The 56305-nt window shown below is 70.4% G+C and carries 55 protein-coding genes and 4 tRNA genes (2 of these 59 cut by a window edge); 26 read left to right on the top strand and 33 right to left on the bottom strand.

Going from position 1 to position 56305, the window contains the following annotated elements; genetic code table 11:
• A protein-coding gene (locus ABC270_RS02630; RefSeq protein ID WP_412879368.1) for an AraC family transcriptional regulator crosses the window boundary here: on the top strand, nucleotides 1-868 show its 3' portion. Its footprint begins 92 nt before the window's first position; the window shows 868 of its 960 coding nt (coding positions 93-960); the start codon falls outside the window, past its left edge; the stop codon is at nucleotides 866-868.
• An 8-nt stretch (nucleotides 869-876) separates the two neighbouring features.
• Here ABC270_RS02630 and ABC270_RS02625 read toward each other — a convergent pair whose 3' ends face one another.
• Nucleotides 877-1392 (bottom strand): MarR family winged helix-turn-helix transcriptional regulator, encoded by a 516-nt coding sequence (locus ABC270_RS02625; RefSeq protein ID WP_412879367.1) that lies wholly within the window; start codon nucleotides 1390-1392, stop codon nucleotides 877-879.
• 128 nt (nucleotides 1393-1520) lie between these two features.
• Here ABC270_RS02625 and ABC270_RS02620 point away from each other — a divergent pair, with 128 nt between their 5' ends.
• On the top strand, nucleotides 1521-1826 hold the full coding sequence (locus ABC270_RS02620; RefSeq protein ID WP_412879366.1) for a hypothetical protein: 306 nt from the start codon (nucleotides 1521-1523) through the stop codon (nucleotides 1824-1826).
• 80 nt (nucleotides 1827-1906) lie between these two features.
• On the opposite strand, the gene ABC270_RS02615 is transcribed toward ABC270_RS02620, so the two are convergent.
• Complete coding sequence (locus ABC270_RS02615; protein ID WP_412879365.1) at nucleotides 1907-2542, bottom strand: hypothetical protein; 636 nt, start codon at nucleotides 2540-2542, stop codon at nucleotides 1907-1909.
• Between the two features lie 63 nt (nucleotides 2543-2605).
• Here ABC270_RS02615 and ABC270_RS02610 point away from each other — a divergent pair, with 63 nt between their 5' ends.
• Nucleotides 2606-3514 carry an alpha/beta fold hydrolase gene (locus ABC270_RS02610; RefSeq protein ID WP_412879364.1) on the top strand — a complete coding sequence of 303 codons (909 nt, stop codon included), beginning with the start codon at nucleotides 2606-2608 and terminating at the stop codon, nucleotides 3512-3514.
• Between the two features lie 24 nt (nucleotides 3515-3538).
• On the opposite strand, the gene ABC270_RS02605 is transcribed toward ABC270_RS02610, so the two are convergent.
• The 6 genes from ABC270_RS02605 to ABC270_RS02580 form a co-directional block, all read right to left on the bottom strand.
• Complete coding sequence (locus tag ABC270_RS02605; RefSeq protein WP_412879363.1) at nucleotides 3539-5080, bottom strand: PucR family transcriptional regulator; 1542 nt, start codon at nucleotides 5078-5080, stop codon at nucleotides 3539-3541.
• Nucleotides 5077-6156 (bottom strand): DUF917 domain-containing protein, encoded by a 1080-nt coding sequence (locus tag ABC270_RS02600; protein ID WP_412879362.1) that lies wholly within the window; start codon nucleotides 6154-6156, stop codon nucleotides 5077-5079. The genes ABC270_RS02605 and ABC270_RS02600 overlap by 4 nt, the downstream gene beginning before the upstream one ends.
• A 30-nt stretch (nucleotides 6157-6186) precedes the next feature.
• Nucleotides 6187-7320: an S-methyl thiohydantoin desulfurase family protein gene (locus ABC270_RS02595; RefSeq protein WP_412879361.1), complete on the bottom strand. Its 1134-nt coding sequence runs from the start codon at nucleotides 7318-7320 to the stop codon at nucleotides 6187-6189.
• A complete protein-coding gene (locus ABC270_RS02590; RefSeq protein ID WP_412879360.1) occupies nucleotides 7317-8441 on the bottom strand; it encodes an S-methyl thiohydantoin desulfurase family protein in 1125 nt (374 codons plus the stop codon). Before ABC270_RS02590 ends, ABC270_RS02595 begins: the two co-directional genes overlap by 4 nt.
• Nucleotides 8438-9994: a hydantoinase/oxoprolinase N-terminal domain-containing protein gene (locus tag ABC270_RS02585; protein WP_412879359.1), complete on the bottom strand. Its 1557-nt coding sequence runs from the start codon at nucleotides 9992-9994 to the stop codon at nucleotides 8438-8440. The genes ABC270_RS02590 and ABC270_RS02585 overlap by 4 nt, the downstream gene beginning before the upstream one ends.
• 342 nt (nucleotides 9995-10336) lie before the next feature.
• Nucleotides 10337-11710 (bottom strand): purine-cytosine permease family protein, encoded by a 1374-nt coding sequence (locus ABC270_RS02580; protein WP_412879358.1) that lies wholly within the window; start codon nucleotides 11708-11710, stop codon nucleotides 10337-10339.
• Nucleotides 11711-11971: 261 nt separating this feature from the next.
• Here ABC270_RS02580 and ABC270_RS02575 point away from each other — a divergent pair, with 261 nt between their 5' ends.
• From ABC270_RS02575 to ABC270_RS02565, 3 genes are read left to right on the top strand one after another with little or no spacing between them, the layout of a single operon-like run.
• On the top strand, nucleotides 11972-12694 hold the full coding sequence (locus ABC270_RS02575; protein WP_412879357.1) for a DedA family protein: 723 nt from the start codon (nucleotides 11972-11974) through the stop codon (nucleotides 12692-12694).
• Complete coding sequence (locus tag ABC270_RS02570) at nucleotides 12691-14004, top strand: sensor histidine kinase (RefSeq protein ID WP_412879356.1); 1314 nt, start codon at nucleotides 12691-12693, stop codon at nucleotides 14002-14004. Before ABC270_RS02575 ends, ABC270_RS02570 begins: the two co-directional genes overlap by 4 nt.
• Nucleotides 14001-14660 (top strand): response regulator, encoded by a 660-nt coding sequence (locus ABC270_RS02565; protein WP_412879355.1) that lies wholly within the window; start codon nucleotides 14001-14003, stop codon nucleotides 14658-14660. The genes ABC270_RS02570 and ABC270_RS02565 overlap by 4 nt, the downstream gene beginning before the upstream one ends.
• A gap of 33 nt (nucleotides 14661-14693) precedes the next feature.
• Here the strand turns inward: ABC270_RS02565 and ABC270_RS02560 are convergent, their stop codons facing one another.
• A complete protein-coding gene (locus ABC270_RS02560; protein WP_412879354.1) occupies nucleotides 14694-15635 on the bottom strand; it encodes a glycoside hydrolase in 942 nt (313 codons plus the stop codon).
• Nucleotides 15636-15731: 96 nt separating this feature from the next.
• On the opposite strand from ABC270_RS02560, the gene ABC270_RS02555 reads away from it, so the two are divergent.
• From ABC270_RS02555 to ABC270_RS02535, 5 genes are all read left to right on the top strand, one after another.
• On the top strand, nucleotides 15732-16037 hold the full coding sequence (locus ABC270_RS02555) for a hypothetical protein (RefSeq protein WP_412879353.1): 306 nt from the start codon (nucleotides 15732-15734) through the stop codon (nucleotides 16035-16037).
• Nucleotides 16034-17482, top strand: coding sequence for a hypothetical protein (locus tag ABC270_RS02550; RefSeq protein WP_412879352.1), 1449 nt, complete (start codon nucleotides 16034-16036; stop codon nucleotides 17480-17482). Before ABC270_RS02555 ends, ABC270_RS02550 begins: the two co-directional genes overlap by 4 nt.
• A 5-nt stretch (nucleotides 17483-17487) precedes the next feature.
• On the top strand, nucleotides 17488-17949 hold the full coding sequence (locus tag ABC270_RS02545; RefSeq protein WP_412879351.1) for a hypothetical protein: 462 nt from the start codon (nucleotides 17488-17490) through the stop codon (nucleotides 17947-17949).
• A 182-nt stretch (nucleotides 17950-18131) separates the two neighbouring features.
• Nucleotides 18132-18758, top strand: coding sequence for a hypothetical protein (locus tag ABC270_RS02540; protein ID WP_412879350.1), 627 nt, complete (start codon nucleotides 18132-18134; stop codon nucleotides 18756-18758).
• 726 nt (nucleotides 18759-19484) lie between these two features.
• Complete coding sequence (locus tag ABC270_RS02535) at nucleotides 19485-21452, top strand: hypothetical protein (protein ID WP_412879349.1); 1968 nt, start codon at nucleotides 19485-19487, stop codon at nucleotides 21450-21452.
• Between the two features lie 33 nt (nucleotides 21453-21485).
• Here the strand turns inward: ABC270_RS02535 and ABC270_RS02530 are convergent, their stop codons facing one another.
• The 3 genes from ABC270_RS02530 to ABC270_RS02520 form a co-directional block, all read right to left on the bottom strand.
• The gene (locus tag ABC270_RS02530; protein WP_412879348.1) at nucleotides 21486-21923 is read right to left on the bottom strand and encodes a site-specific integrase; all 438 of its coding nucleotides are present in this window, start codon (nucleotides 21921-21923) and stop codon (nucleotides 21486-21488) included.
• A gap of 819 nt (nucleotides 21924-22742) precedes the next feature.
• Entirely contained in the window at nucleotides 22743-23825 is a 1083-nt protein-coding gene (locus ABC270_RS02525; protein WP_412879347.1) for a GmrSD restriction endonuclease domain-containing protein, read from the bottom strand.
• 547 nt (nucleotides 23826-24372) lie between these two features.
• Nucleotides 24373-24462 (bottom strand) — tRNA-Ser (locus ABC270_RS02520).
• Between the two features lie 141 nt (nucleotides 24463-24603).
• Here ABC270_RS02520 and ABC270_RS02515 point away from each other — a divergent pair.
• The 4 genes from ABC270_RS02515 (at nucleotide 24604) to cspE (ending at nucleotide 27931) form a co-directional block, all read left to right on the top strand.
• A complete protein-coding gene (locus ABC270_RS02515; protein ID WP_412879346.1) occupies nucleotides 24604-25569 on the top strand; it encodes an SGNH/GDSL hydrolase family protein in 966 nt (321 codons plus the stop codon).
• Nucleotides 25570-25579: 10 nt separating this feature from the next.
• Nucleotides 25580-26941 carry a DNA repair protein RadA gene (radA, locus tag ABC270_RS02510; RefSeq protein WP_412879345.1) on the top strand — a complete coding sequence of 454 codons (1362 nt, stop codon included), beginning with the start codon at nucleotides 25580-25582 and terminating at the stop codon, nucleotides 26939-26941.
• A gap of 182 nt (nucleotides 26942-27123) precedes the next feature.
• Nucleotides 27124-27456, top strand: a complete 333-nt coding sequence (locus ABC270_RS02505) for a hypothetical protein (protein ID WP_412879344.1) — start codon at nucleotides 27124-27126, stop codon at nucleotides 27454-27456.
• 268 nt (nucleotides 27457-27724) lie between these two features.
• Nucleotides 27725-27931, top strand: a complete 207-nt coding sequence (gene cspE / locus ABC270_RS02500; protein ID WP_058724123.1) for a transcription antiterminator/RNA stability regulator CspE — start codon at nucleotides 27725-27727, stop codon at nucleotides 27929-27931.
• Between the two features lie 141 nt (nucleotides 27932-28072).
• Here cspE and ABC270_RS02495 read toward each other — a convergent pair whose 3' ends face one another.
• Entirely contained in the window at nucleotides 28073-28744 is a 672-nt protein-coding gene (locus ABC270_RS02495) for a hypothetical protein (RefSeq protein WP_412879343.1), read from the bottom strand.
• Between the two features lie 51 nt (nucleotides 28745-28795).
• Nucleotides 28796-29338, bottom strand: a complete 543-nt coding sequence (locus tag ABC270_RS02490; protein WP_412879342.1) for an amino-acid N-acetyltransferase — start codon at nucleotides 29336-29338, stop codon at nucleotides 28796-28798.
• Nucleotides 29339-29582: 244 nt separating this feature from the next.
• On the opposite strand from ABC270_RS02490, the gene ABC270_RS02485 reads away from it, so the two are divergent.
• The 5 genes from ABC270_RS02485 (at nucleotide 29583) to ABC270_RS02465 (ending at nucleotide 33155) form a co-directional block, all read left to right on the top strand.
• The gene (locus ABC270_RS02485) at nucleotides 29583-30035 is read left to right on the top strand and encodes an SRPBCC family protein (RefSeq protein ID WP_290133213.1); all 453 of its coding nucleotides are present in this window, start codon (nucleotides 29583-29585) and stop codon (nucleotides 30033-30035) included.
• A gap of 213 nt (nucleotides 30036-30248) precedes the next feature.
• Nucleotides 30249-30722, top strand: coding sequence for a hypothetical protein (locus ABC270_RS02480; RefSeq protein WP_412879341.1), 474 nt, complete (start codon nucleotides 30249-30251; stop codon nucleotides 30720-30722).
• Nucleotides 30719-31177 carry a hypothetical protein gene (locus tag ABC270_RS02475; protein WP_412879340.1) on the top strand — a complete coding sequence of 153 codons (459 nt, stop codon included), beginning with the start codon at nucleotides 30719-30721 and terminating at the stop codon, nucleotides 31175-31177. Before ABC270_RS02480 ends, ABC270_RS02475 begins: the two co-directional genes overlap by 4 nt.
• Nucleotides 31174-32115, top strand: a complete 942-nt coding sequence (locus ABC270_RS02470) for a hypothetical protein (RefSeq protein ID WP_412879339.1) — start codon at nucleotides 31174-31176, stop codon at nucleotides 32113-32115. The genes ABC270_RS02475 and ABC270_RS02470 overlap by 4 nt, the downstream gene beginning before the upstream one ends.
• On the top strand, nucleotides 32112-33155 hold the full coding sequence (locus ABC270_RS02465) for an alpha/beta fold hydrolase (protein ID WP_412879338.1): 1044 nt from the start codon (nucleotides 32112-32114) through the stop codon (nucleotides 33153-33155). Before ABC270_RS02470 ends, ABC270_RS02465 begins: the two co-directional genes overlap by 4 nt.
• Before the next feature lie 288 nt (nucleotides 33156-33443).
• On the opposite strand, the gene ABC270_RS02460 is transcribed toward ABC270_RS02465, so the two are convergent.
• Nucleotides 33444-35942 (bottom strand): ATP-dependent Clp protease ATP-binding subunit, encoded by a 2499-nt coding sequence (locus ABC270_RS02460; RefSeq protein ID WP_412879337.1) that lies wholly within the window; start codon nucleotides 35940-35942, stop codon nucleotides 33444-33446.
• Between the two features lie 247 nt (nucleotides 35943-36189).
• Between ABC270_RS02460 and ABC270_RS02455 the strand changes: the two genes are divergently transcribed.
• Nucleotides 36190-37122, top strand: coding sequence for an NAD(+)/NADH kinase (locus ABC270_RS02455; protein ID WP_412879336.1), 933 nt, complete (start codon nucleotides 36190-36192; stop codon nucleotides 37120-37122).
• A gap of 133 nt (nucleotides 37123-37255) precedes the next feature.
• On the opposite strand, the gene ABC270_RS02450 is transcribed toward ABC270_RS02455, so the two are convergent.
• From ABC270_RS02450 to tilS, 15 genes are all read right to left on the bottom strand, one after another.
• Nucleotides 37256-38323, bottom strand: a complete 1068-nt coding sequence (locus ABC270_RS02450) for a sigma-70 family RNA polymerase sigma factor (protein WP_412879335.1) — start codon at nucleotides 38321-38323, stop codon at nucleotides 37256-37258.
• A 346-nt stretch (nucleotides 38324-38669) separates the two neighbouring features.
• A complete protein-coding gene (locus tag ABC270_RS02445) occupies nucleotides 38670-38801 on the bottom strand; it encodes a hypothetical protein (protein WP_275935013.1) in 132 nt (43 codons plus the stop codon).
• 74 nt (nucleotides 38802-38875) lie between these two features.
• Nucleotides 38876-39001 (bottom strand): hypothetical protein, encoded by a 126-nt coding sequence (locus ABC270_RS02440; RefSeq protein WP_412879334.1) that lies wholly within the window; start codon nucleotides 38999-39001, stop codon nucleotides 38876-38878.
• A gap of 235 nt (nucleotides 39002-39236) precedes the next feature.
• Complete coding sequence (locus ABC270_RS02435; RefSeq protein ID WP_031273270.1) at nucleotides 39237-39440, bottom strand: hypothetical protein; 204 nt, start codon at nucleotides 39438-39440, stop codon at nucleotides 39237-39239.
• A gap of 29 nt (nucleotides 39441-39469) precedes the next feature.
• Nucleotides 39470-40975 carry a lysine--tRNA ligase gene (gene lysS, locus ABC270_RS02430; protein ID WP_412879333.1) on the bottom strand — a complete coding sequence of 502 codons (1506 nt, stop codon included), beginning with the start codon at nucleotides 40973-40975 and terminating at the stop codon, nucleotides 39470-39472.
• A 92-nt stretch (nucleotides 40976-41067) separates the two neighbouring features.
• Complete coding sequence (locus ABC270_RS02425; protein WP_412879332.1) at nucleotides 41068-41760, bottom strand: Rossmann-like and DUF2520 domain-containing protein; 693 nt, start codon at nucleotides 41758-41760, stop codon at nucleotides 41068-41070.
• Complete coding sequence (locus tag ABC270_RS02420) at nucleotides 41757-43520, bottom strand: PH domain-containing protein (protein WP_412879331.1); 1764 nt, start codon at nucleotides 43518-43520, stop codon at nucleotides 41757-41759. Before ABC270_RS02420 ends, ABC270_RS02425 begins: the two co-directional genes overlap by 4 nt.
• Nucleotides 43521-43530: 10 nt before the next feature.
• Entirely contained in the window at nucleotides 43531-44052 is a 522-nt protein-coding gene (locus ABC270_RS02415) for a PH domain-containing protein (protein WP_412879330.1), read from the bottom strand.
• Nucleotides 44053-44068: 16 nt separating this feature from the next.
• Nucleotides 44069-44557, bottom strand: a complete 489-nt coding sequence (locus ABC270_RS02410) for a DUF3180 domain-containing protein (protein ID WP_412879329.1) — start codon at nucleotides 44555-44557, stop codon at nucleotides 44069-44071.
• On the bottom strand, nucleotides 44554-45258 hold the full coding sequence (gene folK / locus ABC270_RS02405) for a 2-amino-4-hydroxy-6-hydroxymethyldihydropteridine diphosphokinase (RefSeq protein ID WP_412879328.1): 705 nt from the start codon (nucleotides 45256-45258) through the stop codon (nucleotides 44554-44556). The genes ABC270_RS02410 and folK overlap by 4 nt, the downstream gene beginning before the upstream one ends.
• Nucleotides 45255-45653, bottom strand: a complete 399-nt coding sequence (gene folB, locus ABC270_RS02400; protein ID WP_412879327.1) for a dihydroneopterin aldolase — start codon at nucleotides 45651-45653, stop codon at nucleotides 45255-45257. Before folB ends, folK begins: the two co-directional genes overlap by 4 nt.
• Nucleotides 45650-46645 (bottom strand): dihydropteroate synthase, encoded by a 996-nt coding sequence (folP, locus tag ABC270_RS02395; RefSeq protein WP_412879326.1) that lies wholly within the window; start codon nucleotides 46643-46645, stop codon nucleotides 45650-45652. The genes folB and folP overlap by 4 nt, the downstream gene beginning before the upstream one ends.
• Nucleotides 46646-46654: 9 nt before the next feature.
• Complete coding sequence (gene ftsH / locus ABC270_RS02390) at nucleotides 46655-48640, bottom strand: ATP-dependent zinc metalloprotease FtsH (RefSeq protein WP_412879325.1); 1986 nt, start codon at nucleotides 48638-48640, stop codon at nucleotides 46655-46657.
• A gap of 149 nt (nucleotides 48641-48789) precedes the next feature.
• Nucleotides 48790-49341 (bottom strand): hypoxanthine phosphoribosyltransferase, encoded by a 552-nt coding sequence (gene hpt, locus ABC270_RS02385; protein WP_412879324.1) that lies wholly within the window; start codon nucleotides 49339-49341, stop codon nucleotides 48790-48792.
• Between the two features lie 9 nt (nucleotides 49342-49350).
• Nucleotides 49351-50370 carry a tRNA lysidine(34) synthetase TilS gene (tilS, locus tag ABC270_RS02380; protein ID WP_412879323.1) on the bottom strand — a complete coding sequence of 340 codons (1020 nt, stop codon included), beginning with the start codon at nucleotides 50368-50370 and terminating at the stop codon, nucleotides 49351-49353.
• A gap of 51 nt (nucleotides 50371-50421) precedes the next feature.
• On the opposite strand from tilS, the gene ABC270_RS02375 reads away from it, so the two are divergent.
• Nucleotides 50422-50913 carry an inorganic diphosphatase gene (locus tag ABC270_RS02375; protein WP_058724103.1) on the top strand — a complete coding sequence of 164 codons (492 nt, stop codon included), beginning with the start codon at nucleotides 50422-50424 and terminating at the stop codon, nucleotides 50911-50913.
• A gap of 93 nt (nucleotides 50914-51006) precedes the next feature.
• On the opposite strand, the gene ABC270_RS02370 is transcribed toward ABC270_RS02375, so the two are convergent.
• Nucleotides 51007-52509, bottom strand: coding sequence for a C40 family peptidase (locus tag ABC270_RS02370; protein WP_412879322.1), 1503 nt, complete (start codon nucleotides 52507-52509; stop codon nucleotides 51007-51009).
• 33 nt (nucleotides 52510-52542) lie between these two features.
• Entirely contained in the window at nucleotides 52543-53817 is a 1275-nt protein-coding gene (locus tag ABC270_RS02365; protein WP_412879321.1) for a peptidoglycan DD-metalloendopeptidase family protein, read from the bottom strand.
• A gap of 302 nt (nucleotides 53818-54119) precedes the next feature.
• On the opposite strand from ABC270_RS02365, the gene ABC270_RS02360 reads away from it, so the two are divergent.
• From ABC270_RS02360 to ABC270_RS02350, 3 genes are all read left to right on the top strand, one after another.
• Nucleotides 54120-54192: transfer RNA gene (locus ABC270_RS02360), tRNA-Glu, on the top strand.
• A 74-nt stretch (nucleotides 54193-54266) separates the two neighbouring features.
• A tRNA-Asp gene (locus ABC270_RS02355) sits at nucleotides 54267-54343 on the top strand.
• 1 nt (nucleotide 54344) lies between these two features.
• A tRNA-Phe gene (locus tag ABC270_RS02350) sits at nucleotides 54345-54417 on the top strand.
• A gap of 53 nt (nucleotides 54418-54470) precedes the next feature.
• Here the strand turns inward: ABC270_RS02350 and ABC270_RS02345 are convergent.
• Nucleotides 54471-55481: an aldo/keto reductase family protein gene (locus ABC270_RS02345; protein ID WP_412879320.1), complete on the bottom strand. Its 1011-nt coding sequence runs from the start codon at nucleotides 55479-55481 to the stop codon at nucleotides 54471-54473.
• Nucleotides 55482-55605: 124 nt separating this feature from the next.
• Here ABC270_RS02345 and ABC270_RS02340 point away from each other — a divergent pair, with 124 nt between their 5' ends.
• Nucleotides 55606-56305 carry the 5' portion of an NAD-dependent epimerase/dehydratase family protein gene (locus ABC270_RS02340; RefSeq protein ID WP_412879319.1) on the top strand. Its footprint extends 293 nt past the window's final position, so 700 of the gene's 993 nt are visible here — the first part of the coding sequence; it begins with the start codon at nucleotides 55606-55608; its stop codon lies beyond the right edge, outside the window.

Raw genomic sequence — 56305 nt, 5'->3', positions numbered from 1 at the left:
CGGACGCGGCTGGAGCGCCCGCCCGACCGAGCTGCCCTTCACCTACCGGTACACCGCGATCGGTGACACCGACGTGACCCTGCGGCGCTCACGGATCACCGGGTGGATCCGGGGCGCGATCAGTCCCGGGGACGAGTACATCGTCCAGTGGCTCACCGCGGGGCGCGGCGTCCCCGACGTCGTGCTCGACCGGGTCCCGCTCGCCGTGGGCCAGCCGATGCTCTTCCCGTCGAACCGCGACTTCACCTTCGAGTACGAGGACTACGACCAGCGGTTGGTGCACCTGTCACGATCGCTCGTGCACGAGGTCGCCGCCGAACGCTTCCAGGTGATGCCCGTCGGCGACCTCCGCCCCGACCACCTCCGCGTGCTCGACCCGGTCGCCGTCCGCCGGTTCCAGGAACAGACCGCGCTCCTCTCGCGGGAGCTCCACAACGGCGTCGGCACGCTCCTCTGGCAGACCCTCACGCGCGAGACCGCTGCCGCGTTCCTGGCGATGTACCCGCCGCGGGTGCCGACGATGCCCCGGGAGGTACTCGCGCCCCGGGCGTCTCGCCTCCGCGTCGCGGTCGAGTACATGCACGAGCACGCGTCGGCACCGGTGCGCGTGTCGGACGTCGCCGCGGCCGCCGGTCTCAGCGTCCGTTCCCTCCAGGAGGGCTTCATGCGGGTGCTCGGGTGCTCGCCGATGCAGTACCTGCTGCGCATCCGCCTCGAGTGCGTCCGGTCGGACCTGCTCATCGCGGATCCCGGGGTGGTGAGCGTCCGGGAGGTCGCCCGGCGGTGGGGGTTCTCGCACCTCGGCCGGTTCGCTGGCTCCTACGCGGCGGAGTTCGGGGAGTACCCGCGCGACACCATCCGGCGCTGACGCGGGGTTCAGTCCACGGTCCGGAGGGCCCGCGCCGTCCGCAGCGCGGCAGCCAGGCGGTTCGCGAACCGCCCGACGACCTCGGCCTCCGCAGCGGTCAGCTCGTCGATCACCGCGATCACCGGGTCCTGGACGTGGCGGTACGCCCGGGCCAGCTCGACCCGCGCCGTGTCCGTGGGCACGACCGCGAGCGCACGGCGGTCGGTCGGGTTCGGGACGCGCTCCACCAGACCGGCACGTGCCAGGCGGTCCACCAGCTTGGTCACACCGGCGGTGGTCAGTCGGAGTGCGCCCGAGAGCATCGTGGGGCTGAGGGAACGTCCTTCGACGTCCGCACGGACGACGTGCTGCAGCGCCAGGGCCTCCGTGGAACGCAACTGCAGTGTCTGCAACGCGAGTTCGTCGGACTCGTGCGCACTGTCGCTGAGCGCCTGGAGACCGTCGAGTGCCTCGGCCCCGGCCGTCGTGCTCGGCCGGGTCGTGACCTGCTGCTCGCGCCGTCGTCGTTCCCCGTCGTCTGCCATGTCGGACCTCCGCTCCCCGTGTCCCGATGCTAACCGCGCACTCTGGACCGTCCTGGGGACGTAGTCAACCGAGGACGATGAACGTCTCCTGCAACGGGCCGCACCCTGTGGCCTCGAGGAGGAGCACCATGTCGAACACGGCACACACCCCCGCACGACACGACACCGTCGTCCGACGCACGTGGAACGAGACCAAGTCCGCCTTCAAGACCACGGAGTTCTGGGTCTGGCTCGTCGTCTCCGCGGCGATCCTCATCGCGTCTGCGGTGGTCGACGACGCGGACGCCGGCCACAGCGGCTTCGGTGCCGACCAGGCGTGGTCCTACGTCGCGCTCGTGACCGTGGCCTACATCCTCAGCCGCGGCATCGCGAAGGCGGGCGTCCGCAAGCCGGACGAGGACACCGACCGAGGCGGTGACGGCGCGGGGCGGTGACCGGCGACGGGACGGACGCCAGGCCCGTGGCGACGCCGCCACGGGCCTGGCGTCCGTCCCGCGGCGTGGCCGGCTCGTCGTCAGCGATCCGGCAGCGCCCAGGTGACGTCCTTCGTGGATCCGGTCGTCCCGTCGAACGTCAATCCGGTCGGTCGGGCGCCGCCGGTCGCGGAGGCCGTCAGGCACACGTGCTGCACGGCCCCCGTGGGGTCGTCCCCGAAGGACTCCCGCTCCGGGTCACGGCAGTGCTGCAGGTCGTCCGGGACGCTGAGCGTGGAGAGGTCGTCGCGGTCCGCGTCCGTCGTCACCGCCCGCATCCGTTGGTTCGGGTACCAGGGCCCGGGGCCGTCGACGAGCACCCAGTCGTAGTCGATCCACCAGCCGACGGCGGCGTCCGACATCGATCCGCCGCTGAGCGACCGGACACCGGAGAAGTCTCCGGGCTTCCCCTCCGTGACCGCGGTGACCCGCACTGCGACGATCCGGTCGCCCTCCGACGGGTCCGCTGCGCGCACGATGCCCCAGTCGCCCGCGGCCACGGTCGCCCCGTCCGCCACCGGTTCGGCAGGCGCGAAGGTCGCGGTCGCGGTGGCCTCGAGCGGGACGCCGCCGTTCGGCACGTCCGACTGCGTGGAACACCCGGCGAGCGACGCGGCCAGCACGATCGCCGGCGCCACGACCGCGAGCACCAGCCGACGTGTTCGTCGTTCCCCCATGCCCGGCAGCGTACCGGGGGCAGCGCGGGCCGGCAGCACGCCGGAGGACCGTTGCATGGCAGCATGCAGGCAGCAGACCGACGCCCGAGCACCGAGGAGCCGCCCATGCCGCAGGTCACGACGCCACGAGGGGTCATCGAGTACCGCGAGGACGGGGACCCGAACGGCGTACCCGTCGTGCTCGTGCACGGCTTCCCGGACGGCCCGTCGACCTGGGACGCGGTCGTGGCCGCGCTGCCCGCCGGTCTCCGCATCGTCCGCCCGTCGCTCCGCGGCGTCGGCGGCAGCAGCGTGCGCCCGGTGGAACGGTCCGGCCAGGTCGCCGCCCTCGCGACGGACCTGCTCGACCTCTTCGACGCGCTCGACCTGCACGACGCCCTGCTCGTCGGCCACGACTGGGGCTCCCGTACCGCCCACGCGGTCGCGGCCGTCGCACCCGAGCGGCTCCGTGGGCTCGTGACGATCGCGACCGCGTACGGCCCGCGCACGGGCCTGACCGTGCAGGAGTCCCTCGATGACGCGGCGGTCGCCTGGTACCGCTGGTGGCTGTGCACCGACGTCGGAGAGACTGCGTTCCGACGCTCTCCGGACGAACTGCTCGTCTGGTCGTGGGACCACTGGTCGCCACCGAACACCATCCCGGCCGAGGAGCGGGCGACCCTGCTCGCCTCGTTCACGTCCGACGAGTTCGTCGACACGGTCGTGCACTACTACCGGCACGGCGCCGGCGAGGCTCCGGGCAACCCGCGGTACGCCGACCTGCAGACGACGCTCGACGCCTGGCCGGTGATCCGCGTGCCGACCACGTTCATCGTCGGTGACGCGGACGGGTGCGAGACCGTCGCGGCGGCGCGGGACGCCCGGTCGTCGTTCGACGGCGACTTCCGGCTCGTCGAACTCGCCGGCGTCGGGCACTTCGTGCAGCGGGAGGCGTCGGCGGAGGTCGTCGCCGCGATCACCGAGCGGCTCTGACCGGATCGGCGGAGTCCGTCTCGCTCAGGCCCCGCCGAGTGCCCGGGTCGCCAAGTGCAGCGCCAACCGCGTCTCGGGGTCCGACAGGTCCACGCGGAGCCGTCGCTCGACCCGGGCGATGCGGTCCGCCACGGTGTTGCGGTGCACACCCAGCACGGCCGCGGTCTCGGCGATCGAGGACTCCGCGTCCAGGTACGCCGCCAGGGTCTCCCGGAGCGCACCTCCCCCGCGCTCGAGCGGGGCGAGCAGCTGCTCGGCGGCCGGCAGGAAGGTGTCGGTCTGCGTCCAGGCGAGCAGGAGCTGCGCCAACCCGAGCCGGTCGACGTGCACGAACCAGCCGGACTCAGGTCGGGCGGCCGCGAGACGCACCGCGTCACCGGCCTCGCCGAGGGTCCGGACGAGGCCGGCCGGACCGGCGTGCACACTCCCGACGCCCACGTTCGTGTCCACGGCCTGGCGGAGGGTGTTCTGCGCAGCCCGGACGCTCGTCGCGACCGCGGTGACGGTGGCCTGGTCGGGTTCGTGGTCCACGGAGGTCCACAGCGCCCATCCGTCGGTCTGCTCGACCACGGTCACCGCGAGCTCGTGGACGGCGAACGCGGTCTCGACCTCCCGACGCAGGGCGACCGCGTCCACCCCGTCCCCGGCGTCGCGCGCGGCGACGAGACGGATGCCGACGTGCCACGCGTCGAGCCGCCAGCCGGCAGCGATCGTCCGCTGCACGAGGGCCGGGGTCGGGGTGCCGTCCGCCGCGCGGAGGTCGTCGAGCATCGCCATGCGGTACCGGGCATCGCGTTCGTCGTCCAGCCGGGTCAGCACGAGGCGGTGGCCCGTCGCGACCGCCGCGACCCGGAGCGCGGTCGCGACGGTCGTCCGCTCGGCCGGCACGGGGGCGGCGAGTCCGACGGCCAGCCACGCGCGCGCCCCGATGCCGGTCGGCACCGGCACCGCGACCACCGTCTCGCCGCGATCGTCCGACGCCCAGACCGGTTCGCTCGTCCCGGAGGTGCGGGCGAGGAGTGCCGCGGTGGTCGGCGCCACGGCCTGACCGCGGAGTGCTCGGCCGGACGCGTCCAGGAACCGCAGCGGGTGGCCGAGCTCGGCCTCGAGTCGTCCGAACAGGTCCTCGAGCGCGGGACCGGCGTCCAGGCCCACGCGTGCGGCGGCGAGTGCTGCCCGGGCAGCCGGGGCGTCTCCGGTCCCGAGCAGCTCGTGCAACCGGACCGACGCGCCCCACGGGTCCCCGACCCCGACGACGGTGACGCCCAGCCGGTCTGCGAGCGCCGTGGTCCCGGCGCCGGGCGGTGGGACCGACTCGTCCGGCGCGACGACGAGCAGGGTCACGCCCGAGGTCGCGGCACGTCGGAGCAGCACGTCGAAGCGCGCGTCGAACCGCTCGACCGGCGTGAGGAGCACCACGGCGTCCTCCGTGCCGGAGATCGCACGGCCGACCTGGGCGGGGACGCCGGCGACCCCACGGACCGCGGTGATCGTGCCGGAGACCGGTCCGGCGATCACGGTGGCGTCCGCCCCGAGCAGCGGCAGGGAGTCGACGACGCGGATCACGCGACGACCTCTCGGACGACCTCGGCGTCGATGCCGAACGCGCGGGGCGACACCCGTGCCGTCCGGCGCGGCTCCTCCCACCACCACGGCGCGCCGGGGAGCACGAGCACGGCGAGCTCGTCCCCGACCCGAGCCCGGTCGGTCGACACGGGCTGCAGGGACCGCGCGTCGACGACGACGATGCAGCTCGGGGTGCTCGCCGCCGGCTCGCCGTCGACCAAGCAGTGCACCCACTCGCTGCCGGCCTCGATCCGGGCGATCGCGCCGGTCCGGGCGTCGCGGATCGCCATCGACCCGTGCACGAACGCCACGGCGTCCCCGCCGCGCTGGACGTCGAGGACCCGCCCCTCCGCGACGAGTCGGCCGCCGACCGCGTGGACGAGCCCGGCGACGTCGACCGACGTCGCCGCCGCACGGCCGACCCGCAGCGCGCGACCCACGCTGCCGGTCACGGCCCGCTCGGCGAGCACGTCGGCGTCGACGGGTCCGATCGCGAAGGCCGCCCACCCACCGCTGTGCGACACGGCCTCACGCCAGACCGTCTCGAGGTCGCGGGGGTCCGGAGCGTCGACGACGATCCGGAGGCCGCTGGAGGTGACGGCGGCGGCGGTGACCGCGGGCAGCGGGTCCACGAAGAGCGAGAGCTGGTCGATGCGCGGCGTCGCGCGCCCGACCAGGTCGGCGTCGACGAGCGGCAACCCGGCGGCGTGCGCCGTGAGGGCGGCTGCCGGGCCCGTGACGCCGCCGATCTGCGCGGCCACGACGGCGTCGGCGCGACGTGCGGTCCACCGCTCGACGGCCGCGAGCGCGTCCGGGAGCTCCCGGCCGCTCGGGGTCTTCTCCTCGAGGACGGTCGTGGAGCCGATGAGCCCGACCGCGATCACCGAGCGCGCACCGGCTCCGACCGGGACCACCGGCACCTCGCCGTCCCCGAGCGCGCGACGGAGTGCGAGCGCCATGTGGTCGACCTGGCCGCCGCCCCCGCACCCGAGCAGGGCGGTGCCGCGGGCGAACTCGTCGACGTCGTCGGCCTGGAGGCCCGTCACGCCTCCGTCACGCTGCTCACCCGGGTGCACGGGCCCATGTTCTCACCCCGCCGCCCCCGCTCAGCGGGTGGTCGCGAGGGTCCGCTCCCCGGACGTCGGCGCCGGGACGAGGTCCTCCACCGGGACGAACGCGTCGTCGAGCCCGAAGCACGACGGGCCGAACACCGCGAGCGCCTCGGGCGTGCGCATCAGGTCCGGTGTCGAGACCCCGACCACCCGGACGCGCTGCCCGTACCGGAGGCGTTCGGTCGTGATCGGTTCGGCGGTCTCGGCGTCGAGCACGCAGACCAGGTCGGGCACCACGGCGACGACCTCGCCGTCGCGTCGCGCCACGAGGTTCTCGTTCTGGAAGGCGATCTCCAGCGCCCCGCCGTCGGCGGCCTGCACGACCGCCCGGCCCTTCGCGAAGCCGTCCACCGTCCGGCGCTCCACGTCGACGACCTTGCCGTCGAACAGTTCGCGCAGGTGCGTGTAGATCGTCTCCGCGAACGCGTCGGCGAGTGCTGCCACCGGGTCGCGGTGCTCCTCCCGCGCCCGCCGGACGGCGCGGCCGACCGACAGGGCGAGCGACAGCGTCCGCGGTACGGCGGTGTCCTTGACCTGCCGTCCGGTCATGGCGTACTCGGCGATGTACGCGACGCCGCCGAGCCGGATCGTGACGCCGCGCGCGAGCCACTCCATCTGTCGGTTGTCGTGTCCCGTGTCGATGACGACGCCGTGCCCGTTCTCGTCGCTGATCGCGAGCGGCGACCCCGGGACGCCGTACACCGAGAACGTCTCCATCTGGAGCTCCGGGAACGCCCGGCCCATGCCGTCAGCGTCGACGACCGGCAGGCCACCGGTGGCGCCGACGAGCAGCGGGATCATCGAGTTGATGCCGCCGCACTCGATCGGCATGGTGGCCGTGGCGGTCCGGCCGAGGTGCTGCTCGAGCCGACGGAGTGCGCCGAGCGGCTCCGGGCCGGCGGGGATCCGCTCGAGCACGACGGTCGGGGCACCCATCTGTGCGGTCGGGATGACGAGCGCCTCGTCGTCGACCTCGGAGGGGTCGAGGATCGTCACCGGCCCGTGCTCCTCGATCGCCGCCTTGACGAGCAGCATCCCGATGGTGGGGTCGCCGCCGCCGCCGGTGCCGAGCAGGGCCGCTCCGCGGGCGAGGTCGGGCAGGTCCTCCACGTCGATGGTCCAGCTCATCGGGTCGCTCCTTCGCTGACGGTGCCGTCGTGGCGGACCGCCGGGGTGTCGTACCCGAAGTACTCCGGACCGGCGAGGCCGAGACCGCCGGCGGAGTGCCAGCGCTCGTCGGCGGGCGCGGTGACGATCCGGACGCGTGCGCCGAACCGGAGTCCCTCGGTGGTGATCGGTTCGCCGGTCTCGGCGTCCAGGGTGACGATGAGGTCCGGGGTGGTGGTGCGCACCGAGCCGGCCACCTCGACCAGCAGGTGCTCGTTCTGGAAGGCGAGCCGTGCCTCCAGGCCGGTGTCGGCACCGGAACCGACGATGCGGGCGGTCCCGCGCGCGAAGCCGGTGACGGTCTTCCGTTCGACGTCGGCGACCTTGCCCTCGAACACGGTCGTGCCGCCGAGGACCGCCGCGACGGCGGCGACGGGGTCCTCGTTGGCGGCGCGGGCGTCGGCGAGTGCCTCGCCCAGCTGGACGCACCGCGAGAGGCTGCCGCGGACGTACGACTCCTTGACCTGTGCGCCGGACATCGCGTACTGCGCGGTGATCGCGGAGCAGCCCATCTCGACGGTCGCCGTGCGGGCGAGTCGTTCGGCCCAGCGGTTGTCGACCGTGTCGAATACGGCGGTGTTGCCCTTCTCGTCGGCGAGCGCCATCGGGGTCGCGCTCACGCCGGACAGCGTCGGCAGGACCATCTGGACCTCGGGGAAGGCGCGGCCCATGGCGTCCGCGTCGACGACGGGGAGGCCGAGCTCGGCGGCGGCCACGATCGGGCTCGTCGAGTTCACGCCGCCGACCTCGATGCAGGCGATGTGGGTCGGTGTGACACCGAGGTGGGTCGCGAGGCTCCGGATCGCCTCGGCGAACTGGCCGGCCGACGGGAGCTTCTCGACCATCACCGTCGGCGCGCCGATCATCGCGACGTTGAGGACGACGGCGTCGTCGGGCAGGTCGTCGACCGCGACGACCGCAACCGGACCGTGCGCACGGACCGCGGCCTCGGCGAGCAGCCGGCCGATGTACGGGTCGCCGCCGCCGCCGGTACCGAGGATCGCGGCGCCGCGGGCGAGGGCGGAGCAGTCGGGACCGATCTCGGTGAGCTGCCGGGCCGGGGCCGGTGCGAGGGCGCTCACCGGACCAGCGCCTCGAGTGCGAGGTCACCGACCGCCTTGGCGCGGATGCGGGTCGCGTTGCCGGGCAGGTACGGGATCGGGACCTCGTCGAAGTCGACGATCGCGACGCTCGACGGGTCCGCGCCGGCCGCGACGGCCCGGTCGACCGCCTCCTGCCGGGCCTCGTCGACGACGCTGGAACGCTTGCCGTCGCTGATGGCGTAGACCTTGTCCACCTCGCCGGAGACCTGGGCGATCGCGGCGCCGATGGCGTTGGCGACCGAGTAGTGCTCGGGGCGGTGCACGGTGCCGAGTCCGGGGAGCTCGTCGGGGAGCAGGACGGACCCACCGCCGACCGCGACGACGGGCAGCGGGGCCGACGACGTGCGCATCCGCTCGACGATGTCCGCGACGCGTTCGGCGATGACGGCGAGGGCACGCTCGGCCACCTCGGTCGGGACGCCCGCCACGCGCGCGGCGTCCCCGATGGCACCACGACCGCCGCGGACCGCGACGTCGGTGGCGGTCAGGGTGTCGCCGCCGAAGACGAGCCCCTCCTCGGTGAGCCGGTAGCCGACCGAGTCGGGTCCGACCAGGGCGCCGTCCTCGCGGATGCGCGAGCCGCCACCGATGCCCACCGACAGGACGTCCGGCATGCGGAAGTTCGTCCGGATGCCGGCCACCGCGACCTCGCCCGTGGCCTCGCGGGGGAAGCCTCCGGTCAGGACGCCGACGTCGCTCGTGGTGCCGCCGACGTCGACGACCGCGCAGGTGTCGAACCCGGACAGCACGGCCGCGCCACGCATCGAGTTCGTCGGTCCCGACGCGAACGTGGCGACCGGGTAGCGACGGGCGTACTCGACGTCCATCAGGGTGCCGTCGTTCTGGCTGAGGAAGAGCGGCGCCTGGATGCCGCTCGCCGCGACGGACGCGGACAGCCCGTCGACGATGCCGTCGGCCAGCTCGCGGAGTGCGGCGTTGATGATGGTGGCGTTCTCCCGCTCGAGCAGCCCGATGCGGCCGATCTCGCTCGAGAGCGAGAACGCCACGTCCGGACCGAGCTCGGCGGCGAGGATCTCCTGCGCACGCTGTTCGAACTCGTCGTTGATCGGGGAGAAGACCGAGGAGATCGCGACCGAGCGGATGCCGTCGGCGGCGATGGCCTCCGCGTGGCGCTTCAGCTCGTCGGGGTCGAGGTCCGAGATCACCCGACCGTCGAACTCGTGACCGCCGTGGGCCAGGAAGGGGCGGGCGTGCACGGCTCCGACGAGGTGTGCGGGCCAGTCGGTGAACGGCGGGAGGGACGCGGTGGCGGGGAGGCCGAGCCGGACCGCCGCGGTCGGGGCGAGTCCGCGTGCCTCGATGAGCGCGTTGATGAAGTGGGTGGTGCCGATCATCACGCCGTCGACCTCGGGACTCGCGAAGTCACGTTGCTCGCGCAGGCCGGCGAGGGCCGCGACGATGCCCGTCGTGACGTCCTGGCTCGTGGAGCGTTTCACGGCCGCGGCGACCGTGCTGCCGTCCATGAGGACGGCGTCGGTGTTCGTGCCGCCGACGTCGATGCCGATGCGCATGGGGTTCCTTCCGGGTGGTGCGGGTGCCGGGTGGTGCGGGTGCCGGGTGGTGCGGGTGCCGGGTGGTGGCGTGGTGCCGGACGCCGGCGTGGGGTCGGTGCCGGCGCGGTGCCGGTGCCGGTGTTGCGTGGGGTCGGTGCCGGCGCGGTGCCGGTGCCGGTGTTGCGTGGGGTCGGTGCCGGCGTGGAGCGGGTGCCGGTGCCCCGTGCCGTCGTGCTGCGTGGTGGAGGCGGTGTCGGGCCGGGGCCGGGGGACCGACCGTGCCGCCACCGGATCAGGTGGTGGCGGCACGGTCGGCCGGGGTGGCGGCCGGGTGGGGGGACCCGTCCGCCGGTCTGGGGGTCAGGGCGCGGTCGCGGGCGCCGGGGCCGGGGCCACCGCCGCGGTCTCGTCACCGGGCTGCTCGGTCCGGCTGACGCCGAGTCCGCGGACCCAACCCGCCTTGCCGGCGACGACGTAGAGCACGAAGGCGATGACGACCGAGTTGATCGACGGGATCCCGACGGTGACGAAGTAGCCGACGACCGCCGCGATCGCCCAGATGACGAGTGTCGCCGGGACCCAGGTCGGGCTCGTCGCCGGGAGCGACTCGCTCTCGCTCAGCTCGCGCCGCCACCGCTTCACGACGAAGTACTCGGCGACCATGATCCCGGCGATCGGCGGGAACACGACGCCCAGGACGATGAGGAACGGCGTGAACGCATCGAGGAAGCCCACCGCCGCGAGCACCGACCCGACGATGCCGAGCACGAGCGTGACGACACCGCGGTTCACCTTGCGACCGAAGACCACGTCGATGAAGTTCGTGACGCCGAGGCTCGAGCTGTAGATGTTCCAGTCGTTGATCTTGAACGTGCCGAGCAGGATGACGAGGATGCCGACCCAGCCGACGCTGGACGTGATCACGCGGGTGATGTCGGACGATCCGACCGCGTGCGCGAGCAGCACCCCGGCGAGGCCGATGACGTACTCGCCGAGCGTCACGCCGAGCGCGGTCTGCTTGACGACGTCACCCACCGAACGGTTGAACCGGGTCATGTCCGGCGTGATCACCGCGCCGACGATGAACCCACCGGCGACGAGCGTGGTGCCCGCGACGAAGCTCAGCTCCGGGCCGGCCGGGGCCTTGGCGGCGAGTTCGGCGATCGAGTGCTTGCTCAGCTCGACGACGACCGCCCACCCCACGAGCACGAGGAACAGCGGGACCGTCACGTTCGCGAGCCACTGCATGGAGTGGAAGCCCCGCAGCACGATCGCGGTCACGACGAGGCCGAACACGAGGGACCACGCCCAGGCCGGCAGGACCGGCAGGATCGCGACGAGCCCGGCTGCCGAGACCCCCGACTGGATGCCGAACCAGCCGATGAGGCTGAGGCCGATCGCGAGACCGACGAGTGCCGACCCGGCCTTGCCGAAACCGGTCCACCGGGCGATGACGGACGTGTTGAGGCCCTCACGCATGCCGATGATGCCGACGAAGACGGACACGATCTCGAGGATCACCGCGCCGAGGGTGATCGCCCAGAAGGCCTCCCAGAACCCCATCCCGAAGCCGAGGGTGGCGCCGAGCAGGAACTGGGAGAGCGCGGAGATCTGCCCGAAGCGCTGGACGGCGACCTGGAACCAGCCGTAGCGGGCCGAGCGGGGGACACGGGACAGGGAGTGGTCGTCGACGACGACGGACGGGGCTGGTGGTGCTGACGCTGCACTGGCCATCGGGTGCTCCTGGGGGGAAGGGAGCCGGTCGGGGCGACCGGGTTGCGGCAACGGTAGTGAGACGCGCCACCGACCAGAACGGGCAGAGTGTCGTGAAGGGCATGTGAACTCATGCACACTGCACAGTCCGAGCGTCGAGACCCTACGCCCAGATGTCATACCGACGTAGGGGACGGTCGACACCGCGGGCGGATGGCAGCCCCGCACGGTCTCCGTAGCGTCGTCCTCGTCGGCGAGCGCCGCCGACGGAGGGAGGCTCCCGTGTTCGACCAGATCACCCCGTTCGTCGTCGACCTGGCGGCGAGTCCGCTCGTCTACGTCGTGCTGTTCGCCCTCTGCCTGCTCGACGGCTTCTTCCCGCCGGTGCCGAGCGAGACGGCCCTCGTCGCCGTCGCCGCCGTCGCCGCCACCTCGGGACAGCCGGTGCTCGTCGGTGTCCTCGCCGCCGCCGCTGCCGGCGCCGTCGCGGGTGACTCGGTTGCGTACTGGATCGGCCGCCGCGTCGGGCTCGCGCGGCTCGCGTCCTCCCGGCAGCCACGGATCGCCGCGGCGTTCGCGTTCGCCGAGCGGCAGACGGAGCGTCGCCCCGCGAGCCTGATCCTCGTGGGCCGGTACATCCCGGTCGGCCGGGTCGCGGTGAACACGACCGCCGGTGCGACGGGGCTCCCCTACCGTCGGTTCCTCGGCATCAGCGCGGTCGCGGGCAGCGCCTGGGCGGCGACCTCGGTCGGGATCGCCCTCGCGACGTCGTCCGTCCTGCACGAGCCCGTCGTCGCGGCGCTGGTGTCGATGGTCCTCGCGGTGGTGCTCGGCATCGTGGTCGACCGGGTGATCGCTACGATCGGCCGCAGGCGTGAGGCAGCCGCAACACGTCGCGCCGCGAGCGCGGACCGCACCGCCCGCCCGGACCACGCCGCCCACCCGAGCCACACCGCCCGCCCCACCTGCACCCCCACTCCGACCGGAGAGACCGCCCGCCCGTGACCAGCGACGACCACGACCCGAGCACGCCACGCACGCCGGTCACGCCCGTCGCGATCCGCCCGCCACGCCGCCGCCGCCCGTGGTCGACCCGCCGGGAGTGGGCGACCTGGCCGGTCGTCGTCGCCCGCCTCGTCCTCGTCGTGATCGCCGCGACCCTGTTCGCCGTCGCCGCCCCCGTCACCGCGGTCGTGTACGACGTGCCCGTGCCGCTCGCGCTCCTCGTCACCGCCGTGCTGTCGGTGTCGCTCGGCCTCGCCCCCGTGCTCCCCCGCACCGCCTCGGTCGCGCACCTCGTCGCGGTCGCGGCCCTCGGCGTGATGACGACCGGCGGTGACGTCGCCCCGTGGCCGCTGCCCGTCACCGCGATCGTCGGCCTCGGGGTGCTCGTCGTCGTGCTCGGCGTCCGGACCGACTGGCGGCTCACCGCGGCGGTCTGGACGGCCGCGACGGTCCTCACGCTCGCCCTGGTCGCCGTGGCCCCGTCGCGCTGGGAGCCCGCCGACGTCTGGGCCTCCACCTTCGTCGTCTCCGCCGGGTCGACCCTGCTGCTCGCCGGGGCCGCGGTCGCCATCGGCCAGCGGCGGGCAGTCCGCGTCGAGCTCGCCGAGGCGCGACGGGACGTCGAGCTCGAGCAGGAGCGGCGTCGCACGGTCGAGGAGCGAGCGCGCATCGCCCGCGAACTCCACGACGTCGTCGCGCACAGCATGTCCGTCGTGCACATGCAGGCCGAGTCGGCTCCCTACCGCGTCCAGGACCTCCCGCCGGAGGCGCGTGCCGAGTTCGCCGCGATCGCCGGCACCTCGCGCACCGCGCTGCGCGAGATGCGGCAGCTGCTCGGGACCCTCCGCGGCGGCGCCGACGCCGAGCGCGCTCCGCAGCCGCAGCTGACGGACCTCCCCGACCTGGTCGAGCGCACCCGCGCCGCCGGCATCCCGGTCACGCTGCACCTCGACGCCGCCCACGGCGACGAGGACCGGCTCGCGCAGCTCACGGTCTACCGGGTCGTGCAGGAGGCGCTCGGCAACGTGGCCCGGCACGCGTCCGGCGCGTCCACCGTCGTGACGGTCGGGAGGCACGGTGCGGCGCTCCGGGTCGAGGTCACCAACCACGCACCGTCGGCCGGCACGCTCGCCGCGCCACCGCCCGACGACGGCGGCTTCGGGCTCGCCGGGATGCGGGAGCGCGTCGCGGCACTCGGCGGCACGATCGAGCACGGACCGCAGCCGGACGGCGGGTACCGCGTCGCGGTGTCCCTGCCGACGACGCCGGCGTCGTCGTCGACGACGCGAGCCGACGAGGAGCAGCCGTGACCCGAGTGGTGGTGGTCGACGACCAACAGATGTTCCGCATGGGACTGCGGGCGATCCTCCAGGCCCAGGACGACCTCGAGGTGGTGGGCGAAGCGGCGGACGGCGCCGAGGCGGTCGCGCTCGTGCTGCGTGAGCAGCCCGACGTGGTGCTCATGGACGTGCGGATGCCGCACCTGGACGGCATCGAGGCGACCCGACGGATCACCGCCGCGCCCACCGACCGGCCCGTCCGGATCGTCATGCTCACCACGTTCGACGTCGACGACTACGTGTTCGATGCCCTCCGCGCCGGGGCGAGCGGGTTCCTGCTCAAGGACGCCAGTGCCGAGGAACTCGTCGCCGCCGTCCGGACCGTCGCCGGCGGCGAGGCCCTGCTCGCGCCCCGCGTCACCCGGCACCTCGTCGAGGCGTTCGTCGCCGCCCCCGCTCCGGCCGTCCCACGGACCGAGGTGCTCGACGTGCTGACCGAGCGCGAGCGCGACGTCTTCCTGCTCGTCGCGAAGGGGCGGTCCAACGGCGAGATCGCGTCCGAACTGTTCATCGCCGAGCAGACCGTGAAGACGCACGTCGGTCGGATCCTCGCGAAGCTGCAACTGCGCGACCGGGTGCACGTCGTGGTGCTCGCGCACGAGAGCGGACTCGTCGGGCCCGGGTGACGGTCGGGTCAGCGTCCGGGCCGTACCGGGCGGTCACTCCGTTTGCACCGTCGGCCGGCCGTCGACGAAGGTGAGCTCCGTCCCGGCGATCAGCCAGGTGTGCCCGTCGTCGGGGTTGCCCTGGAAGAACAGGTACTCGCGGCCGTCGTCGTCACGGAGGTACCCCGGGTGGCCCGACTCCGACTGGTTCCAGCTGCCCGCAGGGCCGGCGGGCACGAGCGGCGCATCGGATCCGCGCGTCCACGTCCGGCCGTCCGGGCTCGTCGCCCACCCGATCTGCTGCGGAGCGTTGTTGTACGCGCCGGCGTAGAACACCGTGAACTGCTCGCCGTTCCAGCGCAGCGCCGGGGCCTCGATGCAGTCCTGCTCCCACGGAAGCTCGGGTGCGAGCGCCGGCCCGTCCGCCGAGAGCTGCTCCCAGTCCGCCGGACCGTACGCACTGCCGACCCGTGCCCGCGACGTGCCGAGCAGCTGCGTCGTCATCGTCGGGTCCCGCGTCACCCACGCCAGCAGCAGCCAGTCCCCCGCGACCACGAGGTCGGCGTCGATCGCCCGGCCGCACGTCCAGTCACCGGTCGGTCGGAACACCGGGTTCTCCGGGTTCGGCGTGAACGTCAGGCCGTCGTCGCTGACCGCGTGGCAGATCGAGTCCTCGCGGCCGCGGCCGTACGTCTGGAAGAAGAGGTGCACCCGACCGTCGATGACGACCGCGCCCGGGGCCGCCGCACCGCTGCGGTCGTACTCGCCGAACGGCGGCAGCACCGCGACGGTGCGCCACGACACGAGGTCGTCGCTCTCCGCGATGCCGACCGACCAGCCCTCGGGTTCGTCGTCGCTCGGGGACGGGAGCGAGCAGTACAGGAGGTACCGACCGCCGAAGCGGATCACCGACGGGTCCTTGGCGTAGGGGCGGCCCCGGCGGGAGGTGTCGCCCCACGGTTCGCCGAGGAGTCGGACGGAAGCGTCGTCGCTCATCGTTCCACTGTGCACCCACGGACGCGCCTGAGGCTCCTCACAGTCCCGGCCTCACGGCGCATCGGCGTGCTTATCGTGTTCGGCGGAGGGGGTGTCATGAGCGGGGAACTGCGGCTCGACGAGCGCGGACTCAGCGGACTGGTCCGCGAACTGCAGGCGCACGGAGCGACCAGTGACGGGCATGCCGCCGACGCCGACGCCGCACTCGCCGCCGCTTCCGGAGCGCTGACGACGGCCACGATCGCGGGCGCTGTCCAGCGTCTGGCCGACCGGTTCCGTGGGAACGCCGACGACGTCGGGACACGGATGACCAGCCTCGGCTCGTCGCTCACCACCGCGGCACACGCGGTGCTCACTGCCGACGGCGGACTCGCCGGTGCGGCCGAGCGGCTGGAGCGGTGAGCGTCCTCGCCGGGGCGCTCAGCGCTTCCGACGTGGTCGAGGTCACCGACGACGCTGCAGCCCTCCGCGCCGCCGCCCGCCGCTTCGCGGCCGCGACCGAGGGTGTGCTCACCAGCGCCACCAGCGGCTCGACCGCGTGGGCGGCCCTTCCGACCGTGTTCACCTCGGAGGCGCTGCAGCCGGCACTCACGCCGCTGATGGACCCAGCCGTGCAGAAGGCACGTCAGATCCAGGCCGCCGGCGAGGACTTCGAGCGGGTCGCCCTGCGCGCGGCCACCAGCATCGAGGCGCTGCAGCACCGCCACGACGCACTCGTCGCCCAGATCGAGCAGTTCCACGCGTCCGCCCCGGGTCGAGTCGCTGCCGAAGCCGCCAGGCAGGCTGCGTCGGGAGACCTGCTCGGCGCCGTCGGGACCGTCATCGAGCACTGGCAGCAGGTCCCGGCACTCGTCACCGAGGAGCTCGGCCTCCGGATGCAGGTCCGGTCGTACAACGACGACGTGTCCTCGACGATGCAGTCGATCGCCGCGCAGTTCGACACGATCACGCCGTCCTCGGTCGACGCGCACCCGGTGCACACCGCCGCGGATGTCTCCGGCAGCGGCTCGGGCTCGGGCTCGGGCTCGGGCTCGGGACACGGCAACTGGTTCGAGGATGCGTGGCGTACCACGAAGGCCGCCGTCGGGCTCGGTGGCGCCGTGCTCGGTGCCGAGGCCGAAGCGATGTGGCCGCACGTGCAGGACGCCGCGGCGGTCGCCGGCAACATCCTCGCCTCGCTCGGCAACGCCATGGTGGAGCACCCGGACGAGACGCTCGAACTCCTCGGCGGCATCGCGATGATGGCCGGAGGCAGCGCCATGGAGGTCGGCGGCGGAGCGCTCGACCTCACCGGCGTCGGAGCCATCGGTGGCGTCCCCCTGAACATCGCTGGCGCTGGCGTCATCGCCGCGGGCGCCGGCATGGCCGCCACCGGCGCGACCCAGATCGGCGTCCACGCGATGACCGACGACCGCGAGGCGCCCTACCGCACCGACCACGCGTCGGAGGCGGACAAGGCCCGACGCGCGAAGGAGCCGAACGAGGACCACCCCGGCCGCAGCAAGGACGGCACGTACCGGTCCCAGAACAACGACGAAGCCCGCGTCGACGCCGCGCAGAAGGAGGCCGAGGGCATCAAGCAGGTCGAGAAGCAGCTCGGCACGAAGATCGACACCACCAAGGTGAAGGCAAAGGTGGACGGTGTCCCGAACGGGCGGGTCTACGACGGCCTCGCGGAGAAGCCCGACGGCACCTACGTCGGCGTCGAGATCAAGAGCGGCACCGCGAGCCGCAACGCAGAACAGCGTGCTTTCGACAACGCCGTCAGTGCGGAGAGCCCCGCCACTGCGACCCTCAACGGCAAGACCATCAAGATCACCGAGGTGATCGAGCGGAAAGTACCCTGAGACCGATGTTCGTCATGACCACCAACTCGGCCTCCAGCATGCGGCTGACCGACGCCTTCCGGCCGTACCGCGAGCAGATCCGCTTCAACCTCGGGCAGCTCGACAACGACGAGGACTGGGCCTACCAGCTCTGGTACGTGCCCGACTCCGCCGGCTGGCCCGATGCCCCCGGCTACTCGGACGAGGACTGGAACAGCCGGTACATCCAGGCCGGCGGCAGCGCCGAACGGATAAGCGTCGAGATCCAACGCGTCGAGGACGGCGAGCTCCGCCACTACGTCGTCGGCCGAGAGCACGACGTCGACGAACCACTCACCGAGACGGTCAACGTCGCCGGCACCGACCACCCCGTGCACCCGGCCGAGGTGTTCGACGCCGACGAAGCCACCGACGTCTTCTTCCACTACTTCCAGGACAGCGGCACCGTGCCGGACGGGTACGTCCTGCGGTACCTCGACCTGTCGTAGACCCGGCGAATCGTTCGCGGTCACGTCGTCGACGGCGGATGCGGCGAGGCGCCCGTGATCATTCTGTACCGCGGAGAAGATGGGCGTCGAACTGCGCCGTCGGGCCGCCGACGGCGCAGTTCCGGTGCTCCATCGTCGGCCGCGAGCACGACCTGCCGGAACCGCCGACGAACACCATCGACGTGCAGGACGTCCACGAACGTCGGCACCCCGCCGAGCTGTTCACCGCTGACGGCGCAGCATCCGTCTTCCTGCACTACGTTCGGGATCAGAAGGCGCGGGAGATCACGTCCGTCATCTTCGAGCAAGTCCCGACGCACTCGCCTCAGACAGGAAACCTCGTGTTCATCAACACGGTCAACAGCGCCAACAGCTCCGAGCTCTCGGACGAGTTCCTCTCCTACCGCGACCAGATCCGCCGCATGCTCGGTCTGCTCGACGGCAGGAGCGAAGGTCGCTTCGCCTACCAGCTCTGGTTCGTACCCGACTCGGCCGGCTGGCCCGACGCACCCGGCTACTCAGACTTCGACTGGAACAGCCGCTACATCCAGGCCGGTGGTAGCGCCGAGCGGTTGAGTGTCGAGATCCAACGCGTCGAGGACGGCGAACTGCGCCACTACGTCGTCGGTCGGGCGCACGACGTTGACGAGCCCCTTACCGAGACGGTGAACGTCGCGGGCACCGACCACCCCGTGCACCCGGCCGAGGTGTTCGACGCCGACGAAACCACCGACGTCTTCTTCCACTACTTCCGGGACAGCGGCACCGTGCCGGACGGGTACGTCCTGCGGTACCTCGACCTGTCGTAGACCAGACGAACGACAAGAGCCTCGGCTCCCTGCGAAAGGGAGCCGAGGCTCTTGTCGTGGCGGTACCGGTGGGATTTGAACCCATCGCCGTGCCTGCAGGGGCACTGGACTGGATGGCGGATCGGCGTGAGCTAGCGGTTGTTCGCCCCGGCGCCGGACAGGTCGAGCCGGTCCGAGCCAGGTGGCGCCGCACCAAAATGCACCACGGCGCACCGCGCCCTGCTGTAGCCGGCCTCGACGATGAGGGCACTCCGAGTCCTGTGAGTGACTGAGCCCTCCTGACTTGATGGAGTTGTCTAGTTCTGCCACTTCCGAGAGGCCGCAGCGGGTACGTCCATCGCGTGTTGAAGGCGCCACCGACTTGTTGGACCAGTCGACTCGCCCTATCGGGTGCACACGAGGACAATGCCAGAACGCGAGGCGGTGCTTGCGGCAGGGGCCCGCCTCCGGGTCGGTCCGGCCTCGCCTGGCTCGCCGCCGACACCGACTTCGCAGCCAGGACAGTCTTCCGGTCCCTCTCCGGATCCAGGTCGGTCCGTCGGCGCGGCTGGATCAGATGGCTAGCACCCCCGTTCACGGGTCATGTGCCGAGCGCCCTTCAATTTCGGCCGTCCGGATGCAAAGGTAGAGGTTGTGTCGCATTCTTCTTTCGCTACGCTGGCCGAGTCGCTATCGGGTGCCGCACTAAGCGGAACGGGTACAGCATCCTTCGGAATCCCCGCGGACTTGAACTTCTTCGTTGAGCCGGTCCTCGTCTTCAAAGAAGGTCTCGACGATCTCGCCGCCGACGTGATCCTCGTTTCCGCGAGAGGAGCGGCCGGAAAGAGCCGCACCGCAGCCGAGCTTGCAAGACGAGCTGGAGCACCTCTTTGGCGCCTGGAAAGAGACGCAGCCGTGAGTCGCGCCGCTCTCCCCCACGCGTTTGACTCTTACCTGAGCACCGTGAACGCGCTAGCCACCGTGAGGAGTCGCAGCGAGGCACCGGCAGTCTTGATCGATTCGCTTGACGAGGCGCGTTCTCGTGTCTCCGCTCAGTCGTGGGACGAGTTCCTTCAGTCCCTCGCCAACGCGAGCGAGCAGGGACTCCGCTTGGTCCTGTTCGGCAGAGACAGGACGCTGGAGGAAGTCTGGTTGAAGCTCACGGACGCGGGCCGAACCGTCGCCTGGATGGAAGTCTCGCATTTTCCTGTCGAATCACAGAAAACTTACATTGACGGTCTTGTGTCGCATCGCGGCGCGCCCGCAGCTATCGGGGGGCGCCACTACGCGGAAGCGCGAGACGCGCTCCTCAGCGCGCTGGCCGGTTCGGTTACCGACGATACCGTCGAGACTTTCGTTGGCTACGCCCCAGTGCTCGACGCCGTCGCCGCTGTGCTTGTCGACGAGCAGAACCATTACAAGCTAGCGCAGGATTTCCGGTCTCGCTCGAGCAGCCCGAGACACATTGACGTCCTTCGGGATATTCTCGACAGCCTCCTCATTCGAGAGCAGGGCAAACTTGAGCCCCTATCCAGGGATCTCGGACTTCCGCCGCAGTCTCTCTACACGCCGCAAGAGCAGATCGAGTGGCTTTGGCACGACATCACAGGTACAAGCGCACCGAAACTGCATCAGATAGTTGACCCCGCGGCGGACCTTGAGTACCGAAAGCAACTCCGCCCATTCCTGAATGATCATCCGTTCCGCTCAGAACAGCATTGGGCAAGCGTGGTATTCGAGGCATACGCTGCTGCCTTCAATTTCGAGATTCTGACTCCTTCCACTCTTCTTCTTGAGGTCGGCAACCATTCTGGACTGCTGTTTGACTTCGTATCAACAGTGCCATCGGAGCAGAAGTCAATTTACATTGATGAGCCTCAGTTTGCCGCGCTGCACTCATCCATCCTCGCTGGGGAGTATTCGGGGAGCCCTGCGAACGTTAGCTTGATTGACAACGAGCAACTGGGCTTCGTGGGCCATATGGAGGTCGTCCGATCGAGCGGACCACTAGCACTCAACTTTGATCTGATCCCAGAGAACTCGACTCACCTGACCCTTGCCGGCCCCCTCGAGTCCTTGACCGTCGTAACAGAATCAGGCATCCGCATTGCACCCCTTAGGGGCGGACGCGCGATTGGACCTGACCTCTACTTGCGCGCGACAGCCCTGCGCCTGGACGGCGATGAAGCCCGTTTCGCGAGGATCGGGTCCGGCTCAACCCCGGAGTTCTCTGATTCACGTTTCGAAATCGAGGGGAAGTCGATAGATCTTCCCAGCTTCATTTCGGTCGCGCCAATGCCGGGGACGTTTGAGCTCGCAGTGCCGGAGGAAGTCGACTTGATCTACCCCTGGACCACTTATCGAGTAGCACTTGAACAAGACGACGATATCGACCCGCAATCGAAAGCGATTCGGTTCTTGAACAAGCTTCAAAACCTTGCACGAACCCACGGTCATACGGACGGAAGAGCAACCTACTTCATGAAACTTCAGGGCAGACAGCCCTTGAAGTCCGCCCAGCTTCGCAATGTATTGAAGTTCATGGAGAAGCGTGGCGCGCTCAGGATGGACGGCGACCTCGTATTCCTTACACCAGAAGCAGACAAGCATCGGTTCAGCGGCAAATCGGTCCCGGGTCAACAGACGATCGAGGACGAGTGGACGTACTGGGGCCCGATCGTGCGCGGGATTGAAGAGATGATCGCCCACGGGTGAGACTGGTCCGGCGATTTCGTCCCGCGCTCAGTGTCATCGGGATTCAGGAGCCGTGTGACTCGTCGCGCCACCCTGCGTTAGCAGCTGGTCCGCGCGCTGCCGACTGAGCGCCGCAGTCAGGTTGTCCAGGTCATCCGGGAACAACGCCGCGTAGGTGTCGAGCGTCACCTTCGCGGACTTGTGCCCTAGCATCCGCTGCACGACCTTCACGTTTGCGCCCGCGCTGATTGCCAGCGAGGCTGCCGTATGGCGGAGGTCGTGTGGCGTCACCCGACGGAAGCTCGGATCCTCGGCCATGGCCCGTTTCACCGCTTGCGCGAACCATCCTTGATGCGAGTGGCCTGGGCGAAGAAAGCCTCCAGATGGTGACAACCAGAGGCGCTCGTCGGGATGCTTCCCATCACAAGCCGCAGAGACAGCGGCATCGAGAAATTCCGGAAACGCGATAGAGCGCCGTTCGTGGGACTTCACGCCACCAAGAACGTGCTGGCCGTTGACCTCGGTTACTGCTTCACGGATGTTGGCGCGAGCCCCTTACGACCCTGACCGACGGCCCTTTCCCTTCTCTCGCCGATACGAAGCGTGTGTCCGTTTTGTAAAATTCTCAACGCGCCCGAGATTGCCCCATGAAGAGCTAGTGATCAACTCGCCCCTCGCAACCGACCCAGTCTCCTGATCACTATTCAAAACCCGTTTGGTGGCGCCTACCTCGAAAGCGTGTTCATTACCCCCACAAGTTCCTGGAGCTGCACCTGGAACCTAGTGCGCCCCAGGGAATGAGAACCGCGTAGAAATCCTCCCGGACGCATCTCGCTTGCCCGCAAAACTTTCCCGGAAGTGAATACGGTATTGAATCGCCTCAGCGCGTGATCACTCTGATGCGCTAAAGCATTACGAAGAACCGAAGCGCGCTCTAGGGCCTCCCGCTCCGGCTTGCCCAACTGACTGAACGGCTCACCGTCCTTTAGAAATGCCGGAGCGCGCTGCCGCGTGTGTTGATCATATGGAAGCCAGTCAACATACTTTCGACCACCCGTGACTAAACCCACAGCAACGGCGCGACTGGTTACCCGCACCAGAGGCTGCACACCCGGACGCGGGTGCTCGTATTTTCCGCTCATTAGCCCAATAAACAGGTCCTCAAGCTGCTGCTCAAAAAAGGCAAGGTATGCCACGTAAGCACCCGCGTACACCTGATTGCGGTCGGCTTCCGATTTGCAACGTGCAGCAATCCGTGCTGAGTACCCGATCAAATAACGCGCTCGTCGAGCGCACGCGTCAGCTACCGCACTAGTCGGCTTCGATGGCATTTTTCACAAAGTTGAATCGGGTGCGCCGGCGACCAAGGTCAGCTGACGCGCGTTGCATGGCATCGAGTACCGCAGCCGGCACTTCTGACGTTCGCAGCCGATCGCCGATCTCGATAAGGCGAGTTACGGTGTTTTTTGGGAGCTTTCGGGGTGCTGTGCGTATGCTCACATCCGATCCGAGGCCCCAAACCAAGTCATAGATCACCGCGAAAAGGGTGAAGAAGTTAACCTCGCTTCGCCACGCCGAAGCGGACCGAGCATGTAGCTCCTGACCCAGAAGTTTGTCAATTGTGTCCATTACAAATCGGAAACGTCCGGCATATTGCTCGGCTCCAGGCCATTCTAGGTCGTTACTCGCGTAGTATTTGTCGATCTTCGGTTGAGATTTGCCGGTCAGCCCCGAGACTGCGTTCATCAGGAGATCACTGACAAGGTCCACTTCCCGCATGCGGGACACCTGATCCTCGGTGAATATTCCCCAGTCACGCCAGCGGTCCAACTGTTCGGTTGCTAGCTCGTAGGCGTAAGTTTTGAACGCACCGGCATACTCTGCATTGCGCAACTCTTGCTGATTAAGCTTCTGGCCAGTCGAGTTCATTCGAGCGAAAACTTGAAGCACGTCTCGGTCTTCAAAGGTGAGCGGAAGGACATGCGTGCTTATCTCATACCCGAGGATCGCAGTCCGAACTTCTTTCGGCAAGCGACTAAAGGGCTTCTCTGCGATATCTGAGTTGTGGATACGCCTCACCGTAAAAAGATCTCTGGCCTCGTCGAGATCTGGGAGCGCCGTCGGGTCTATAAAGGATATTAGAGTGCGAAGTCGCTGCTGACCATCGACGACCTCTCGCAGATTGTAGTGCGTATCGAGGTCGATTGACTCCCGTATAAATATGATTGGGATCGGGAGACCCCGAACGATTGTATCGATCAAATAGGACTTTTGGCTCACGTTCCAAACTGAGCGTCGTTGGAAGGCAGGGCTCAGTTGAAGCTGCCCTTGCCGTTGCCAGGATAGAAAGTCTGCAACGCGAAAGGTGGTCTGTGTAATGTGGGCCGCAGGCATGCGTCCTCCTCGCTCAGGTGCATCGTATCGGAGGCGCGGGGCGCGCAGGGGTCCCATGGCCTCCGCAGGTGTGACCAGTTGTTGAGACTCGACTCCATGTCTATTACTTCGACCACCCCCGCTTACCCCGGACTCCTATGCGCGCTCATGGGTGGTTGAGTGCCCATCTGAAGTGTGGCTTCTGTTGCACCCACTCAGGTTGCTCTGGCATATACCCCAGTGCCATAGTCGCGGCTGGCTGTGCGCCTGTGGTTCTAGGGTCTCCCGCGGGCCTCTGCCACACATCTGTGCGCTGATCTAGAGCTTCAGCGGCGCAACGCGGTGGCGAGGCCCAGTGGAGACCGACGTGAAGGCTTGCGCTTCGCTGCGCACACTCGAGGAACAGGCGAGTGGGCCTGGCACACCGGGTCCGACGCGCCGTCGCTCGCCCCGCTGCCAAGGAGGAGGCAGGCACGGCATGGGGTCGTGCGCTCAGGAGAGTGCACCAGAGATGCACCAAGGACGCTCCTCAAAAGAAGAAAACCCCCGCGTGAACGGGGGTTTTCTGTGGCGGTACCGGTGGGATTTGAACCCACGGTGGAGTTGCCCCCACACATGTTTTCGAGACATGCTCCTTAGGCCGCTCGGACACGGTACCGGGAGCGAGTTTACACGACTCGGGAGGCCCGTCCGACCACCGCAGGTCGGCTCCCCTCCACAGGCGGCTGGTCGGGTGCGCTCGTCCACCGTTCAGCCGGCAGTCGAGAAGGGTCGAGCGGCCCCGCGTACCGTCCACCGCATGAAGTCACGCACCATCATCGCCCTGCTCTCGTCGATCCTCGGCGGACTGACGGTCGTCGGTGCCGGCCTGTTCGGCGCCCGGGCGGGCATCCGCGGGCAACGCGCCGCCTCCCAGCGCGTGGTCGACATGCTCCCGGTCAACGCGCAGTGGTGGCGAGAGCACCTGCAGCACGACGGCCAGTTGACGTACCTCGCGATCGGCGACTCCGCTGCCCAGGGCGTCGGAGCGACCGTCCCGAACCGCGGGTACGTCGGCCTGCTCGCCCGTCGCATCCGGCACCGGTCCCGGATGACCGTGCGGGTGGTGAACCTCAGCGTGTCCGGCGCGACGACGTGGGGCGCGAAGCAGGAGCAGCTGCCGAAGCTCCGCGGGTACTCGCCGGACATCTGCACGGTGTCGATCGGCGCGAACGACATCGCCGACTTCGACCCCGACAAGTTCGAGCGGAACATCCGGACGATCTACGCTGCGATGCCGTCGCACGCGATCGTAGCCGAGCTGCCGTGCATGTTCGTGCCGGACCGGGAGCGCAAGGTCGCGGTCGCGAACGAGATCGTCCACCGCGTGGCCGAGGAGTTCGGCCTGACGGTCGCTCCCCTGCACGTGATCACGAAGCGCGTCGGACTCCGCCGGACGTTCTTCAACAGCTACGGCGACCTCTTCCACCCGAACGACCGCGGCTACGAGATCTGGGCGAGCGCGTTCGAGCCGGCCGTGGACGCCCGCGTCGACACGGTCGCGGCGATCCGGCAGTACCTCTCCGCGCGCGAGGCCGAGGAGCTCGGCTCCGGAGCGGGCGCGGTCGCGGCGGCCCGCGCGGAGCAGGACACCGACGACGCCAGTGCGCTCGACCATGCAGACCGCCCGAGCCGGGTCGACCGGCTCAGGCGTCGGATGACGGGTTCGATCCCGCTGCCCGAGCACACCGAGCGTCGCACGGGTGATGTCGGCGGCTCCGCCTAGCCTGACCGTCATGGCACGCCCGCAGTCCCTCTACCGTTGCGCCGAGTGCGGCTGGACCAGCATCAAGTGGGTCGGCCGCTGCGGCGAGTGCCAGACGTGGGGCGCCGTCGAGGACACCTCCGCCGCGTCGGCGAGCACCCGGGGCACCGCGGCCGTCGCAGTGGCGGGCGCACGGGTCGCCCGTCCCATCACCGAGGCTCGCGGCACGGCGGTGCAGCGCTGGCAGACGGGCATCGTCGAGTTCGACCGTGTCCTCGGCGGGGGCGTCGTCCCAGGGGCCGCGGTCCTGCTGTCCGGTGAACCGGGCGTCGGCAAGTCGACCCTGCTGCTCGAGGTCGCCTCGCGAGCTGCGGCCACGGGGAAGCGCGTCCTGTACGTCAGCGCTGAGGAGTCCGTCGACCAGGTCCGGCTCCGTGCCGAGCGCACTGGCGCGATGCACGACGACCTGTACCTGGCGAGCGAGGTCGACCTCGGCGTCATCCTCGGCCAGATCGACCAGGTGCAGCCCGACCTCCTCATCGCCGATTCCGTCCAGACCATCTCGTCGAGCACGATCGACGGCATCGCCGGCGGCACGTCGCAGGTGCGCGAGGTCGCCTCGACGCTGATCAGGGTCGCCAAGGAACGCGCCCTGCCGGTCCTGATCGTCGGTCACGTCACGAAGGACGGCACCATCGCCGGACCGCGACTGCTCGAGCACCTCGTCGACGTCGTGTGCCACTTCGAGGGCGACCGCCAGACCGCGCTGCGGTTCGTGCGCGCCCTGAAGAACCGCTTCGGCCCGACGGAGGAGGTCGGCTGCTTCGACATGGGCGGCGACGGCATCCACGAGGTCCCCGATCCGAGCGGGCTCTTCATGTCCCGCAACGGCGCACCGGTCTCCGGGACCTGCGTGACGGTCGCGCTCGAGGGCCGCCGTGCCCTGCCCGTCGAGGTGCAGGCGCTCGTCGTCCCGAGCTCCGCACCGCAGCCGCGCCGGGTGGTCAACGGCGTCGACGCCTCCCGAGTCGCGATGCTGCTCGCGGTGCTCGAACGCCGCGCGGGGCTGAAGCTCTCCGATGCCGACGTCTACGTGTCGACCGTCGGCGGCATGAAGCTGACGGAGCCGGGCGCCGACCTCGCGATCGCGCTGGCACTCGCGAGCGCGGCGCGGGACCGTGCGTACCCACACACGTTGGCGGCGATCGGTGAGATCAGCCTCGCGGGCGAGATCCGCCCGGCGACGGGGGCGAAGCAGCGGGCCGGCGAGGCCACTCGGCTCGGCTTCACCACCGTGCTCGGTTCCGGTGCCGAGCACCTGCGCGAAGCGCTGCGGGTGGCGTTCTCGATGACGAAGTCGGCGCGCGAGCGCGAACTCGATCGCGCGTTCTGACCGGCGGCCGCGCGTCAAGACAAGCGACCGTTCCGGAGACGGGACCGCGGGGCCCGAGGCGAGTTCCGGAGACGGGACCGCGGCGCCCGAGGCGAGCCGCACCTCCGGGCCCGGTGATCCGCTACGCGCGCAACGCGGCCAGGAGGTCCTCCGGGGTCGACTGCATCGTGTTGGGACCGGCGATGTCGAAGAACACGCCCTCGAGGGACTCGAAGGTGCTCGGCGAGGAACGCTTCGAGCCGCGGCCCGTCGTAGACCATGACCTGCCGAATCTTCTCGTTCGGCACCATCGCGGTGTAGGCGTCGGCGGAGGAGAAGAGCAGCAGGATGCGCTTGTCCGAGCCCTCACGGCCGAAGACGCGCACCTGCATGTCCTTCTTGCCGGTCACGAGTCGGGGGACGATCACGATGTCGTTCCGGAGTGCGAACGCCACGGCTGCGACGTCCTGCTTCGCGAGGGCCTCCTCGAGCTGCTCGCTCCGGAAGCGCTGTTCCTTGTCTGCCATCACCCCTAGTCCACCAGATTCATGGGTCCGATTGCGACCTCGACTCTTCCGTTGTCGCCCGATCACGCTAAGTTGGTACCAACCGCTCCGGCGGGAGTCCATCGTTCTTCCGGTGCTCAGCGCACCTCGAGCGCCATCGGTCACTGACCTTCCCAGGTCGCCTGGCCCCGAACCCGTTCCGCCGGCCCATGCCCGCGGGGCGCATCGATCCGACGACGACCGTCGGCGGATCAGCGGCAGAAATTGTCGCCCCGCAAGAAAGTAAGGAAACGCCATCATGGCAACTGGGACCGTCAAGTGGTTCAACAACGAAAAGGGCTTCGGCTTCATCGCGCCGGACGACGGCAGCGCTGACGTCTTCGCCCACTTCTCCGCGATCTCGGGCAACGGCTACAAGTCGCTCGAAGAGAACCAGAAGGTGGAGTTCGAGATCACCGAGGGCCGCAAGGGCCCGCAGGCCGAGAACATCTCGGTCATCGGCTGATCACCGAAACACCCTGAACGGGCTCGTCGTCTCCGGACGGCGGGCCCGTTCTGCTTGTCCGCGGGAGCGTGGGACCCGCGCTCCGTGCGAGGTTCGCCACCCCGCGAGCCCCACGCGCTCGGCATGACGCTCGAGCCGGAGTCACTGCAGGATGAACTGCGCCGACTTCGCCGACTCGATGTTCCCCACCGCGACCGACAGGTGGTAGCTCGCTCCCCCGGCGGTGACCGACGGCCGCGAGGCATCGCACGTCGAGGTCGACGACCGGGTCCGGTCCCATGCGATCGACGGCGTGGTGAGCTTCTGCCCTGCCTTGATCGTGACGTCCTGGTCCGTGCCGTTCGTCTGGCAGTCCTTCGACGACCAGTACTGCTCCTCGCCGGAGCTGATGGTGAGCACCTGCTGCGCGGATCCGAGGTCCATGTGGCACGAGTTCGACCCGGTGTTCGTGATCGACATCGCGATCTTCGGGTCCTCCGTGGGACCGTACGCGGTCTTGTCGACGACGGGTGTGAGCTCGATCTGGTCCTTCGTGCACGCCGCGCCGTCGGCAGCGGCGGATGCTGACGGCGACCGCGACGGACGCGGAGACGAGGCAGAAGGAGCGGGTGGAGCAGATGACGACGGCGACGCCCCGGCCCCCGTTCCCGAGCTCGCCGACGGTGCCGCCGCGGGAGCGGCCCCGTCGCCCCGGCCGACGACGATCAGCACGACGACGATCACGACGACGAGGACCGCTGCGAGCGCGATGGCTCGACGGCGCCAGTACACGCTGGGGCGCTCGGGTCCGACGGGGTGACGGAACGACGACATGCGCACAGGGTAGGGCGGGTCCCTCGGCACGCCGGGTTGCCGCGCGACGCGTCAGAGGATCTTCAGCATGCGGGTGTTGCCGAGCGTGTTCGGCTTCACCCGGGCGAGGTCGAGGAACTCGGCGACGCCCTCGTCGGAGGACCGCACGAGTTCAGCGTAGACGTCCGGCGACACCACGCTCTCGCCGATCTCGAGGTAGCCGTGCTTGGCGAAGAAGTCGACCTCGAAGGTGAGGCAGAAGATGCGGGCGACGCCGAGTTCGCGAGCGTCGTGTTCCAGCGCTTCAAGCATGCGGTGCCCGACGCGCTTGTGGATCCACTCGGCGTCGAGGGCGAGGGTCCGCACCTCGGCGATGTCGTCCCAGAACACGGCGAGCGCGCCGCAGCCGATCGGCACGCCGTCGGGCCCCTCGGCGATGCGGAACTGCTGGATGGAGCCGTAGAGCGCGACGTTCTCCTTGCCGAGCAGGATGCGGCGGTCGACGTACGGCGCGATGAGGCGCTGGATGTGGGGGACGTCGGAGGCGACGGCCGGTCGCACGAGGATCCCGTGCTCGTCGCGTTCGTGGAAGGCGTGCCGGCCGTGTTCGCTCATCCGCCTCACGATAGCGCGAGCGCCCGAGCGAGAGCGCGAGCGCCCGAGCGAGAGCGCGAGCACCGAGCGACAGCGCGAGCACCCGAGCGAGAGCGCGCGCACTCCGACAACAACACGAGCACCCCGGCGACAGCGCAAGCACCGAGCGAGCGAGCGCCGGGGGACGCGGACCCCGGACGCGCACCCAGACCCCGCCGCCTACCGTCGCACGGGCAATCGAGACCGAACACGACGAAGGAGCACCATGCCCCAGATCATCGAGACCGTCGACGTGGACGTCCCCGTCCGCCAGGCCTACGACCAGTGGACCCGCTTCGAGGAGTTCCCGGAGTTCCTCGACGAGGTGAAGAAGATCGTCCAGGTGGACGACACCACCACGGACTGGACGGTGGAGGTCGCCGGCCAGGAGCGCGACTTCCGCGCCGTCATCACCGAGCAGCACCCCGACGAGCGTGTGGCGTGGACCGTCAAGGACGGCGACACCGACCACGCCGGCGCGGTGACGTTCCACAAGCTGTCCGACACGACGACCCGGGTGACGGCGCAGATCGACTGGCAGCCGTCCGGCCTCCTCGAGAAGCTCGGCTCGGCGGTCGGTGTCGGCGGACACGCCGTGAAGAAGGACCTGCAGAACTTCAAGGAGCGCGTCGAGGCGGCCCCGACGGAGCCGGGCTGGCGCGGCGACGTCCCGGCCTGAGACCGGGGACGCAGCGCGGAGCGCAGGACCAGCGCGACGCGGCGGGTCGCGACGCGACCACGAACCGGACGGGAGGCACGGTGCCAGCTGGCACCGTGCCTCCCGTCCGTCGTGCGGTCACTTCGGCATCCCCCCACGAAATGCCGACCTGACAGGACCGGCCGACCGTGGCAGGGTAGAACGAGCGGTCGATCCCTTGGACACCGTTTTACCATGTCTGAGACAGCAGCGGGAGGGGAAGCCGTGATCGAGTACACGGACGACGACGCACACCGACGCGAGTTGTCGCGGAAGCTCCAGCTGCTGATGGACGTCGTCGAGGCGAACTCGGGACAGCGACCGTCGTACAAGGAGATCGCCGCGGAGATCGAGGCGCAGGGGGCCTCGATGAGCCGGCCGCGCTGGGGCTACATGCTCGGCGGGAACGGTCCGGCCGTGCGCGACCGACCGTTGCTCGAGGCACTCGCGCACTTCTTCGGCGTCCCCGCGGCGTACCTCACGGACGCCGCGGGCAGCACCGACGTCCCGGCGCGGGTGCAGGCGCAGCTCGAACTCGTCCTCGAGCTCCGCAAGCGCGAGGTCCTCGCGTTCGCGACCCGGCGGCTCGGGGAGTTCGCCTCGGCGGACGAGATCCGCGAGTTCACCGAGCACCTGCGGGCGCTCGACGGCCCGGGGAGCACCTCGTGAGCACCGTCCGTGAGCGCGCAGCGGCCCTGCGGCGGCAGGCGGACGCGCGTCGGCGGGTGCAGCAGCTCGGGCTGCCACGGCGCCTGACCCTGCAGGAGCTCGTCGCACGGGCCGAGGCGATGCTCGGCAAGCCGATCGAGGTACGGACGTCCGACCTCCCCGGCGACCTGTCGGCACGGCTCATCCAGCGCCGCGACCACGCGCTGCTCGAGACCCGGTCCGGCCTGTCCGAGCGATCGCGCACGGCGTCGGTGCTCCACGAGCTCGCGCACGTCTTCCTCGCCGACCACGGCTGCGACCACGAGGCCTACACCGGGCTGCTCACGGGACGGACGGCGTTCACCCGGTCGCTCGACACCCCGCACGAGCAGACCGTCGAGCTCGTCGCCGACGAGCTCGCGCTGCACATCGGCCTGCTCGACCCCGACCAGCGCACACCCGGGATCTTCCGGTGACCCTCCACGTCTGGGGCTCGCTGCCGGTGTGGGGCATCCTCGCGGTCCTCGTCGTCCGGCTCTGGATCGTCCGGACGCAGTCCGCGAGCGTGACGTGGCTCACGGTGTGCTGCGCGTTCGTCGCCGTCGGTCTGTCGATCAACCAGCCCGACGTGCTCGGCGTCCTCGCGCGGACCACCGGCGTGCCGAACATCGCCGACGTCATCGGGCGCTGCCTGATGGTCTGCGGCATGTTCGCCCTCGCACAGTCGGTCGAGGCCGCAGCACGCACGGCCCGACTGCTGCGGCCCGGCCGGATCCTCGCGTGCGTCGCGGTGCTCGTCACCCTCGTGGTGCTGTTCTCGCTGATCGACGCTCCCCGCCCGACGGCGCAGTTCATGGTCGTGTACGGCGACCAGCTCCCGACCGCCCTCTACTCCGCGGCGGAGATGTCGTTCATCGCCGTCGTGATCGCCCGCTCGGCCCTCGCCGTGCTCGGCGCGTTCCGGCACGGTGAGCAGATGGGGCGGATGTACTGGCTCTTCGTCGTCGGCGCGGCCGCGATGGTGTTGCTCGCGGTGATCGCGGTCGCGATGGACGCCGCGCACGTGCTCGGTGCGTCCGGGGTCGTCGGCGTGCTGTCGGTCGTCTACGCGCCGGTGTTCCTGACCTCCATGGTCCTGCTCGCACTGGGGGCCGCGGGCGGGGTGCTGCCCGACGCCGTCCGGGAGTTCCGCGAGTGGCGTGCTGCCCGCCGACGGTTCCGGACACTCGAACCCGAACTGCACCGACTCGAGTCCGCCTCGGGCAACCAGGGGCTGTACTTCACCATCGTGTGGCAGCGTCGACAGTGGCGCAGTCGCCTGCACCGCCTCGCCGTGGAGCTCGAGGACCGCGCCCGCGAGGCCGGACTCGCCGCGCCCGCCACCCCCGAACCCGACCCGTCAGGAGCGAGATGACCGCAGCGACACGCACCACCACCATCGGGACCGCGATCGGCGCCGCGGGGACGTTCGGTCTCGGCGCCTTCGTGGCCCGCCGGCTGCTCTTCCCCACGCCGTACACCGCGACCGCGACGGTCCGGCCCTCGGCACCGGCATCCGCGGGGTCGGCGAACGAGGTCACGTTCGCAGCGACCCGCGACACCCGGCTCCCCGGCACCTACCGGATCGCCCGGGGCAGCACGTCGGTCCGGGTCGGCCAGCTCCTCGGCAGTGGCGACGGCGACGGCGACACCGTCCGCCGACAGCTCGTCGACGGCCCCCGTCCGGCCGCCGGCGACTGGACGTGGGACGCCCTCATGCACGACGTCGTCGCCGAGGTCCTCCCGGGCCCCGCCACCGGAGCCGACGCCGCCGTCGCGACGACGCACGTCGTCCACGTGCACGGGCAGTCGCTCGGCCCCCGTCAGGTCCTCCGCGGCATCCCCGTCTGGCAGGCCCTGGGAGCCTCGTCGGAGATCGTCGACACCGCCGACCTGCCGCTCCGCTCGCTCGACCCCGGCGCCGCCGACCGCATCGTCGACCGGGTCCGCGCCGCCCGGGAGCGCGGTGCCGAGCGCGTTGTCCTGCAGGGCTGGTCTGCCGGCGCCCTCGCGTGCTCGATCGCCGCGTCCCGCACGCCGGTCGACGGTCTCGTCGGCATCTCCCCGCTGCTCGACGTCCGCTCCGCGCTCCGGGGTGCGGTGGGTGCCTTCCGGCTCCCCCGCTTCGTCGGGAGCGTGGCCGCACGCATCGCGACGACCCCGGTGCTCTCCCGGCTCGCGGGCGCGGCCGAGCCGGTCCGGACCGCGACCTGGCAGGCGTCCGGCACGCCGACCCTGCTGCTCCGCTCCACCGCGGACCCGTTCGTGGCGGCGACCGACGTGTCCGCCGCTGCCCGAGGCGGTGCGACGGTCGTGAGCTTCGCGACCGCGCCGCACACGCTCGAGTGGAACGAGGACCCGGAGCGCTTCGACAGCGCCGTCCGGACGTTCGCGGCGACGCTGGACCACGCCTGACCGGAACACTCCCGGCAGGGGGCAACGACCCCGTACAGCGCAACGGCCCCGGTCCGTGAGGACCGGGGCCGTCGGCGACTCGACACGTTGGGGGGAACAGTCGAGCCGCTCACATCCGAGGAGCTGGGGGGAACGCCTCGGGTGTGGGTCCACCGTACCGCGACACGGCGACGGATGTGGAGCACGATCCGCGCAACGTGACGGGATACGGACTGCTCACGACCCATGACGGACGGGAGGCGCGGTGCCAGCTGGCACCGCGCCTCCCGTCCGTGACGAGGTCGCATCCTAGGACTCGATCTCGCCGGCCGGCTCGGCAGCGCCGGTGAGGACCTCTTCGCGACCCGGCTGACGCCCGGTCTCGAACTGGAACGCACCGTCGTGGAAGTCGACCTTGACGTGGTCGCCGGCGTTGAGCTCCCCCTGCAGGATGTGCTCGGACAGCTGGTCCTCGACCTCGTGCTGCATCGCCCGGCGCAGCGGGCGGGCACCGAGGGCGGGGTCGAACCCGACCTTGATGAGCTGCTCCTTGGCGGCGAGCGTGAGCTCCACCGTCATGTCGCGGTCGAGGAGGCGGTCCGCCAGACGCTTCACGAACAGGTCCACGATCTGCAGGAGCTCGTCCTGCGAGAGCTGCGGGAACACGATCGTGTCGTCGACACGGTTGAGGAACTCCGGCTTGAAGTGCTTCTTGAGCTCCTCGTTCACCTTCGAGCGCATGCGGTCGTAGCCGACGCCCGAGTCGCCCTCGATCTGGAAGCCCACCGGGCCACCCGCGATGCCCTGCGAACCGAGGTTCGTGGTCATGATGATGACGGTGTTCTTGAAGTCGACGACCCGGCCCTGACCGTCGGTGAGACGGCCTTCCTCGAGCACCTGCAGCAGCGAGTTGAAGATGTCCGGGTGGGCCTTCTCGATCTCGTCGAAGAGGACCACGGAGAACGGCTTCCGGCGGACCTTCTCGGTGAGCTGGCCGCCCTCCTCGAAGCCGACGAACCCGGGAGGGGCACCGAAGAGTCGCGAAACCGTGTGCTTCTCGCCGAACTCCGACATGTCGAGGGAGATCAGCGCGCCCTCGTCGTCGAAGAGGAACTCGGCGAGCGCCTTGGCGAGCTCGGTCTTCCCGACGCCCGTGGGGCCGGCGAAGATGAACGAGCCCGAGGGGCGGTTCGGGTCCTTCAGACCGGCACGGGTGCGACGGATGGTCTTCGAGAGGGCCGAGATGGCCTCTTCCTGACCGATGACGCGCTCGTGCAGGGCCTTCTCCATGAAGACGAGACGCGAGGTCTCCTCTTCCGTGAGCTTGAACACCGGGATGCCCGTGGCCTGCGCCAGGACCTCGGCGATGATGCCCTCGTCGACGGTGCCGGACGCGGCGACGTCACCCGCACGCCACTGCTTCTCGAGACGGAGACGCTCGCCGAGGAGCTTCTTCTCCTCGTCACGGAGCGACGCGGCCTTCTCGAAGTCCTGCTCCTCGATCGCGGCTTCCTTCGACCCCCGGACCGTCGAGATCTTCTCGTCGAACTCGCGGAGCTCCGGCGGCGCCGACAGGATCGACAGACGCAGGCGTGCGCCGGCCTCGTCGATCAGGTCGATGGCCTTGTCGGGCAGGAAGCGGTCCTGCACGTAGCGGTCCGCGAGGTTCGCCGCGGCGACGATCGCGCCGTCGGTGATGGACACCTTGTGGAACGCCTCGTACTTGTCGCGGAGGCCCTTGAGGATGTTGATCGCGTGCGGCAGCGACGGCTCGTTGACCTGCACCGGCTGGAAGCGACGCTCGAGTGCGGCGTCCTTCTCGAAGTGCTTGCGGTACTCGTCGAGCGTGGTGGCGCCGATGGTCTGGAGCTCACCGCGGGCGAGGAGCGGCTTGAGGATCGACGCGGCGTCGATCGCACCCTCGGCAGCACCGGCACCGACGAGCGTGTGGATCTCGTCGATGAAGACGATGATGTCGCCGCGGGTGCGGATCTCCTTGGTGACCTTCTTGAGGCGCTCCTCGAAGTCACCGCGGTAGCGGGACCCGGCGATGAGCGACCCGAGGTCGAGCGAGTAGAGCTGCTTGTCCTTCAGCGTCTCCGGGACGTCGCCCTTGACGATCGCCTGGGCGAGGCCCTCGACGACCGCGGTCTTGCCGACGCCCGGCTCACCGATCAGGACGGGGTTGTTCTTGGAGCGACGGGAGAGGATCTGCATGACCCGCTCCATCTCCTTCTCGCGCCCGATGACCGGGTCGAGCTTGGCGTCGCGGGCGGCCTGGGTGAGGTTCCGACCGAACTGGTCGAGGACCTGCGACCCCTGCTGCGCGTTCTGCTGGGTCTCGCCGCCGACGGCGACCGCTTCCTTGCCCTGGTAGCCGGACAGGAGCTGGATGACCTGCTGACGGACGCGGTTGAGGTCCGCGCCGAGCTTGACGAGCACCTGGGCGGCGACGCCCTCGCCCTCACGGATGAGGCCGAGGAGGATGTGCTCGGTGCCGATGTAGTTGTGGCCGAGCTGCAGCGCCTCGCGCAGGGACAGCTCGAGCACCTTCTTGGCGCGCGGCGTGAACGGGATGTGCCCGGTCGGCTGCTGCTGCCCCTGCCCGATGATGTCCTGGACCTGCTCGCGGACGGCATCGAGCGAGATGCCGAGCGACTCCAGCGCCTTGGCGGCGACGCCCTCGCCCTCGTGGATGAGGCCGAGGAGGATGTGCTCGGTGCCGATGTAGTTGTGGTTGAGCATCTTCGCTTCTTCTTGAGCGAGGACGACAACACGACGGGCTCGGTCGGTGAATCTCTCGAACATGTGCTCTCCCTTGCCGGACCGGAACTGGCCCGGTTACGTACATCGAGACTAACCAGCGGACCCCTGGTGGTCTGCCCCTGTTCGCCGTGGGCGTGACCCCTGGTGCGCCTGGTGCACCGCGCGGTCGCGACGCGACCACGGGACGGCGCGGAGGCTCGGTGCGGACCCGCCCCGCGCCTGGCGTCCGACGGGTGGTCGCGACGCGACCCGGAGGGTGCTGTCCGGCGAGTGTCGGTACCATCCGGACATGGAGCAGCCCGTCGTCGGCCTCGTCGTCCACCCGACCAAGAACGTGCAGGAGTCCGTCGAGACCCTGCGCCGCTGGAACGCCTCCGGCCGCGGTGAGCTCATCGCCCGACGTGCCGACGCGCAGCGCCTGGGCGGCACGATCGACGTCGTCGACGAGGACGAGTTCACCGACCGTGTGGACATGGTCGTGGCGCTCGGCGGCGACGGCACCATGCTCGGAGCGATGCGACTCGTCGCCCGACGACCCGTGCCCGTGCTCGGCGTGAACTACGGCAACGTCGGCTTCCTCGTCGAGATCGAGCCCCCGGAGCTCGAGGCGGCGCTCGAACGGCTCTCCGCCGGCGAGTACCAGCTCGAACCGCACCACGCCCTCGAGGCGAAGCTGTCCTGGAGCGGCGCGCGCACGGAGTACCTCGCGTTCAACGACCTCACCGTGGTCCGGCGCCCGGGAGCGGGTCAGGTGTCGGCGGACCTCAGCGTGGGCGGACTCGGGTACGGCTACTACCGCGCGGACGCGATCGTGGCCTCCACCCCGGCCGGGTCGACCGCCTACAACTACGCGGCGGGCGGGCCGGTGCTCTCCCCGGCGCTCTCGGGCTCGGTCGTCACCCCGGTCGCCCCGATGGCCGGGATCGACCGGTCCGTGGTGCTGGCGGCGCGCGAGCGGTACCGGCTCGACATCGCCGAGGGGACGCGGAGCGCCGCGCTCGAGGTCGACGGGCTCGTCGTCGGCGAGGTCGCGACGGGGGCCCAGATCGACATCCGCCTCCGGAAGGACGCGTCGAGCGTGGTGCGCCTCGACGCCGCCCGGCACGGTCGGACCGGACGCGTGAAGCTCAGCCTGCTCGACCTGCCGGTGCGTCCCGACCAGCTCATCGAGCTCATTCCGCAGGACCTCCGGCAGCGGCTCTCGCACGACCTCGAGCAGTAGCCCGGAACGACGGTAGGCCCGCCCCGGCATCGCCGGGACGGGCCTTTCCCATCACCCCACCGGTCCGTCTTCCCACAGAGCGGACCGGTTCCCCGAGCCGGAGCGTGCGCCCCGGCCGAAGTTCCTCGCTGACCTAGTCGGTCAGGTACAGCTGCATGTCCTGCGAGACCGCCTTGGCGAACAGGCGCAGCTTCGCGCGCGACTCGACCCGGCTGACGGCCTGTCGCGTCGTGTGCACGATCTTCGAGATCTCGTCGAGCGTCATCGGCTTGTCGTCGTCGAGGCCGTAGCGCATGCGGATCACGTTCGCCTCGTCGCTCGGGAGCTCGGCCACGATCGACCGGATGTCGCGGTGCAGCAGCGTGGTCTCGGTCAGCTCGTTCGGGCTCGCGGCGTCCTCGTCCTCGATGAAGTCGCCGAGTTCGCTGTCGTCCGAGTCGCCGACGACGGTGTGGATCGACACCGGCTCGTGCGAGCGGCCCTTGAGGTCGAGGAGCTCCTCGACGCTCATGCTGAGCTCCGCCGCGACCTCGTCGGGCGTCGGAGCACGGCCGAGGTCGACGGTGAGGTCGCGCTCCGTGCGGCTGATCTTGTTGATGAGCTCGACGGTGTGGACCGGGATGCGGATCGTCCGGGCCTTGTCGGCGAGGCCGCGCGAGATGGCCTGCCGGATCCACCAGGTCGCGTAGGTCGAGAACTTGTAGCCCTGGGTGAAGTCGAACTTCTCGACCGCCCGGACGAGGCCGAGGTTGCCCTCCTGGATGACGTCCATGAACGGCAGGCCGCGCTGCGAGTAGCGCTTCGCGATGCTGACGACGAGCCGCAGGTTCGAGGTGATCATGCGCTCCTTGGCGCGCTCACCGTCGCGGACGAGCCAGCGCAGCTCGCGCTGAAGGTTCTTGTCGAGCCCGGGCTCGGTGTTCAGCTTCTCCTCCGCGAAGAGACCGACCTCGATGCGGCGGGCGATCTGCGCCTCTTCCTCGGCGGTGAGGAGCGAGAGCCGGCCGATGTGGCGGAGGTAGTCGCCGACCTGGTCGACGGAGGCGCCGCGGACGCCGGCGAGCTGCTCGTCCGCCTCGACCTCGGTGCCGAGGGTGGTCGACTCGACGGCTGCGTCGGCGGTCTTCGCGGCCGCGGCCTTCTTGGTCGTGCTGCGACGGGTGGTGGCGTTCGTGGTCGGTGCTGCCGTTGCGATCGTCATGTGACGCTCTCCCTGCGTTCGACGGTGATGGGCCTCAGGTGGGGGTGCTGATGAGTAAAGCGGTTGCGAGGTGTACCCCACAAATCGTTCCGTTCGATTCCCAGGCTTCTCCGTGCTTCACTCGCGAAACCGTCCCCCACGGGGTACGACCTCGTCGTCAGTCTGACGCCGCGTGAGCCCCGAGGGCAAGAGGATGTCGCCGTGTTTCCGGCGTTGCAGCGGTGTTTCTTGCTCGTTTCCGAGCGTGTACCCCGCGCTGTTGCGTCGAGTGGACACGAGAAAGGGGTACGGCGAGCCGGATCAGTGCGATCTGGTCGTCGTACCCCGAATACCGAACGGGTGGGGGTCACCAGGAGGGTTCGAGCCACCCGTCTCGACGCTTCGAGACCTCGAGGTCGGCGTCGCGGTCGAACTCGTCGTACTCGCTCTCGATGTCGCCGACGAGGCTGCGACCGGCGGGGAACTGCTGCATGGGCATGCGGTCGATGCTCGCCCCGCAGAGCGACCTGCTCGCGACCGGGCGGTGAACGGCGGGTGACGGGCCCCGGGCGGTCAGACGTCGACGTCGTCCTCGTCGCCGTCGACCCAGCGCTCGTCACGAGCGGGGTCGCCGAGCACCGGGTGGCCGAAGGCGTCCTCGGGGTCGAGGTCGGCGGGGTCCGGCGGGACGGAGGTCATGCCGTCAGTGGAGCACCGGCGCGTGAACCGCCGGTGAACGGGGACGTCGGCGCGCCGGCGCGGCTGCGGCCCGGGACGGCACTCCGTCGCCGCTGCGGCCGGGCACGGCACTCCGTCGCCGCTGCGGCCGGGCACGGCACTCCGTCGCCGCTGCGGCCGGGCACGGCACTCCGGTGCGGACTGGGACCGTGCCGGCGCTCCGGTCCCGCAGGAGCCGGTGGCGGTCTGGCTGCGGCTACTCGGCGGACGCGGGAGAGGGCGCGGGCCGGCCGTGTTCGCGCTCGAAGCGGGCGCGCTCCTCGGCTTCGACCTTGGCGTAGGCAGCGCGCTCGGTGCGGTCCGCGCGCATGATCGCGCGCATGACGAACCAGAAGATGAGGCCGACGATGACGGTCGGCGTCAGGGCGAAGATGATCCCGGTCACGACTCCATGCGGCACCGGGTCATCCTAACTCCCCCGGCCGTGGGCTACTTGACCAGCGGGAACAGGATGGTCTCGCGGATGCCGAGCCCCGTGATCGCCATGAGCAGCCGGTCGATCCCCATGCCCATGCCACCCGACGGCGGCATGGCGTGCTCGAGGGCCCGCAGGAACTCCTCGTCGACGCGCATCGCCTCGGGGTCGCCGCCGGCAGCGAGCTTCGCCTGCTCGACGAACCGCTCCCGCTGCACGACCGGGTCGACCAGCTCCGAGTACGCCGTCGCGAGCTCGAACCCACGGACGTAGAGGTCCCACTTCTCGACGATGCCCGGGCGGGTGCGGTGCTGTCGGGTCAGCGGCGAGGTGTCGACCGGGAAGTTCATGACGAACGTCGGGCGGTCGAGCGAATCGATGACGAAGTGCTCCCAGAGCTCCTCGACGTACTTGCCGTGCGTGGCGTGCGCGACCTCGACCCCCTCGGCCTCGGCCAGCGCCTGGAGCTCGGACAGCGGCGTCTCGGGGCTGATCTCGCGACCGGCCGCTTCGGAGAGCGAGCCGTACATGTCGATGCGCGGCCACTCGCCGCCGAGGTCGTACGTGGTGCCGTCGGCCCAGGTGACCTCGAGCGAGCCGCCGGTCACCGCACGGGCCGCGTTCTGCACGAGCTCCTGCGTGAGGTCGGCCATCTGCTCGTAGTCGCCGTACGCCTGGTAGGCCTCGAGCATCGCGAACTCGGGCGAGTGCGTCGAGTCGGCGCCCTCGTTGCGGAAGTTCCGGTTGACCTCGAACACCCGGTCGATGCCGCCGACGACCGCGCGCTTGAGGAAGAGCTCGGGAGCGATGCGCAGGTAGAGCTCGGTGTCGAACGCGTTCGAGTGCGTGACGAACGGTCGCGCCGACGCCCCGCCGTGCTGGGTCTGCAGCATCGGCGTCTCGACCTCGAGGTACTCGTGCGAGGCGAAGGTCTGGCGGAGCGATGCCATCACGGCGGCTCGGGCGCGGACGGTCCTGCGGGCGTCGTCACGCACGATGAGGTCGAGGTAGCGCTGGCGGACCCGGGTCTCCTCGTTCAGCTCGTTGTGGAGGTTCGGCAGCGGCAGGATCGCCTTCGCCGCGATCTGCCAGTCGTCGACCATGATCGACAGCTCGCCGCGGCGCGAGGAGATGACGCGCCCGTGCACGAACACGTGGTCGCCGAGGTCGACGAACTCCTTCCAGCGCGCGAGCGACTCCTCGCCCACCTCCGCCAGGGAGACCATCGCCTGGATGCGCGAGCCGTCTCCGGACTGCAGCGACGCGAAGCAGAGCTTGCCGGTGTTGCGCGAGAACACGATCCGCCCGGCCACACCGACGACGTCCTGGGTCTCCTCGCCGGTCTCGAGCGAGGCGTACTGCGCACGGACCTCGGGGATCGTCGTGGTGATCGGCAGCGCGGCCGGGTAGGCCTCGATCCCGGCGTCGAGGAGCTTCGACCGCTTGTCGAGCCGGACCTGTCGCTGCTCACTGGTCTCCTCGGCGGACAGGACGTCTGCGGCGGCGGTCTCTTCGCTCATTGCTCGTGCGGCTCCGATGGGGTCGTGGGGGATGCGGAAATGCTACCCGGCGCGGACTGCCGGCCGGGAACCGCGGACGTCAGGACCGTCCGTCAGAGCCGCGCCTGGCCGTCGGCCGCGGCGAGCGCGTTGTCGACCGCGCTCCGGACGAGGGCGCCGAGGACCCGACCGGGGTGCTCGACCCCGATGCCGTCGAGCGTGCCGGCGGACTGCTCGACGATCGCGGTCGAGAAGCTCGCTGCCGCCCGGACGGCGTCGGCGTACGCGGGACGGTCCTGCTCGGCCACGACGAACGGCTCGGCGCCCATCTCGACCACGAGGGCCTGCGCGATCGGGAGCACCGGTGCCGGTGCGGTGACCGCGCAGTAGGCGTCACGGAGGCGGCTGAGGTCGACGCTCGTGCCGGTGAACACCATCGCCGGGTGGATCGCGAGCGGGATCGCACCCGCCGCGAGGGCCGGCCGCAGGATCTCGGTGCCGTGGTCGGGACTCGTGTGCACGACGAGCTGGCCCGGCTGCCAGATCCCGGCGTCCGCGAGCCCCTGCACGAGCCCGCCGAGCTGGTCGTCCGGCACCGCGAGCAGCACGAGCTCGCTCCGTTCGACGAGGTCCGGTGTCGCGAGCACGGGGACCCCGGGCAGCATCGCCTCGGCGCGGTCGCGCCCGGCGTCGGACACGGCGGTCACGCCGACGACGGCGTGCTCCGCGTTCGCGAGCGCCGCACCGAGGACGGGTCCGACCCGTCCGGCGCCGACGATGCCGACGCCGAGTCGCCCCGCCCTCACCGCGCTGCTCCGGGTCCGGGGACGCCGTCCCAGCCGGGAGGCCCGTCCTGTCCCCGCCAGGCGGGCTGGGGTGCCGAGGTGGTCGGTCCGGCGCCGGGGGCGACCCGCTGTGCGTCCGGACGGTCCGTGGCGGGCGCGAGCCGTGCCTCCCGTTCGCGCCACCGGTGGGACGTGTCGACCGCAGCGGCCTCGACGGCGCGGTGCGCGGTCTCCGACCACAGCCGCTGCGCGTCGAGCGCGTCGATCGCTCCGAGGCGCGCACTCACCGGGCCCTGCACGGTGTGCACGTGCACGGCGGCGAGCCGGAGGAGGCGTTCCAGCGGCCCCTGCTCGACCTTGACGCTCTGCACGCGCGGCAACGGCACGATGACGAGTGACCGCCACACGGCACCGAGTCGCAGCAGGACCGCACCCGGCACGAACCGGTACCCGTTCCGGCGGAAGGACAGCGGGCGGAGCCACGCGCCACGGCGGGGCGAGTGGACGAACCCGCCGTGGTCACCGGTCGTCGTGAGGCTGTCGTCGACGACGTTCACGGCCTCCGCCGATCCCTCGCGCAGTTCCTCCTGCGACGCCCGCGGACCGGCGACGGCTGAGCCGACGAGGCCCGGGAGGATGATGTCGAGGACCTCGCGGACGTCCTCGGCACGACCGACGGGCAGCACGATCGAGGACGCCTGCTGGTTGGTCGACTGCCCGTTGCCGGCGTTCGTGGCCCGGTTGATGCGGATGTCCCACCAGCCGAACGGACGCCAGAGCAGCGGCTGCGCGACGCTCACGGCGTGGATGCGCCCGGGCGGCAGCGTCTCGTTCGAGGTCGACACGAGGCCGAAGCCGATCCGGATGCCGTCGCGGGTCTCGGCGATCGTGTACTGCAGGGAGCGCGAGAACTTCCGGACGTAGTAGCCGCCCGCACCGATCACGGTGGGGAACAGCGCGAAGAGGATGCCGTACTCGCCCGTGAGCGCGATGCTCACGATGATCACCGCGACGAGCACGACGAGGAACACGGTCGTCGTGGAGAGCAGCATCGACGCGATGAGCCGGCCCGGGTGGACCTTGACGACCCGGGTGGCCTGCACCGCGGCGGGGTCGAGCTCGGGCGAGAACACCTCCTCGAGCCGGTCCTGCAGCACGCCGTACGACTGCCGCCCCGGCCCCTGCCGCTCGTCGTCCTTCGCCCCCGAGGCGAGCACGAGGATGCGTCGACGGAGGTCCTCCGCGGGCTTCGACCCGAGGTAGGCGAGCTGCACGTTGGCGTCGTTGCCCGCCTGCGCGATCTCGAGCTTCGCGGTGCCGAGGAGCCGCGGCAGGATCGGCCGGGAGATGTTGATGCCCTGGATGCGGTCGAGCCGGGCCTTCCGGTCGTTGCGGAAGAGCACGCCCGAACGCACCTCGACGATCTCCCCCGTGACGCGGAACTCGTGCATCCGCCACGACAGGTAGAAGAGCCCGATGAGCACCACGAGGAGCACGACGACGCCGAGCAGCACCCAGCCGACCGCCCCGTGCTCGTACACGTAGCGGACCGGGTCACCGTCGTCGGGTGGACCACCCCCGGGGATCACGAGCTCGACGAGCTGGTCACGGAGGCTGTTGAGCACGTACCCGAGCACGACGATGAGGACGATCCCGCCGCGCAGCAGGGGCGTCAGCGGGTGCAGCCGGTGCCACTCCCCGTCGGTCAGGGGCGCAGCGGCTGCGGCGTTGCCGACCTGGCTCGGCGGGGTCGGCGACGGAGGCCCGGGGCGGAAGGTCACGGCGAGCCCCTCAGAGTCCGGCGCGTCGGGACTCGGCGAGCTCGACCAGGCGGTCGCGGAGATCGTCGGCGTCCGCCGCGGGGATGCCCGGGATCCGGACGTTGGTCGCGGCCGCGGCCGTGACGAACTTCAGCTCGCTCATGCCGAGCGCGCGGTCGAGCGGACCGCGCGCGACGTCGACGAGCTGCATGCGGCCGTACGGCACGGCCGTGAACCGCTGCCACATCAGACCACGACGGAACACCAGGTCGTCGTCCCGCAGTGCGTACCCGATCGAGCGGACCCGGCGCGGGGTGAGCACCGCCGTGACGAGCGCGACGATGCCGATCGCGATGCCGATCAGCGTCCACACGGTGCCCGCGGTCCGGTCGAAGCCGCCGTTGACGACGCCGAGGAGCACGCAGCCCGCGGTCACGACGACGCCGATGGCCACGGTGGTCACGAGCTCCGTCCACACGAGCTTCGGGGACACCCGCGTCCAGGTGGTGCCGGTCAGGCCGAGGCCCGGCTCGTCGAGTCGTTCTCTCGGCATCGCGGGCTCCGCTCCCTCAGTTCGTGGCCGCCGAGCCGCCGGGGCGGTCGTCCCGGTCGTCGTCGCCGGGCGGGGCGATGCACATCCGTTCGGCGACCAGGGCGCACACCGTCAGGACCACTGCTCCGCCGAGCGCCACGGCGTTCGGCAGGGTCGAGCCTAGCGAAGGGGTCGCGTTCCGGGTCAGCAGGTACAGGAGCAGGCCGACGCCGAACCCGCCGAAGAGCGCGCCACCGATGCTGGACGCCTTCGCGAGGACGACGACCCGCGTGGCGTACAGCGGGTCGACCGCACGCTGCCGGAGCGCGCCTTCCTTGGCGTGACGCCGGACGGGGCGCGCCATGAGGACGACCGCGACGCCGATGAACGCGAGGGTCAGGCCGAGCGGGACGGAGAGCAGGAGGGTCGGGGCGCCACGCGAGGCGAGGACGGCGTCCACGGCGAAGCCCGCGACGGCGGCGACGACGGCGACGCTGACGAGGACGGAGGCGCGGGTCGGCTTCACGTGGGCTCCCCCGGCCGGGAGGCACGGGTCGGCCCGTCCGTGCGACTCGCGTCGTCCGGTGCGGTCGCGCCACCCGACGCGGTCGCGTCGTCCGTACGGCTCACGCCGGCGATCGCGGCTGCGTCGCGCGTCGGGGCTCCGTCGCCCATCGGGACTGCGTCGCCCGTCGCGGGTGCGTCGCCCGTCGGGGCTGCGTCGTCGAACAGGCGCGGCTCGTCGACGCGCTCGGTGTCGTCGCCGATGGCGTCGAGCAGGTCGGCCACCGCCCCGGCACCGGGCAGCACCGCGTCCGGGTCGGCATCGGCCCACGGCGCGAGCACGAACGCCCGCTCGGCCGCGCGCGGGTGCGGCACCGTGAGGGTCGCCGTGTCGAGCACGAGGTCGTCGATGGCGACGACGTCGAGGTCGAGCGTCCGGTCGCCCCAACGGACCTCGCGCGTGCGGCCGTGCTCGTCCTCGATCCCGTGGAGCGCATCGAGCAGGGCCTGCGGCTCGAGGTCGGTCTCGACGACGACCACCGCGTTCCGGTACCGCGGCTTCGTCTCGTCCCGTCCCTCGAGCGTCACCGCGACGGACTCGACCTCACGGCTCGATGCCACCGGCGAGACGCCGGGCAGCGCCGCGATCGCCGAGGCTGCGGCCCGGAGCGTACTGCCGCGGTCGCCGAGGTTGGCGCCGAGTGCGATGACCGCGCGACTCACTCTTCCTCCTCGCCGGCGGATCCGGGCAAGCCGCCCCCGCGGGTCCGGCGGATCGTGATCGACACGTCCGTGAACGGCACCGTGATGGGCGCTTGCGGCTTGTGGACCGTGACCTCGACCGCGAGCGCCGCACGGTGCGTCAGGACGGCGGCGGCGATGCGCTCGGCGAGCGTCTCGATGAGGTCCACCGGACCGCCCTCGATCTCCGCGACGACCTGTTCGGCGACGACGCCGTAGTGGACCGTGTCGGCGAGGTCGTCGGAACCGGACGAGACCCGGGCGTCGACCTCGACCGCGACGTCGACGACGAAGTCCTGCCCGTCGGCGCGCTCGTGGTCGAACACGCCGTGGTTCCCCCGGGCACGGACCCCGGCGAGTCGGATGGTGTCCCTCATGATCGTGCTGCCCTCCAGGCGTCCCAGACGTCGAGTACCGCACGGGTCGGTGCGGGGTCGTGCACGCGCACCCCCCACGCGCCGCGTTCGGCGGCGAGCAGGCTGATGGCGGCGGTGGCGAGGTCGCGGTCGCGAGGGGGTGCTCCGGCAGCGCTGCCGACCCCGTCGAGGAACCGCTTGCGTGAGGCGGCCACGAGCACCGGCAGCCCGATCGAGGCGAAGCGTTCGTACCCGGCGAGGATCTCCCAGTTCTGGACACCCTGCTTGGCGAACCCGAGGCCGGGGTCGATGACCACCTGCTCCTCGCGCACGCCGAGGATGATGAGCTCGGCGACGCGGTGCTCGACCTCGCGGCGGACCTCGTCGACGGCGTGGGCGTACTCGGCGTTGCGGTACATCCGGTCGCTGTGCCCGCGCCAGTGCATCACGACGAAGCCGGCACCGGTGTCGCGCACGACCCGGGCCATGTCGTCGTCGGCCAGCCCACCCGAGACGTCGTTCACGATCGCTGCACCGGCCTCCACCGCGCGTTCGGCCGTCGACGCGTTCATCGTGTCGACGCTGACCGCGATGCCCTCGGCCACGAGCTCGCGGACGACCGGGATGACGCGGTCCTGCTCGACCTCCACCGGGACACGCTCGGCGCCGGGCCTGGTGGACTCGCCGCCGACGTCGACGAGGTCGGCCCCGGCCGCGACGAGGTCACGGGCGTGCCGCACGGCGGCGTCGTAGGCCTGGTGCAGTCCACCGTCGCTGAACGAGTCGGGGGTGACGTTGAGGATGCCCATCACCCGCGTGCGGTCGTGGGGAGGCTGCTGCGGCGCACGGTCGCGCCGACGGCCGGTCACGATCTCCGGCACCGGTGCGGGTGCACGGAGGTCGATCGCGACCGTCGGCGGTTCCGCCGCGGCGGTGCGCGCCTCGTGTTCGGCGGCGCGCGCACGGTCCGCCTCGGCGAGGCGACGCAAGCGTCTCGTCGGCAGGTCGGTCATGCCGGCGACCTACGCGGGGGCGATACCGGGGTTGCCGAACGGGCGACGACGGGGCTTCGACGACGACTCGGTGTCGCTCGGCTCGGCCGCGGTCGAGGCGGCCTTGCCGGGGAACTCGATCGCCGGGAGGTTCGAGACCGGCCGCTTGTCGCTCGACAGCCACTGTGGGCGCTCGGGCAGCTTGCGGACGTCCTTGAAGATCTCCACGAGTTCCGGCGCGTCGAGCGTTTCCTTCTCGAGGAGCTCTCCGGCGAGGCGGTCGAGGATGTCACGGTTGGCGTTGAGGACCTCGTAGGCCTCGTCGTGCGCGGCCTCGAGCAGCGCACGGGTCTCCGCGTCGACCGTCTCGGCGATGTTCTCCGAGTAGTCGCGACCGCTGCCGCCGCCCATCTCACGACCGACGAACGGCTCACTCGATCCCGATCCGAGCTTGACGGACCCGACCGCACGGCTCATGCCGTACTCGGTGACCATCTTGCGAGCGGTGGACGTGGCCTTCTCGATGTCGTTCGACGCACCCGTCGTGGGGTCGTGGAAGACGATCTCCTCGGCCACGCGGCCGCCCATGGCGTACGTGAGTTGGTCGAGCAGCTCGTTGCGGGTGACGGAGTACTTGTCCTCGAGCGGGAGCACCATCGTGTAGCCGAGGGCGCGACCGCGCGGCAGGATCGTGATCTTCGTGACCGGGTCGGTGTGGCGCATCGCCGCGGCCGCGAGGGCGTGTCCACCCTCGTGGTACGCCGTGATGAGCTTCTCCTGGTCGGACATGATGCGCGTGCGGCGCTGCGGTCCGGCCATCACGCGGTCCACGGCCTCGTCGAGGGCACGGTTGTCGATGAGCTGCGCGTTCGAGCGTGCCGTCAGGAGCGCTGCCTCGTTGAGGACGTTCGCCAGGTCGGCGCCGGTGAAGCCCGGCGTCTTGCGGGCGAGCAGCTCGAGGTCGACGCTCGCGGCGAGGGGCTTGCCCTTCGCGTGCACCTCGAGGATCTGCTTGCGGCCGTCGAGCGACGGGGCGTCCACGCCGATCTGCCGGTCGAAGCGGCCCGGGCGCAGCAGCGCGGGGTCGAGGACGTCCGGACGGTTCGTCGCGGCGATCAGGATGACGTTGGTCTTGCCGTCGAAGCCGTCCATCTCGACGAGGAGCTGGTTCAGCGTCTGCTCGCGCTCGTCGTTGCCGCCGCCGATGCCCGCACCGCGGTGACGACCGACGGCGTCGATCTCGTCGATGAAGACGATGGCGGGGGCGTTCTGCTTGGCCTGATCGAACAGGTCGCGGACGCGGCTCGCACCGACACCGACGAACATCTCGACGAAGTCCGAACCGGAGATCGAGTAGAACGGCACACCGGCCTCGCCGGCGACCGCACGGGCGAGGAGGGTCTTGCCGGTGCCGGGAGGGCCGTAGAGCAGGACGCCCTTGGGGATCTTCGCGCCGACGGCCTGGAACTTCGCGGGCTCCTGCAGGAACTCCTTGATCTCGTGGAGCTCCTCGATGGCCTCGTCCGATCCGGCGACGTCCGCGAAGGAGACCTGCGGGTTCTCCTTGTTGTTCATCTTCGCGCGGGACTTGCCGAACTGCATGACCTTCGAGCCGCCGCCCTGGGCGCTCGAGAGCAGGAACCAGAAGAGCGCGCCGATGATCAGGAACGGCAGGATGATCCCGAGCAGCGAGAGGAACCAGTTCGACTGCTGCACGCGGTCGGTGTAGCCGTCCGGCAGGTTGGCGTCGTCGACGGCCTTGATGACGTCCTCACCACGCGGCGTCGCGTAGTAGAACTGCTCGGTCGTGCCGTCCTTCAGCTTGAGGTCGACGCGCTGCTCGGTGGAGTTCACGACGACGGAGGAGACCTTGTCGTCGGCGAGCTGCTGCAGGCCCTTCTGGGTGTCGATCTGCTGGGTGCCGGCCTGACTGATGACCGCCCAGCCGATCCAGATCCCCACGAGCGCGATCAAGATGTAGATGTACGGCCCGCGGAGGATGCGCTTGAAGTCCATGTGATCCGGGCAGGACGCCCGACACCTTTCTCTGCCGAAGTTGCGTGCAGGTCAGCATACGGCCGTGATTCTGTGGCGAGAATGGGTGTCCTCTGCGGGCGAACTCCACGCCCCGCCAGGGCCAGCCGAGTGCACTCAGCCGGACGCGGTCAGGCGTACACGTGCGGTGCCAGGACGCCGATGCCCCGCAGGTTGCGGTAGCGCTCGTCGAAGTCGAGGCCGTACCCCACCACGAATGCGTCCGGGATCTCGAAGCCGACGTACTTCACGTCCACCTCGACCTTGGCGGCCTCGGGCTTGCGGAGCAGTGCGACGATCTCGACGCTCGCGGCGCCGCGGGACTCGAGGTTCTGCTTGAGCCACGACAGCGTCAGGCCGGAGTCGATGATGTCCTCGACGATGATGACGTCGCGGCCGTGCAGGTCGGTGTCGAGGTCCTTGAGGATCCGGACCACACCGGACGACTTCGTGCCGGAGCCGTAGGACGACACCGCCATCCAGTCCATGCGCGCCTGCATCTTGAGGTGGCGGGAGAAGTCGGCCATCACCATGACCGCACCCTTGAGCACGCCGACGAGCAGGGGGTCCTTGCCCGCGTAGTCACGGTCGACCACCGCGGCGAGTTCGGCGAGCTTCTCGTCGATCTGCTCGGGGGTGAAGAGCACTTCGGACAGGTCTGCCTGGACGTCGGAGAGTTCCACCACAGCACTCTAACGGGCGGCGAACTCGATGCGCTCGCCCTCCCGCGAGGCCCGCACGCCCGGCAGGTCGATCGGGCCCTGCCCGTGCCACTCGGTGACGAGCCGGCAGACCTCGAGGGTCTGCACCCGCGAGAGCGTCACCCCGAACTCGCTCTCGACGGCGAGCCGGACGAGCCGTTGGCGGAGTGCGGGCGGGTTCGCGGCGAGCTCGCGCACGGACAGCGAGATCCCCGCCTCGGAGTGCTCGGCGAGGTCCTCGGCCATCTCCTCGGCGAAGTGGTCGAGCGCGGCGGAGTCCTCGCGGAGCTGGTCGGCCGTGCGGGCGAGCGCTTCGGGCACACCGGCGCCGAGCTCCCGCTCGAGTGCCGGCATCAGGGTGTTCCGCACCCGGACGCGCCCGTACGCCGGGTCGCTGTTCTGCGGGTCGTCCCACGGCACGAGGCCTGCAGCGACGCACGCCGCACGCGTGGTGTGTCGGCGGACGCCGAGCAGCGGACGACCGTAGGCCGGGCCCGAGGAGCGCACGGCGAGCGGCGGCATGCCGGAGAGCGCGTCCGGTCCGCTCCCGCGGAGCAGGCCGAGCAGGACGGTCTCGGCCTGGTCGTCGAGCGTGTGGCCGAACAGGACCAGTGGCGACCCGACGTCGGCGGCGACCTGGGCGATCGAGGCGTGCCGTGCCTCCCGTGCGGCCCCTTCGGGACCGCCCGCGGGACCGACGGCCACCCGACGGACCGTCACCGGGTCGAGTCCCAGCTCCGCACCCTGCCTGGAGGCACGGCTCGCCACGTCCGCGGAGCCCGCCTGGAGCGCGTGGTCGACCACGACCGCGCCGGCGCGCAGCGCCTGCTTCGGCGCCTCGAACGCGGTCGCGGCGGCGAGCGCGAGCGAGTCCGCTCCCCCGCTCAGCGCGACGAGGACGACGTCGCCCTCCGCGAGGACGCCGTCCGCACGGGCCGTCTCGAGCAGGGTGCGCACCGCACGCCGGGTCTCGGCGGTGGCGGGGTCCAACCGGGGACGCGGAGTGTTCACCCGGTAACGTTAGCCGCGCTTTCTTCCCGCACATGAGACCAGGAGCGCAACATGGCCGCGTACGACGTCGTCGTCGAGATCCCCAAGGGCAGCCGCAACAAGTACGAGGTCGACCACGAGACCGGTCGCGTGTACCTCGACCGCGTGCTGTTCACCTCGTTCGTGTACCCGACCGACTACGGGTTCTTCGAGAACACCCTCGCGGACGACGGCGACCCCGTGGACGCGCTCCTGCTGCTCGAGTACCCGGTGTTCCCGGGCGTCGGCGTGAAGGTCCGCCCGGTCGGTGTGTTCAAGATGAGCGATGAGGCCGGCAACGACGCGAAGGTCCTCGTGGTCCCCGCCAAGGACCCGCGCTGGCAGCACATCCAGGACATCTCGGACGTCGACGAGCAGACGAAGGCCGAGATCGCGCACTTCTTCGAGCGCTACAAGGACCTCGAGCCGAACAAGTGGGTCAAGGCCGAGGGCTGGGGCGACGCCGCCGAGGCCGAGGCGATCGTGCAGGCCGGCCAGCAGGCCTACGTCCCCGCCGGTCACTGATCGTCCGCACCTGCTGACGAACGACGCGCCCCGCTCGTGCGGGGCGCGTCGTTCGTTCCGGGGCGATGTCCCGGGGTTCGGTGTGCCGTCGCGTCAGAGCGAGCCGGTGGGGCGCGCGACGTACGGCAGCAGCTGGTTCGGCAGCCAGACGGCGCGCTCGACCACGCCGACGCCGGGGCGTGCGGCCTCGATCATCTGGTCGTTGCCGGTGTAGATCGAGTCGTGGTAACCCCCGCTGGCGGTTCCGTTGCTCGAGTAGAACAGGATGTCGCCGGGCTGGCGCTGCGAGAGCGGGACGAGCCGACCGATCGAGGCGAAGTAGTTGTACTGCCAGACGACGTTGTGGCCACCGGTCGCCACGCCCTGGGAGTTGTAGGCCATCATCACGAGGCCCGAGCAGTCCCAGGTGTTCGGACCCGCGGCACCCCACACGTAGGCGTCGCCGAGCTGGGCCCGCGCGAAGGCGATGGCGCCGGCGGCCCGTGACGGCGAGCTCGGAGCCGGGGTCGGCGTCGGGGTCGGGGTCGGCTTCGGGGCCGGCTTCGGGGCCGGACGGCTCGGCTGGCTCGGGCTGCTCGACCCGCCGGACGACGAACCGCCGCTCGAGGACGAGCCACCACCCGAGGACGACGCGCCACCAGAGGACGGCCCGCCACCGGACGCCGAGCCACCACCGGACGCCGAGGCACCACCCGACGACGAGCCTGCTCCGGACGACGAACCAGCACCCGAGGACGAACCACCGCCCGCGGGCGAGCCGCCACCGGAGGACGAGGCGCCGCCGGACGCAGCGCTGCCGCCACCCGACGACGAGCCGCCCGAGGTCGTCGGGAGTGCCGCCGCCGCCTGCTTCGCCTGCTGGGCGTTCCAGTACGCGGTCTCGGTCGCGAGGCTCGTGCCCTTGAGGAAGGCGAGCTGCTCGAGGACCTGCCCCTGCTGGTCCTGCTCCTTCTGCACCCGCTGCTGCGCCGCGGCGGCGACCGCGTTCGCGTCGTCGAGGGCCCGCTTGGTGGTGGCGGTGGCCGTGGCCAGGGCCTTCGTCGCGGAACGCTGCTGGGCGGCGATCGCGTCGACCGTGTTCTGGTCCGCCTCGGCAGCCGCGAGCACGGTGGCCGAGTGCTGGGACAGGTGCGCCATCGTGCCGACGCGGTACAGCAGGTCCTTCGAGTCCTTCGCGTCCACGAGCATCGCGGTCGAGAGGTCCCCGCCGCCGGTCCGCGCGAGTTCGACGACGAGCGAGGCGACCTGCCCCGCGGACGCCTCCGCCTGCTTCTCGGCTCGCTTCGCCTGTCCACGCAGTCCGTCGAGCGTCTGCTGGGCCTGCTGCTGCTGCGACGCCGCGAGCGCGTAGGTCTGACCGGCCTGCATCTCGCGGACGCCGGCGGAGTCCGCCGCGTCCTGCAGCGTCTCGAGCCGGTCGTTGAGCTCGTCCGCCGTGCGCTGCGCCGCTGCCGCGTCGGACTTCGCCGCCCGCACGTCGTCCCAGCTCGGGGCCGACGGCGCCGCCTGCGCCGGGGCGGCGAGGGCGACGGACAGGCCGATGCCGACGACGGCGACGACCGCGGTGCAGGTCAGGGACCGGGCGGGCTGCTTCATGGTTCGGTCAACGCCTCCTGGCGACGCTCGTGGTCATACCGAGATCCCCCGCGCTGCCATGAAGGGGACCGGGTCGGTGGCGGCACCGTTGACCCGGGTCTCGAAGTGGAGGTGGCACCCGGTCGACCACCCGGTCGAGCCGATCTTCGCGATCTGCTGACCGGCGCTGACGTGCTGGCCGTAGGCGACCAGGATCCCGCCGTCGACGATGTGGCCGTACGCGGTGGAGATCCCGCCGCCGTTGTCCAGGACGACCTCGTTGCCGTACCCGCCGCCGTTGCCCGCGAAGGTCACGGTGCCGTCGTGCGCGGCGTAGATCGGGGAGTAGCAGGCGGGCGCGAGGTCGACGCCGGCGTGCAGGGCCGTGGCGTGCGTGTACGGGTCGACGCGCATCCCGAACCCACTGGTCTGGTAGCCCCCGGCGGGACGGACCCAGCCGGAGGAGTTCGGCGCGCCACCGCCGGTACCGCCCTGGTTCGTCGCGGCCGCACGGGCGGCGGCGCGGGCGGCCGCGGCGGCGATGCGCGCCTGACGCTTCTTCTCCTCCTCGACCCCCTTGCGGTACTTCGCCTCGACGCCGTGCTGCTTGGTGGTGAGGAGGGTGAGCTGCGCCTCCAGGCGGTCCTCGTTGTCGTTCTGCGCGTCGACGGCGGTCTGGGCTGCGTCCGCAGCGCCCTGCGCCTGCTGCATCTTCGCCTCCGCCGCGTCCGCGAGGGCGCCGAGCGCGCGCTTCGCGACGTCCGCCTTGTCGGCGAGCCCCTGGGCGGTCCCGCGGTCTTGCGACGCCTGCGCGTAGATGCCGTCCGCCTGCTCGCTGAGCTTGGACATCGCGCCGAGCTCGTAGAGCAGGTCGCCGGACTTGCCCGGGTGCGTCAGGAGGTCGGTCGAGACGTTGCTCGAGCTCGCACGACCGAGCTGCGCCGCGAGCTGGCCGGCCTGGGCCTCGGACGCGGCGGCCGTCTTCTTCGCCTCGTCCGCCTGCGCCTGGAGCTTCTGCTGCCGGAGCGTCGCCTGGTCGTACTCCGTCTGCGCCGTCTGGTAGGCCGTGCCGGCTGCCTCCGCGGCCTTCTGCTTCGACGCGGCCTCGTCCTTGAGGGTCTCGATCAGCGACTTGATCTCGGTGACCTTGTCCTGCTGGGCCTGCGTGGAGGCCTTCGCCTTCTCCACGTCGTCCCAGCTCGGGTAGCTCGTGGCGCTGGCCGGTCCGCTCGGCGTGAGCGCAGCGAGGGTGCCAGCCGTGAGCGCGACGGCGACCGCTGCGGCGACGAGGCGGCTGCGGGAGCGGAGGGAGAGCGGTGAGGTCGACATGTGTCTCGATTTCGTAACAGCGCGGCAAGGCTCACGCACGTAACACTGTTAACAGACGCAACAGTAACAACAGGTGTCGCAGCCGGTCACCCCTCGTGCGAGGGGCAGCAGGCTGCGACGACGATGCTCGCACGCGGGCACCGACGGCACGGGACGGAGCCTGTTGCTCCACGGTGAGTGAATGCCCGCGGACGACCCGGGACCCCGCGACACGCCGGGGATGACGCGCCGGAGCGGCCCGATTTGTGAAACCCGGGGGGCATCCGTATGCTTGTCCATCGGTAGCGCACTGCACCGCTTGCGGCCCTATCGTTTAGTGGCCTAGGACACCGCCCTTTCACGGCGGCAGCACGGGTTCGAATCCCGTTGGGGTCACTCTCCGTGAGTGAGCAGGCAAGCAGAGCAACACCGAGCAAGACAGCAGTTCGAGCAAGACAGTAATTCAACATGGCCCTGTAGCGCAGTTGGTTAGCGTGCCGCCCTGTCACGGCGGAGGTCGCGGGTTCAAGTCCCGTCAGGGTCGCCACGGCTGGATAGCTCAGTTGGTAGAGCGTTCGACTGAAAATCGAAAGGTCCACGGATCGATGCCGTGTCCAGCCACGGTGAAAGGCCCCCTACTCCGGTAGGGGGCCTTTTCGCGTGTGCGGTACTGTCTACGCCTCGCGGGTCTTCGGGCTACTGTCGTTCGTCTTCGCCGGGTCACGCTCGACCACACCACCGAGGGCGTCGTCGATCCGCGACATGAGCTCGGACGGGATCTGCACACCGGCAGCACCCGCGTTGTCGTGCACCTGCTCCGGACGCGAGGCACCGATGATCGCCGACGCCACGTTCTCGTTCTGCAGCACCCAGGCGACCGCGAGCTGCGCCATCGACAGGTCGAGCTCGTCCGCGATCGGCTTGAGGTCCTGCACGGCCGTCAGCACCTCGTCCCTCATGAAGCGCTCGATCATCTTCGCGCCGCCCTTGTCGTCGGTGGCTCGCGAGCCTTCCGGGAGCGGCTGGCCCGGCTGGTACTTCCCGGTCAGGACGCCCTGTGCGATGGGCGACCACACGATCTGCGAGATGCCGAGTTCCTTCGACGTCGGGACGACCTCGCCCTCGATGACCCGCCAGAGCGCGGAGTACTGCGGCTGGTTCGAGATGAGCTGGAAGCCGAGCTCCTTCGCGAGCGCGGCACCGGCGCGGAGTTGGTCCGCGGTCCACTCCGAGACGCCGACGTAGAGGACCTTCCCGGCGCGCACGACGTCCGCGAAGGCCTGCATGGTCTCCTCGAGCGGGGTCTCGTGGTCGAACCGGTGCGCCTGGTAGAGGTCGACGTAGTCGGTCTGCAGTCGCTCGAGCGAACCGTCGATCGACTCGAGGATGTGCTTGCGGGACAGACCGGTGTCGTTGTGGCCCTTCGGTCCGGTCGGGCCGAACACCTTCGTGGCGATCTCGAGCGACTGGCGCCGCTCCCCTTTGAGCGCCTCGCCGAGGACGGTCTCGGCGCCGGTGTTCGCGTACACGTCGGCGGTGTCGAACGTCGAGATGCCGACGTCGAGCGCTGCCCGGACGCAGGCGATCGCCGCGTCGTTCTCGACCTGGGAGGCGTGGGTCAGCCAGTTGCCGTAGGTGATCTCGGACACCTTGAGGCCCGAGTTGCCGAGGTAGCGGTACTCCATGTGCGTGTCACTCCTGTCGTGGGCCGCGTCGGTGCGGTCCGAACCGTGACGGTACGCGGCGGAGGAGGTGCAGGATCGCAGGGGCGCGGTGCACAGCGGCACCGCCGGGAGCGAGGGAGCATCCATGACCGGAGCGAGCGTGCTGTTCATCGGCGGCAGCGGGGTGATCAGCGCCGCGTGCGTCCGTGAAGCCGTCGAGCAGGGGTTCGACGTGACCGTGCTCAACCGGGGGACCACCGGGAGCAGGCCGATCCCGGAGGATGTGACGCGCCTCCAGGCCGACGTCGCGGACCGCGCCGCCCTCGCGGACGCACTCGGCGACCGCCGGTTCGACGTCGTGATCAACTGGATCGCCTTCACGGCCGACCAGGTGCAGGCGGACGTCGACTTCTTCGCCGGACGCACCCGACAGTACGTGTTCATCAGCTCGGCGTCGGCGTACCAGACACCCGCGACGCACCTGCCGATCACGGAGTCGACGCCGCTGAAGAACCCGTACTGGCAGTACTCGCGCGACAAGATCGCGTGCGAGGAGCTGCTCATGACGGCCTACCGGGAGCAGGACTTCCCGGTGACGATCATCCGGCCGTCGCACACCTACGACGAGACGAAGCTCCCGCTGACGGGTGGGTGGACGGCGGTCGCGAGGATGCGCGCCGGCAAGCCGGTCATCATCACGGGCGACGGGTCGTCGCTCTGGACGCTGACGAACAGCCGCGACTTCGCGGTCGGCTTCACCGGGTTGCTCGACCGGGCCGAGGCGGTCGGCGAGGCGTTCACGATCACGAGCGACGAGGCGCCGACCTGGAACCAGATCGCGGAGG

Source organism: Curtobacterium phoenicis, assembly GCF_047238015.1.
GTDB lineage: Bacteria > Actinomycetota > Actinomycetes > Actinomycetales > Microbacteriaceae > Curtobacterium.
This window is presented reverse-complemented; position numbering and strand designations above follow the sequence as displayed.

Bases quoted from the DNA above. Each gene is read 5' to 3' on its own strand.
- ABC270_RS02625 (WP_412879367.1), bottom strand. From the start codon at position 1,392: ATGGCAGACGACGGGGAACGACGACGGCGCGAGCAGCAGGTCACGACC.
- ABC270_RS02620 (WP_412879366.1), top strand. From the start codon at position 1,521: ATGTCGAACACGGCACACACCCCCGCACGACACGACACCGTCGTCCGA.
- ABC270_RS02615 (WP_412879365.1), bottom strand. From the start codon at position 2,542: ATGGGGGAACGACGAACACGTCGGCTGGTGCTCGCGGTCGTGGCGCCG.
- ABC270_RS02610 (WP_412879364.1), top strand. From the start codon at position 2,606: ATGCAGGCAGCAGACCGACGCCCGAGCACCGAGGAGCCGCCCATGCCG.
- ABC270_RS02595 (WP_412879361.1), bottom strand. From the start codon at position 7,320: ATGAGCTGGACCATCGACGTGGAGGACCTGCCCGACCTCGCCCGCGGA.
- ABC270_RS02585 (WP_412879359.1), bottom strand. From the start codon at position 9,994: ATGCGCATCGGCATCGACGTCGGCGGCACGAACACCGACGCCGTCCTC.
- ABC270_RS02580 (WP_412879358.1), bottom strand. From the start codon at position 11,710: ATGGCCAGTGCAGCGTCAGCACCACCAGCCCCGTCCGTCGTCGTCGAC.
- ABC270_RS02560 (WP_412879354.1), bottom strand. From the start codon at position 15,635: ATGAGCGACGACGCTTCCGTCCGACTCCTCGGCGAACCGTGGGGCGAC.
- ABC270_RS02555 (WP_412879353.1), top strand. From the start codon at position 15,732: ATGAGCGGGGAACTGCGGCTCGACGAGCGCGGACTCAGCGGACTGGTC.
- ABC270_RS02545 (WP_412879351.1), top strand. From the start codon at position 17,488: ATGTTCGTCATGACCACCAACTCGGCCTCCAGCATGCGGCTGACCGAC.
- ABC270_RS02525 (WP_412879347.1), bottom strand. From the start codon at position 23,825: ATGCCTGCGGCCCACATTACACAGACCACCTTTCGCGTTGCAGACTTT.
- ABC270_RS02515 (WP_412879346.1), top strand. From the start codon at position 24,604: ATGAAGTCACGCACCATCATCGCCCTGCTCTCGTCGATCCTCGGCGGA.
- radA (WP_412879345.1), top strand. From the start codon at position 25,580: ATGGCACGCCCGCAGTCCCTCTACCGTTGCGCCGAGTGCGGCTGGACC.
- ABC270_RS02505 (WP_412879344.1), top strand. From the start codon at position 27,124: ATGTCGAAGAACACGCCCTCGAGGGACTCGAAGGTGCTCGGCGAGGAA.
- cspE (WP_058724123.1), top strand. From the start codon at position 27,725: ATGGCAACTGGGACCGTCAAGTGGTTCAACAACGAAAAGGGCTTCGGC.
- ABC270_RS02495 (WP_412879343.1), bottom strand. From the start codon at position 28,744: ATGTCGTCGTTCCGTCACCCCGTCGGACCCGAGCGCCCCAGCGTGTAC.
- ABC270_RS02490 (WP_412879342.1), bottom strand. From the start codon at position 29,338: ATGAGCGAACACGGCCGGCACGCCTTCCACGAACGCGACGAGCACGGG.
- ABC270_RS02485 (WP_290133213.1), top strand. From the start codon at position 29,583: ATGCCCCAGATCATCGAGACCGTCGACGTGGACGTCCCCGTCCGCCAG.
- ABC270_RS02480 (WP_412879341.1), top strand. From the start codon at position 30,249: ATGTCTGAGACAGCAGCGGGAGGGGAAGCCGTGATCGAGTACACGGAC.
- ABC270_RS02465 (WP_412879338.1), top strand. From the start codon at position 32,112: ATGACCGCAGCGACACGCACCACCACCATCGGGACCGCGATCGGCGCC.
- ABC270_RS02460 (WP_412879337.1), bottom strand. From the start codon at position 35,942: ATGTTCGAGAGATTCACCGACCGAGCCCGTCGTGTTGTCGTCCTCGCT.
- ABC270_RS02455 (WP_412879336.1), top strand. From the start codon at position 36,190: ATGGAGCAGCCCGTCGTCGGCCTCGTCGTCCACCCGACCAAGAACGTG.
- ABC270_RS02450 (WP_412879335.1), bottom strand. From the start codon at position 38,323: ATGACGATCGCAACGGCAGCACCGACCACGAACGCCACCACCCGTCGC.
- ABC270_RS02445 (WP_275935013.1), bottom strand. From the start codon at position 38,801: ATGCCCATGCAGCAGTTCCCCGCCGGTCGCAGCCTCGTCGGCGACATC.
- ABC270_RS02440 (WP_412879334.1), bottom strand. From the start codon at position 39,001: ATGACCTCCGTCCCGCCGGACCCCGCCGACCTCGACCCCGAGGACGCC.
- lysS (WP_412879333.1), bottom strand. From the start codon at position 40,975: ATGAGCGAAGAGACCGCCGCCGCAGACGTCCTGTCCGCCGAGGAGACC.
- ABC270_RS02415 (WP_412879330.1), bottom strand. From the start codon at position 44,052: ATGCCGAGAGAACGACTCGACGAGCCGGGCCTCGGCCTGACCGGCACC.
- folB (WP_412879327.1), bottom strand. From the start codon at position 45,653: ATGAGGGACACCATCCGACTCGCCGGGGTCCGTGCCCGGGGGAACCAC.
- folP (WP_412879326.1), bottom strand. From the start codon at position 46,645: ATGACCGACCTGCCGACGAGACGCTTGCGTCGCCTCGCCGAGGCGGAC.
- ftsH (WP_412879325.1), bottom strand. From the start codon at position 48,640: ATGGACTTCAAGCGCATCCTCCGCGGGCCGTACATCTACATCTTGATC.
- ABC270_RS02375 (WP_058724103.1), top strand. From the start codon at position 50,422: ATGGCCGCGTACGACGTCGTCGTCGAGATCCCCAAGGGCAGCCGCAAC.
- ABC270_RS02370 (WP_412879322.1), bottom strand. From the start codon at position 52,509: ATGAAGCAGCCCGCCCGGTCCCTGACCTGCACCGCGGTCGTCGCCGTC.
- ABC270_RS02365 (WP_412879321.1), bottom strand. From the start codon at position 53,817: ATGTCGACCTCACCGCTCTCCCTCCGCTCCCGCAGCCGCCTCGTCGCC.
- ABC270_RS02345 (WP_412879320.1), bottom strand. From the start codon at position 55,481: ATGGAGTACCGCTACCTCGGCAACTCGGGCCTCAAGGTGTCCGAGATC.